This is a genomic window from Chryseobacterium hagamense (assembly GCF_007991455.1).
In the GTDB taxonomy this organism is placed as follows: domain Bacteria; phylum Bacteroidota; class Bacteroidia; order Flavobacteriales; family Weeksellaceae; genus Chryseobacterium; species Chryseobacterium hagamense.
On sequence record NZ_BJYJ01000015.1, the window covers coordinates 57672 to 115342 of the forward strand.

49 protein-coding genes (1 of these 49 only partly in view) are annotated in these 57671 nt (G+C 43.3%); 18 read left to right on the forward strand and 31 right to left on the reverse strand.

What is annotated here, in order from left to right; translation table 11 throughout:
* Nucleotides 1–1005 carry the 5' portion of a DNA polymerase III subunit delta gene (gene holA, locus CHA01nite_RS13460; RefSeq protein ID WP_146942206.1) on the reverse strand. The gene continues 33 nt to the left of window position 1, outside the view, so 1005 of the gene's 1038 nt are visible here — the first part of the coding sequence; the start codon lies at nucleotides 1003–1005; its stop codon lies beyond the left edge, outside the window.
* 7 nt (nucleotides 1006–1012) lie between these two features.
* On the opposite strand from holA, the gene CHA01nite_RS13465 reads away from it, so the two are divergent.
* The 3 genes from CHA01nite_RS13465 (at nucleotide 1013) to CHA01nite_RS13475 (ending at nucleotide 2932) form a co-directional block, all read left to right on the forward strand.
* The gene (locus CHA01nite_RS13465) at nucleotides 1013–1444 is read left to right on the forward strand and encodes a type I restriction enzyme HsdR N-terminal domain-containing protein (RefSeq protein ID WP_146942208.1); all 432 of its coding nucleotides are present in this window, start codon (nucleotides 1013–1015) and stop codon (nucleotides 1442–1444) included.
* A 57-nt stretch (nucleotides 1445–1501) separates the two neighbouring features.
* Complete coding sequence (locus tag CHA01nite_RS13470; protein WP_146942210.1) at nucleotides 1502–1801, forward strand: hypothetical protein; 300 nt, start codon at nucleotides 1502–1504, stop codon at nucleotides 1799–1801.
* A gap of 387 nt (nucleotides 1802–2188) precedes the next feature.
* Nucleotides 2189–2932: a dienelactone hydrolase family protein gene (locus CHA01nite_RS13475; protein ID WP_146942212.1), complete on the forward strand. Its 744-nt coding sequence runs from the start codon at nucleotides 2189–2191 to the stop codon at nucleotides 2930–2932.
* Between the two features lie 90 nt (nucleotides 2933–3022).
* Here the strand turns inward: CHA01nite_RS13475 and CHA01nite_RS13480 are convergent, their stop codons facing one another.
* The 7 genes from CHA01nite_RS13480 to CHA01nite_RS13510 form a co-directional block, all read right to left on the reverse strand.
* A complete protein-coding gene (locus tag CHA01nite_RS13480; RefSeq protein ID WP_170234733.1) occupies nucleotides 3023–3355 on the reverse strand; it encodes a PEGA domain-containing protein in 333 nt (110 codons plus the stop codon).
* A 303-nt stretch (nucleotides 3356–3658) separates the two neighbouring features.
* The gene (locus CHA01nite_RS13485) at nucleotides 3659–4030 is read right to left on the reverse strand and encodes a cupin domain-containing protein (RefSeq protein WP_146942216.1); all 372 of its coding nucleotides are present in this window, start codon (nucleotides 4028–4030) and stop codon (nucleotides 3659–3661) included.
* Between the two features lie 5 nt (nucleotides 4031–4035).
* The gene (locus CHA01nite_RS13490; protein ID WP_146942218.1) at nucleotides 4036–4551 is read right to left on the reverse strand and encodes a GNAT family N-acetyltransferase; all 516 of its coding nucleotides are present in this window, start codon (nucleotides 4549–4551) and stop codon (nucleotides 4036–4038) included.
* A gap of 3 nt (nucleotides 4552–4554) precedes the next feature.
* Complete coding sequence (locus CHA01nite_RS13495; RefSeq protein ID WP_146942220.1) at nucleotides 4555–5160, reverse strand: DUF2911 domain-containing protein; 606 nt, start codon at nucleotides 5158–5160, stop codon at nucleotides 4555–4557.
* A gap of 151 nt (nucleotides 5161–5311) precedes the next feature.
* The gene (locus tag CHA01nite_RS13500; protein ID WP_146942222.1) at nucleotides 5312–6181 is read right to left on the reverse strand and encodes a hypothetical protein; all 870 of its coding nucleotides are present in this window, start codon (nucleotides 6179–6181) and stop codon (nucleotides 5312–5314) included.
* Nucleotides 6182–6273: 92 nt separating this feature from the next.
* Complete coding sequence (locus CHA01nite_RS13505) at nucleotides 6274–8142, reverse strand: hypothetical protein (protein ID WP_146942224.1); 1869 nt, start codon at nucleotides 8140–8142, stop codon at nucleotides 6274–6276.
* A 24-nt stretch (nucleotides 8143–8166) separates the two neighbouring features.
* Nucleotides 8167–9318 (reverse strand): ABC transporter ATP-binding protein, encoded by a 1152-nt coding sequence (locus CHA01nite_RS13510; protein WP_146942227.1) that lies wholly within the window; start codon nucleotides 9316–9318, stop codon nucleotides 8167–8169.
* A gap of 112 nt (nucleotides 9319–9430) precedes the next feature.
* On the opposite strand from CHA01nite_RS13510, the gene CHA01nite_RS13515 reads away from it, so the two are divergent.
* On the forward strand, nucleotides 9431–10276 hold the full coding sequence (locus tag CHA01nite_RS13515; RefSeq protein WP_146942229.1) for a hypothetical protein: 846 nt from the start codon (nucleotides 9431–9433) through the stop codon (nucleotides 10274–10276).
* Nucleotides 10277–10536: 260 nt separating this feature from the next.
* Nucleotides 10537–10752 (forward strand): hypothetical protein, encoded by a 216-nt coding sequence (locus CHA01nite_RS13520; RefSeq protein ID WP_146942231.1) that lies wholly within the window; start codon nucleotides 10537–10539, stop codon nucleotides 10750–10752.
* 267 nt (nucleotides 10753–11019) lie between these two features.
* On the opposite strand, the gene carB is transcribed toward CHA01nite_RS13520, so the two are convergent.
* The 5 genes from carB to CHA01nite_RS13545 all read right to left on the reverse strand — a co-directional run bounded on the left by carB (nucleotide 11020) and on the right by CHA01nite_RS13545 (nucleotide 18908).
* Complete coding sequence (gene carB, locus CHA01nite_RS13525; RefSeq protein ID WP_146942233.1) at nucleotides 11020–14202, reverse strand: carbamoyl-phosphate synthase large subunit; 3183 nt, start codon at nucleotides 14200–14202, stop codon at nucleotides 11020–11022.
* A 153-nt stretch (nucleotides 14203–14355) separates the two neighbouring features.
* The gene (locus CHA01nite_RS13530) at nucleotides 14356–15438 is read right to left on the reverse strand and encodes a carbamoyl phosphate synthase small subunit (RefSeq protein WP_146942235.1); all 1083 of its coding nucleotides are present in this window, start codon (nucleotides 15436–15438) and stop codon (nucleotides 14356–14358) included.
* Between the two features lie 180 nt (nucleotides 15439–15618).
* Entirely contained in the window at nucleotides 15619–16509 is an 891-nt protein-coding gene (locus CHA01nite_RS13535) for an aspartate carbamoyltransferase catalytic subunit (protein WP_146942237.1), read from the reverse strand.
* 209 nt (nucleotides 16510–16718) lie between these two features.
* Nucleotides 16719–17900, reverse strand: coding sequence for an ergothioneine biosynthesis protein EgtB (gene egtB, locus CHA01nite_RS13540; protein WP_228458415.1), 1182 nt, complete (start codon nucleotides 17898–17900; stop codon nucleotides 16719–16721).
* Between the two features lie 18 nt (nucleotides 17901–17918).
* Entirely contained in the window at nucleotides 17919–18908 is a 990-nt protein-coding gene (locus CHA01nite_RS13545; protein WP_146942239.1) for an L-histidine N(alpha)-methyltransferase, read from the reverse strand.
* 164 nt (nucleotides 18909–19072) lie between these two features.
* On the opposite strand from CHA01nite_RS13545, the gene CHA01nite_RS13550 reads away from it, so the two are divergent.
* Nucleotides 19073–19534 carry an Lrp/AsnC family transcriptional regulator gene (locus CHA01nite_RS13550; protein ID WP_146942241.1) on the forward strand — a complete coding sequence of 154 codons (462 nt, stop codon included), beginning with the start codon at nucleotides 19073–19075 and terminating at the stop codon, nucleotides 19532–19534.
* A gap of 383 nt (nucleotides 19535–19917) precedes the next feature.
* Here the strand turns inward: CHA01nite_RS13550 and argH are convergent, their stop codons facing one another.
* The 8 genes from argH to CHA01nite_RS13590 all read right to left on the reverse strand — a co-directional run bounded on the left by argH (nucleotide 19918) and on the right by CHA01nite_RS13590 (nucleotide 28757).
* Nucleotides 19918–21222 (reverse strand): argininosuccinate lyase, encoded by a 1305-nt coding sequence (argH, locus tag CHA01nite_RS13555; protein WP_146942243.1) that lies wholly within the window; start codon nucleotides 21220–21222, stop codon nucleotides 19918–19920.
* 141 nt (nucleotides 21223–21363) lie between these two features.
* Nucleotides 21364–22455, reverse strand: coding sequence for a M20 family metallo-hydrolase (locus CHA01nite_RS13560; RefSeq protein WP_146942245.1), 1092 nt, complete (start codon nucleotides 22453–22455; stop codon nucleotides 21364–21366).
* The gene (gene argB / locus CHA01nite_RS13565) at nucleotides 22430–23224 is read right to left on the reverse strand and encodes an acetylglutamate kinase (RefSeq protein WP_146942247.1); all 795 of its coding nucleotides are present in this window, start codon (nucleotides 23222–23224) and stop codon (nucleotides 22430–22432) included. The genes CHA01nite_RS13560 and argB overlap by 26 nt, the downstream gene beginning before the upstream one ends.
* A gap of 58 nt (nucleotides 23225–23282) precedes the next feature.
* Complete coding sequence (locus CHA01nite_RS13570; RefSeq protein ID WP_146942249.1) at nucleotides 23283–24242, reverse strand: Rossmann-fold NAD(P)-binding domain-containing protein; 960 nt, start codon at nucleotides 24240–24242, stop codon at nucleotides 23283–23285.
* Nucleotides 24243–24717: 475 nt separating this feature from the next.
* On the reverse strand, nucleotides 24718–25887 hold the full coding sequence (locus tag CHA01nite_RS13575) for an aspartate aminotransferase family protein (RefSeq protein WP_146942251.1): 1170 nt from the start codon (nucleotides 25885–25887) through the stop codon (nucleotides 24718–24720).
* A 72-nt stretch (nucleotides 25888–25959) separates the two neighbouring features.
* A complete protein-coding gene (gene argC, locus CHA01nite_RS13580) occupies nucleotides 25960–26922 on the reverse strand; it encodes an N-acetyl-gamma-glutamyl-phosphate reductase (RefSeq protein ID WP_146942253.1) in 963 nt (320 codons plus the stop codon).
* 67 nt (nucleotides 26923–26989) lie between these two features.
* Nucleotides 26990–28186, reverse strand: a complete 1197-nt coding sequence (locus CHA01nite_RS13585; RefSeq protein ID WP_146942255.1) for an argininosuccinate synthase — start codon at nucleotides 28184–28186, stop codon at nucleotides 26990–26992.
* Nucleotides 28158–28757 carry a GNAT family N-acetyltransferase gene (locus CHA01nite_RS13590; RefSeq protein ID WP_146942257.1) on the reverse strand — a complete coding sequence of 200 codons (600 nt, stop codon included), beginning with the start codon at nucleotides 28755–28757 and terminating at the stop codon, nucleotides 28158–28160. Before CHA01nite_RS13590 ends, CHA01nite_RS13585 begins: the two co-directional genes overlap by 29 nt.
* Before the next feature lie 161 nt (nucleotides 28758–28918).
* On the opposite strand from CHA01nite_RS13590, the gene CHA01nite_RS13595 reads away from it, so the two are divergent.
* From CHA01nite_RS13595 to CHA01nite_RS13640, 10 genes are all read left to right on the forward strand, one after another.
* Complete coding sequence (locus CHA01nite_RS13595; protein ID WP_146942259.1) at nucleotides 28919–29335, forward strand: IS1/IS1595 family N-terminal zinc-binding domain-containing protein; 417 nt, start codon at nucleotides 28919–28921, stop codon at nucleotides 29333–29335.
* 199 nt (nucleotides 29336–29534) lie between these two features.
* Complete coding sequence (locus tag CHA01nite_RS13600) at nucleotides 29535–30914, forward strand: porin (RefSeq protein ID WP_146942261.1); 1380 nt, start codon at nucleotides 29535–29537, stop codon at nucleotides 30912–30914.
* Nucleotides 30915–30992: 78 nt separating this feature from the next.
* Entirely contained in the window at nucleotides 30993–32573 is a 1581-nt protein-coding gene (locus CHA01nite_RS13605; RefSeq protein WP_146942263.1) for an MFS transporter, read from the forward strand.
* 43 nt (nucleotides 32574–32616) lie between these two features.
* Nucleotides 32617–32844: a DUF6814 family protein gene (locus CHA01nite_RS13610; RefSeq protein ID WP_146942265.1), complete on the forward strand. Its 228-nt coding sequence runs from the start codon at nucleotides 32617–32619 to the stop codon at nucleotides 32842–32844.
* A gap of 154 nt (nucleotides 32845–32998) precedes the next feature.
* Nucleotides 32999–33193, forward strand: coding sequence for a hypothetical protein (locus CHA01nite_RS13615; RefSeq protein WP_146942267.1), 195 nt, complete (start codon nucleotides 32999–33001; stop codon nucleotides 33191–33193).
* A complete protein-coding gene (locus CHA01nite_RS13620; RefSeq protein WP_146942269.1) occupies nucleotides 33186–35864 on the forward strand; it encodes an ATP-binding protein in 2679 nt (892 codons plus the stop codon). The genes CHA01nite_RS13615 and CHA01nite_RS13620 overlap by 8 nt, the downstream gene beginning before the upstream one ends.
* A gap of 41 nt (nucleotides 35865–35905) precedes the next feature.
* Nucleotides 35906–36271 carry a response regulator transcription factor gene (locus tag CHA01nite_RS13625; RefSeq protein ID WP_146942271.1) on the forward strand — a complete coding sequence of 122 codons (366 nt, stop codon included), beginning with the start codon at nucleotides 35906–35908 and terminating at the stop codon, nucleotides 36269–36271.
* A gap of 56 nt (nucleotides 36272–36327) precedes the next feature.
* Nucleotides 36328–38214, forward strand: a complete 1887-nt coding sequence (locus CHA01nite_RS13630) for an AMP-binding protein (protein ID WP_146942273.1) — start codon at nucleotides 36328–36330, stop codon at nucleotides 38212–38214.
* Nucleotides 38215–38270: 56 nt separating this feature from the next.
* Nucleotides 38271–40178: an acetate--CoA ligase gene (gene acs / locus CHA01nite_RS13635; RefSeq protein WP_146942275.1), complete on the forward strand. Its 1908-nt coding sequence runs from the start codon at nucleotides 38271–38273 to the stop codon at nucleotides 40176–40178.
* A gap of 488 nt (nucleotides 40179–40666) precedes the next feature.
* Nucleotides 40667–42871: a RelA/SpoT family protein gene (locus CHA01nite_RS13640; RefSeq protein ID WP_146942277.1), complete on the forward strand. Its 2205-nt coding sequence runs from the start codon at nucleotides 40667–40669 to the stop codon at nucleotides 42869–42871.
* A 359-nt stretch (nucleotides 42872–43230) separates the two neighbouring features.
* On the opposite strand, the gene CHA01nite_RS13645 is transcribed toward CHA01nite_RS13640, so the two are convergent.
* Nucleotides 43231–44238, reverse strand: a complete 1008-nt coding sequence (locus CHA01nite_RS13645; RefSeq protein ID WP_146942280.1) for a YihY/virulence factor BrkB family protein — start codon at nucleotides 44236–44238, stop codon at nucleotides 43231–43233.
* 210 nt (nucleotides 44239–44448) lie between these two features.
* On the opposite strand from CHA01nite_RS13645, the gene CHA01nite_RS13650 reads away from it, so the two are divergent.
* A complete protein-coding gene (locus CHA01nite_RS13650; RefSeq protein WP_146942282.1) occupies nucleotides 44449–44922 on the forward strand; it encodes a 23S rRNA (pseudouridine(1915)-N(3))-methyltransferase RlmH in 474 nt (157 codons plus the stop codon).
* 46 nt (nucleotides 44923–44968) lie between these two features.
* Here CHA01nite_RS13650 and CHA01nite_RS13655 read toward each other — a convergent pair whose 3' ends face one another.
* The 7 genes from CHA01nite_RS13655 to secD all read right to left on the reverse strand — a co-directional run bounded on the left by CHA01nite_RS13655 (nucleotide 44969) and on the right by secD (nucleotide 52868).
* A complete protein-coding gene (locus CHA01nite_RS13655; RefSeq protein ID WP_146942284.1) occupies nucleotides 44969–45535 on the reverse strand; it encodes a phosphatase PAP2 family protein in 567 nt (188 codons plus the stop codon).
* Between the two features lies 1 nt (nucleotide 45536).
* Nucleotides 45537–45872 (reverse strand): Sec-independent protein translocase subunit TatA/TatB, encoded by a 336-nt coding sequence (locus tag CHA01nite_RS13660; RefSeq protein WP_146942286.1) that lies wholly within the window; start codon nucleotides 45870–45872, stop codon nucleotides 45537–45539.
* Between the two features lie 76 nt (nucleotides 45873–45948).
* Nucleotides 45949–46590: an SCO family protein gene (locus CHA01nite_RS13665; RefSeq protein WP_146942288.1), complete on the reverse strand. Its 642-nt coding sequence runs from the start codon at nucleotides 46588–46590 to the stop codon at nucleotides 45949–45951.
* The gene (locus CHA01nite_RS13670; protein ID WP_228458416.1) at nucleotides 46562–47137 is read right to left on the reverse strand and encodes a toxin-antitoxin system YwqK family antitoxin; all 576 of its coding nucleotides are present in this window, start codon (nucleotides 47135–47137) and stop codon (nucleotides 46562–46564) included. Before CHA01nite_RS13670 ends, CHA01nite_RS13665 begins: the two co-directional genes overlap by 29 nt.
* The gene (locus CHA01nite_RS13675) at nucleotides 47109–47879 is read right to left on the reverse strand and encodes a YHYH protein (RefSeq protein ID WP_146942290.1); all 771 of its coding nucleotides are present in this window, start codon (nucleotides 47877–47879) and stop codon (nucleotides 47109–47111) included. Before CHA01nite_RS13675 ends, CHA01nite_RS13670 begins: the two co-directional genes overlap by 29 nt.
* Nucleotides 47880–47994: 115 nt before the next feature.
* Nucleotides 47995–49236 (reverse strand): TCR/Tet family MFS transporter, encoded by a 1242-nt coding sequence (locus CHA01nite_RS13680; protein WP_146942292.1) that lies wholly within the window; start codon nucleotides 49234–49236, stop codon nucleotides 47995–47997.
* A 722-nt stretch (nucleotides 49237–49958) separates the two neighbouring features.
* On the reverse strand, nucleotides 49959–52868 hold the full coding sequence (gene secD / locus CHA01nite_RS13685; RefSeq protein ID WP_146942294.1) for a protein translocase subunit SecD: 2910 nt from the start codon (nucleotides 52866–52868) through the stop codon (nucleotides 49959–49961).
* Nucleotides 52869–53081: 213 nt separating this feature from the next.
* Here secD and CHA01nite_RS13690 point away from each other — a divergent pair, with 213 nt between their 5' ends.
* A complete protein-coding gene (locus CHA01nite_RS13690; protein WP_146942296.1) occupies nucleotides 53082–54449 on the forward strand; it encodes a PQQ-dependent sugar dehydrogenase in 1368 nt (455 codons plus the stop codon).
* Nucleotides 54450–54485: 36 nt separating this feature from the next.
* Here the strand turns inward: CHA01nite_RS13690 and CHA01nite_RS13695 are convergent, their stop codons facing one another.
* Nucleotides 54486–55667 carry a hypothetical protein gene (locus CHA01nite_RS13695; RefSeq protein WP_146942298.1) on the reverse strand — a complete coding sequence of 394 codons (1182 nt, stop codon included), beginning with the start codon at nucleotides 55665–55667 and terminating at the stop codon, nucleotides 54486–54488.
* A gap of 27 nt (nucleotides 55668–55694) precedes the next feature.
* Complete coding sequence (gene hemN, locus CHA01nite_RS13700; protein ID WP_146942300.1) at nucleotides 55695–57053, reverse strand: oxygen-independent coproporphyrinogen III oxidase; 1359 nt, start codon at nucleotides 57051–57053, stop codon at nucleotides 55695–55697.
* Nucleotides 57054–57671 lie beyond the last annotated feature (618 nt).

Sequence of the window (57671 nt, forward strand, 5' to 3'; positions counted from 1 at the left end):
GATTTTGTAGACCAGTTCTTTAATCAGTTCCGCTTCGCTCATGTTGACAGCGCCGAGGCCCTTTCCTTTCATATCGAATTCCCGGAGGATGGAGATGACCCTGGTGGCCTGTTTCAGCGGATAGAGCCTGGCCGATTCCGCGTAATCTTTGATAAAATACGGATTGACGCCCATCTGGGAGGCAATTGCCTGCGGAGGCTGGCCGGCCATCGTATGGTAAATAATGACGTTGGAAAAGTAATTGTACAGGCTCGACAACATCATGACAAACGGATTGTTTTTCGGGTTCTTGCCCATAAAATGCGCGATCTTAAAAGCTGCATTCGCATTTTTGGTTCCCAGTGCTTTCTGAAGCTCAAAGACATTATACTCTTTGCTGATCCCGATATGCTCCTCTACGATTTTGCCGTCAAGCACTTCGCCGGGCTTGAGGATAATTTTAAGCTTGTTCAGCTCGTTGGCGATCCGCGAAAGATCGTTTCCTAAATATTCCGCCAGCAGGTGGGAAATGTTCGGGGCCGTTTTAATGCCAGACCTGAGGCATTCGTCGGCGATCCATTTGGGGAGGTGATTTTCTCTGATGGATTCGCTTAAAAATAACATCCCGGCTTTCTCCAGAGATTTGGTGACCTTTTTCCGGCTGTCGAGCTTTTTATGTTTGTGCGCAAAGACAAGGACGGTGGACGGTACCGGATTCTGAATATAGGCTTCCAAAGCATTGCTTTCGCTTTCCGCCATTCTCAGGTCCTGGGCCTCCTTAATTATAATAACCTGCTTATCCCCCATCATCGGAAACTGCCGGGCCAGCGAAAGGATTTCGTGATACGAAGTGTCTTTGCCGTAAACGACGGTCTGGTTAAAGGCTTTTTCGTCCTCCGTTAAAAAGTCGTGTTCAAGGGCTTTTACTGCAAGATCGATAAAGTAGGATTCTTCTCCGTGAAAAAAATAAATCGGTAAAACTTCTTTATTTTTAATATTTTTGAGGATTACATCTAATTCTTTCATCTTATAAATGGAACTTCCAAAACTGAACTTTCAGGAAACTTTTGATTTTAAATTCAAAAAAGACAAAGATAAGTTTTTTATTTATGATCTTATCCGCAAAAGCTATCTTTTGCTTACGCCTGAGGAATGGGTCCGGCAGCATTGGGTCCATTATTATCTTACGGTAAAATCCTACTCCGTCTCCGCCCTGGTTACCGAAAAAAAGATTGTCCTGAACGGGCTCACGAAAAGAATCGATCTCCTGGTTACCGAAAAGGCGCAGCCTAAGATTTTAATCGAATGCAAGGCGCCGCAGATCAAATTAACGGAAAAGACTTTTGAACAGACGGCCCGTTATAACTCGATTATCGGTGCGGGAGAGATTGTCCTGACGAACGGGCTGCAGCACATTCATGCGTACTTTGAAAATGAGCAATATGTCTTTTATAAGCCTGAGTAACCGTTGAAACATTCCAGAATCATGAATCATAAGATATTAGAAAAATATGGCTTGACCATGCAAAAATCACCTGAAAGATTTCATGGAATTATTTCCGGAGACCCCATTGCTAATTACATCTTCTTTTTCAGGCATCCGTATGATATTGATGATTTTGTCTCTGATATTAATCTTGCCCTGGCAGGACGCTTTTCAGACATAGAAGATCAGGATTACAGCAGCGGGCTGGGAAGCTATTGGTTTGCGGAAATAACACCAACCTATTTTGAATTGTGGCAGGAAGGTCATGCTAAAAAACTGATTCCATTAGAAGACTGGAAAAAAATACTGCTTTCCTGGAAAGAATGTGTCGAATAGAGAAATTCCATGCCATACCTTTGCCATCGGGCTGCCCCTAAGGCCGGTATAAGCCATGTCTTTTAGCCTGGTTGGTGTACCTTTTTTATTTCGGGTTTACTCTTGCAATGATATGATAGGGCTTTGCCCTATTCTGTTTTAAGTCGCCCCGCTATTGGGGCTTGATGGGTATGTTTAATTTTTTACAGGGTTTTGAAATTTTTGTCCGGATCAAAGAAGGTTTAGGATAACAGATTATCATCATAAAATTAATATTCGGTAATTCGTACCGGAGCACGGTTTTTGTATTGGTGACTACTGCCTAGCCCCGATTGCAGTGGAAATCCTTTTTTGCAAAAAAAGATTGCAACGGAAAGCGGGAAAAAGCTCCTAAAAAAATTAAATTTTATGACCAAATCTATCTTATTGGGTGCAGCTTTGCTGACCTCGGCGACTGTATTCAGCCAGAACCTTAAACCCGTTGCGTATCAGGACGGAACCCAGAAACTGAATGGCCTTGTCACCTCCAACGCCGGAAAGAAGCTTCCCGGCGTACTTGTTTTACCTGCCTGGAAAGGCATTGACGATGAAGCGAAGAACGCCGCCGCCGATCTTGAGAAACAAGGGTATGTTGCTTTTGTGGCTGATATTTACGGGGAAGGGAATATTCCTGCCGATAATACCGCCGCGGCAAAAGCTTCCGGCTATTACAAGAAAAACTATGAAGCTTACCAGAAAAGAATCATGCTCGCTCTGGAACAGCTAAAGAAAAACGGCGCGATGCCGGACCGGATTGCCGTGATCGGCTATTGCTTCGGGGGAACGGGTGCCCTAGAATCGGCCAGGGGAAAAATGCCGGTTGCCGGTGTGGTTTCCATCCACGGGAGCATCGGAAAGGACCAGGCGAGGCCCAACGGACCCATTTCAACAAAAATCCTGGTGGAGAATCCTGCAGACGACCAAAGCGTAACGCCTGAAGATTACAACAACCTGATCAAAGAGATGAACGACGGCAATGCCGACTGGCAGATTATTACCTATGCACATTCCAAACATACGTTTACCGATCCGAAATCACCTGACTATAATCCCGTAATGGCGAAAAGAGCCTGGAACCATACGCTGATGTTTCTGAAGGAAATCCTGAAATAATGTAGCAATGTAATAATGAAAACAGTATAGCAATGTACCGATAGGGAGGAACTGCATTGTTATACTGCTACATTATCAGATGGTTAGATTTTATGGTTTTGCTTCCAGTTCTACCTTGTACTCCTTTGGAGAATATTTGGTGAGGGAACCGGTCGCAGCGTCAATTCCTACACCGATGACTCCCCCTAATAAAATATTAACGAGGGTAACCGGATTGAATGTTTTTGTAAGTTTTACCTCCTTGTTGTTGAAACCTTCTTTTTCGAAAGTCACCATCTGCCTGCTTAAAGATCTTGGAATTTCTGCCGTGCATGGCGTGGTGCATTTTTCGATCCCTTTATGGATTACTTTAGCACCTTCCGGAGTGGAATTAAAGGTGATTTTGTCTTTTGTTCCGGTAATAATGGTTGCGCATGAAGTCACAGATAAGGTCACACCCTATAAAAGGGCTGCTGATAATTTGTTTCTCATAGTTTACGTTTTCTGATCTTAAAAATTTCTGCGAACATACGGAATTTGCAACAAAGAAACAATGTCGCTTTTTAATAATGTAATAATATAACGGTATAGCCATGCAGCAATCCTGAGGAACTGTATTGTTACCCTGTTACATCATCAAATGGTTACCCTGTTAAAGTATTAGATGATTATATGATCTTAATATTGGAATAAAAACAGTGTAGCAATTATCGGAGAAATTAATTGTTACACTGTTACATTATATCATCAGTCTACGCCTTCCACTTCGCGGTGTACGGATTCTACGGAGAAGGCAGGGAGGCAGACGGAAAGGTATTCGCATTCTTCCTGAAATGGGTTGCTGTACCTGATCCGGGCGCCTTTTTCGATCCTGATGCTCTGGCCCTTTTCCAGCACTACGGTTTCACCGTCGATCTCAAACTGTTTTTTTCCTGAAATGATGTAGGTGAATTCATCAAATTCCGGAGTCTGGTGCGGTTCGCTCCATCCCGCCGGGGCAATCATGTGGGCAATGGAGACTTCCGAAGTTCCGGTAGAATTTCCCCAATGCTCTTCAATGAGCTTTCCGTCGGTGGTCGGGACGATAAACGGGCTCTGTTGGATTTTAAATTTTTTCATAAAATTTATTTTTGGATCTGGTATAAAATATTGATTCTGGAAGGTTCGCCGAAGTAAGCCACTTCGTGCTCACCCAGATTTTCTGCACCCAGCCTTTCCATGGCAGTCCGCGACCGCATATTGTCTTTTCCGACATGGAAATAAACGGTATCAACAAATTGGAAAATGTAATCCAGCATCAGCTTCTTGATCTGTGGGTTGATCTTTTTCCCCCAGGATTTGGTGCCGTAAAACGTGTAGCCGATAAATATGCTGTTTCGATCTTCATCAAAATCATAAAAACGGGTGCTTCCCAGGATATCCCCGGTTGCTTTTTCTACAATTTTAAAGGCACCTCCACTTTCGATGGCTCCCTGAAAAAAAGTTTCGAAGACTTCCCTTTTATACCGGTCTTTGTTGGGGTGCTGCATCCACACTTCAGGATCGGAAGCCACTTCGTATAAAGATTCAAAATCCCCTTGCTGTAAGGGGATCAACTGATATGTTTCGTTTTCTAAAACCGTCTGAATAGAAAAGTTCATGGCTTAGCTTTTTGTTTTGGCCGCGTCGGATTCAATTTTCTTGATCTCTTTCAGCTTTTCGGCAATCTTTGTTACCGCCTCAGGCTTCGAAGGCTTCAACGGCACTTCTGCCTGGGCATAGTCCCATTTCAGCACCAGGTTGGCCGAGTTTTCATCGGTTGGGTTCAGGGTAATCTCAAACCACTCCTGTTTGTCGGCCAGCTTGTTTACCGGAACGGTAATGTCGACGACATCCTGTCTCGGATCGTAGGTAAAGGCGCCCCACTGCTGGAAATCTTTATTTAAAATCACTTTCCATTCTTTTTCCGTAGGAACGATGAATAAACCGTAGGTTCCGGCCTGAACAATTTTTCCGCCGAAGTTCACCGACTGCCCGAAGGTGATTTTCGTGGAGGAGTTGGCTCCCGCTCTCCACACCTGTCCGTACGGGACCAGTTCACCGAAAATCTTTCTTCCTTTTACGCCCGGTCTTCCGTAGTCGATCGTGATTTTAGACATCGAAAACTGCTGTTCAACCGTCTGGCGCGGACTGGCCGCCGGTACCGAATAATCCTGGGCAAAACTAAAGACCGAAGCCGCAAGGCAGGCTGCAAATACTATTTTTTTCACTTTTTTAAATTTTGTCTAAAATTACGAAATCAAAAAAGAATAACCTTCCCAATGATAAATATTTTTAGTTTCAATATATTTTACAGTGTTGCTTGATCTTATATGAAGAAAGCTTTATTATATGTTACCAAGTTCTGAAATTTCCTGAATATTAATATCCATAAATCGCTGAAACTTTTAATCCTGTATTTCCCGGATAATCATATTGTAAATAAATGCTTGAAGGAAGGTCATTATTCTGATAACTAAAATGAACATTTACAATTTCAGATACCGATTCTATATTGTTATCTACCGTATATTTCGTTTTTTTAATAACGTTGTTCCTAGAAATCTGCGAATAATCCTGAAGCTCAAAAACATTAAATGAATATTCAGGCAAAGCCAAAATTCTGTTTACATCGATCAAAAAGTTAGGATTTATTTTTTGGTCATATTCATATTTTGTAACCTTAGACCTCATAGCAGGAATGGTATTTTCCCATAGTTCGACTTTCTCCACATTGCCATTACTTAAATAAATAACAGATTTTTGTGACCATACAATACTACCATCAAAAGTATTCTGAAGATAAGTTTTTGCAATAATTATATCAGCAGAAGGATATTCAAAGGTTGTATATCTGTAATTGCCGGTATTCTCTACAGCTTCAGATTTTATTATCCTTTGATTGTTATCATAAAATAAATTTCTCTTCACTTTAAAAAACAGATGATTTGATAGCTGAGGATATAAGTATCCACTAATATTTATATTTTTTATTGAATTATTTACGTAAGACAGCTCCTCTGTATAATTATTATGAATATCCCATATTTTAACCAGCTTGTTCTGACTGTATTCAAATTTAAAATCCAATTTTTCGTATAATGTTGCATTTCCATTCTGAATTTCTTCATCCTGAACAGTAAGTGTCCTGATTTTTGTATTTAACGGATTACCAGATTGATTTTCAAAATCATCGGAAACCCCGCAAGATAAAAGAGAAATGAAAAGAGTTGCTAATAAATATTTTTTCATACATGATTACTACAGTGCAAAACTAAGAATTAATTTAGTATAATCTAAAAATCTCATAAAATTAATTATTGGGTTTAAATTTATATTGACGGTTATTCCGGCATTGCTTTCCACCGTTGAAGGACGGAGGTATACAGATACAGAAAAACAAATCCGCCGACCAAAATCATATAACTCAGGTTGAATTCCAGGGTTGTGATAATGGTCTTGCATTCATACGACATTACATTTACACTTTTACAGCTTTCCAACTGATGGAGATGGATGATAAAAAAGATCAGCAGCAGGAAAAGAACAAAAGCATTCACAGAAATATTTATAAAAAGGGAAGCTACCAGCTTTCCCAGCCTTTTCATCATTACAACCGGCCCCAGCAAAATGATGAGCCCGATAGCAAGACCAAAATAGGAGATAAAAAATTCAAGATTGTTTCTTCCGAAAGAAGCCGAAAACAGTACCGAGATCAGGACAACTGCCAGAAGCAGAACCCCTGCGCTGATCATGCTGAAGAGAAGAGGTTTCAGTCCGGTAATCCTGAAGTTGAAAATGACGGTCGCCAGAAAGAAGGCAATCCAGATATAAACATGAATATTTTCCGAAAAGAAATCCGTCGATTTTATCAGGTCTACATTCTTTAAAAGACTGGAAAGATCATCGGTGTAATAGTAATAATCCGTCATGTTATTTTTAAAATATTTTTCAGGAGAAAGCTGTTTTTCGATATCGGGATTAAAATTCCTGATCTGAACGGAATCATTTACTACGGTTCCATCAACAACTGCGGCGGCAGAATCGGCTACCGTTTCAGTATAAACGTAATTTCCTTCTTCATCCAATGGCATCTTGTTCAGGTCGTATTCTTCACCCTGCTCCGGCTTGTATTTTTTGATGAAATACCGGACCTTAAAATCATCGGGCTGATAGACTGTTTTCAGCCAGCCTTTTGCATCAAGGTTATTTCTGATGCCGAATTTTTTCGAAATATCAAGAAATCTTGCCAGCAGTTTCCCGATTTCCGCCGGATTTTTCCTATTCAGCAATTCCGTAGTCAGCCTGTTGATTTCAAATTTTTTCTTTTTGTAATGCTCTTCAATCACATGATCATGATCGTCACCATACATCTCTTCCGGACTAAGGTGTAATTGTTCTTGGAGATCATTTTCATAAAAAACCACTGAAAAATTATAATACGTAAAGCCTGTGGTATTGATATAGGGAGACAGATCCACCACGTCCTTTTTGAAATAGTAGGTTAATGAATTCGCATTATTTTTGCTGTAAGCGAGTCTCTTCCGGTCTTCATTTGCCGGAAAGAGAAAATTGCCGTAACGGTCTTTCTGATAAACCGTTTTCGCATACAGGGTGTTGTATTGGTAAACCCGGTTGTAGTATACAAAATACTTTTGGCTGCGGTCTATCTTATTGATATCGGTTTCACAGTAAATATCATAAAACTGAGGAAAGGTCCTGTTGTCTAAAGTGTAATACTCGGGATTCTGGGACAGGAAAGCATTCGCCCTGTTGATGACCTCCACATATTCCGACATCTGCCGGTCCGGATACCTGTTTTTAATAAACATTTTAAAGCCTGCCATATACGAAAAATAGAACGTCGTACTCACGAAGAGGATGACGAAATACTGTACAAACTGTAAAAACAGTTTTTCTTTGGAGGAGGGATAAAAGTTTTTAAAGGCATTGTTTTTAAGCATCATAATGAGCCATCCCACGATCATCAGCACGGAAATGATCAGGTGGATAAAGATCATCCCGTCGCGGAAATAGTCGTCTTTGACCTCCTGTTTCTGTAAAGACGAAGGGTCGGCGTGAGAGACATAGCCGATGATGAAAAATAAAATATGGATAACAATCCCTGCCAGAAGCATCCATACGATTTTTGTATTCCAGACTGTAGGGTATTTTTCCAGCAGGTATTGGTTGAATTTATTTATTTTTTGCATTTTTTGTCAGATTTGGAAGAAAAATTAGCTTACGAAAAATCGTCGGGTTGAAGATGAAATATTCCGGATGTAAACGATTTCCGTTTTTGCTTTTCCCAGCGCCGACATCACTTCATGGAATGCCGTGCCGGCCGAAAAATGAGCTATATAGATTCCGCCGTTGAAATTCAGTTTTTCGAGATGAAGGTTTTCAAAAACCTGGAGAAGCGCTTCCCTTGAATTCGCCGTATCAATTTCAATAATCAGCCCGGCATTTCCGTTGTCGGAAAACTCAGAATTGTCTTTGTACTGACCGTTTTTCAGGAAAATCACCTTATCTGAAACCTTCTCCACTTCGTAAAGCTGCTGCGAGCTCAGGATAAGCGCGATAGGATTGTTCACCGAATTGGCTATTGATTTAAGATCTTCCAGAATTACCTGCTGTGCCAGGACGTCGAGGTTGGCAAGAGGTTCGTCGAGAAGCAAAATTTCCGGTTTCCTCAGAAGGGTGCGTGCCAGCTCAAAGCGCATTTTATATCCGGAGGAAAGCTCGCTCCATTTCAGGTCTTTGTAGTTCCAGAGACCGAGGCGGGCAATCATCATTAAGGTCCGGGTTTCATTTTCTTCGGAAGAAATTCCGTAGTTGGCAAGGACAAACTTAAGATTGTCTTTAAGGCTTCCGTACCATTTTTCCGTTCTTTGGGGAATGTAGACCAGCTTCGTACGGAGGTCATAATCATTCTCCGGATTTTTATTGAACGAATAGCGCAGTTCGCCTCCGTCATGAGAAATTTCTTTTGCCAGGATCCTCAGCAAAGTGGTCTTTCCGTTACCGTTCTCTCCTACCAGACCATACACTTGTCCTTTACGGATTTCTACAGAGACCGGACCTAAAGAAAAGCGGCGGCTGCCGTAAGATTTTACAATGTTCCGGGCGCGGAGCACAGCCTCTTTTTCCACACGTTCTTCCACCCCGATTTTACCCATTTTATCCAGCAGGTCCTTTGATCTGCCGCTGAGTTCTTCCACGGAATGGCTATGGGTTTCTTTCCAGTCGGTGAGTTCCACCGCTTCCCGGTAGATCTCCATATTTTGGGTATCCATTGCACAGTCGAGCAATTTTCTAAGTCCTAAAACAGTGTCTTTGTTGTCGAAAAAATGATAGATTTCGGCGACCCTCTGCTGATATTTCGTCATAGTTTCCTGTGTTATTAGCTTTCAGTGTTTAAAGATATAAAATTTCTTTTCCGTTATTCTTTTGGTCCGGATAAAAACTAATTTTATTTTTACGTCCAGTTAAAATCATCAGATGTTCAAAATAACCTCACTCTTTCTGTTTTTATTTTCTTTATCCGTTATCGATGCGCAGGAAATCATTCCGTTCAGAATGACGAAATACAATAACCTCATCGTTAAAGCGGAGGTCAACGGGAAAGATTCTTTAGATCTCATGTTCCAGATTGCGATGGAAGAAGCTTCGATTTCCCCGGAACGGAAAAGAAGTGCCGGTCATATTGTTTTCAAGGACGGAATCAGTGACGGAAATACGGTATCCATTGGAAAACATTCCTTTCGGGACATCCGTTTTTTTGATAATGAGCTCACCGGTCATGAAGCGGACGGGAAGATCGGGACCGGAATCTTTAAAGGAAAAATTTTTAAAATCGATTATGATAACAGCCGGTTTGTCGTGTATGAAACCATGCCCGACCTGAAAGGTTACCGGGCCATTCCATTAATGTACCGGAACGGACAGCTTTTTATTCAGGCAGAAAACATTATAGCCGGGAAACCTGTAAGTACCGGTTTTCTCCTGCAATCCGGCTATTCCGGCGGAATTATTTACAGCAACGTCTTTGCCGACGGAAAAGATCTCGACCAAAAATTAAAAATCACCGGTAAAAAAACACTGAGGAACTCAGCCGGAAAAAGCATCACCACCAAGAACGGGATCCTGCCGATGCTGAAGATCGGAAAATTTGCGCTCAAAGAAGTATCCGCAGGATTTTTTACCGGAGAACTTAAAACCCAGAAAGCAAGCTATCTCGGCGCCGATGTTCTGAAAAGGTTCAACTGGATTTTTGACGCGGAACGGAAGACGGTTTATATCATGCCCAGCAGATATTTTACGGATGTTTATTTTAAAATAAACTAATGTGAACCCGAAAAAGAACCTGTATGAACAGGTTGGAAGAGGGAAGCCGGATGCCGGAAGTTTCTTTTGTCAAAATAGGATCAAAGGTTCTGATGATCAAACTAAATCTTTTATCATTGTCTGATCGTGCTCTTATTTAAAATTCTGAATAAATAAACTTAATTTTAATTTTTAATTGATTAAACAATTGAATATAAGTTAAATACAGTCTGGATTACTGTAAACTAAGGGCAATCTTTTATTTCCAGAATACTTTGGTTTTGGAAACCTATGGGGTTTATAGCCCCGATAGCAGCGGCATCCTTTTTCTGAAATGGCCCGGAGCGGCGGCAGAAAAAGATACAGCGGATAGCGGGAAAAAGCTCCTTAAAAATCAAATTCATGTAAACAAAAGCCTTGTTTATGTTCTGACCGGACAAGCGAAGATGTTGAGAATACCGGATCAAATTTTATTTTACGGGATGCCTGAAGTTTGATGCTGCAGCGGAAAATGATCAGTACGACGGTTCAGGTATTACGTAAAAACCTAACGGATTTTGGAAACCTGTTAGGTTTGAGCTAAGAACTATTTGCTCCTAACTTCCGATGAAGATCATTCCGTACATTTCATTTACAAAATTAAAAAAGAAAATCGATACCTCAGGATTTATACAGTACTCCACACTTCCCAAAATCCTGAGCAATACCCAAAAAAAGCGGAAGAAAAAATCTCCCGCTTTTATTTATTTAAAAAGATCCGAAAACTACATCGTTTCCATCTTAAAGCTCATACTTTCAATAACTTTCAGGATGGCTTCTACGGTATCCATGGAAGTGAGGCAAGGTACGCCGTTTTCTACGGACATCCTTCTGATCTGGAATCCGTCTCTTTCAGACTGCTTTCCTTTCGTCATCGTATTCACTACATACTGCACTTTTCCTTTCTGGATCAGGTCGATCAGGTTGACGTCATCTTCACCGATTTTATATCCTATTTTACAAGGAATCCCCTGCTCTCCGAAGAATTTTGCCGTTCCTTCCGTAGCCCAGATCCTGAAGCCTACTTCATGGAATCTTGCCGCCAGGTCTGCAGCTTCCTGCTTATGCTTATCGGCTACGGTAAAGAGGATGGAACCGTGCATCGGAACTTTTCTTCCTGCGGCAACCAGTCCTTTGTAAAGGGCTTTTTCCAGAGTGGTGTCTTTCCCCATGACTTCTCCGGTAGACTTCATTTCAGGGCCCAGGGAGATATCCACTTTCGTTAGTTTGGAGAAAGAGAAGACCGGTACTTTTACGAAAACGCCTTCCTTATTCGGAACCAGTCCGTTTTTATATCCCAGATCAGCTAGTTTCTGACCTAAAATGGCCTTCGTAGCCAGGTTGGCCATCGGCACTTCCGTGATTTTGGAAAGGAAAGGAACCGTTCTTGATGAACGCGGATTTACCTCGATGACATACACATTCCCTTCGAAAAGAACGTACTGGATATTCATCAATCCGACTACTTTGAGGCCTTTGGCCAGTCTCTGGGTATAATCCACCAAAGTGTCGATCTCGCTCTGCGAAATATTCTGTGGAGGATATACGGCGATCGAGTCTCCGGAGTGGACCCCTGCCCTTTCGATATGCTCCATGATTCCCGGGATCACTACCGTTTCACCGTCGCAGATGGCATCGACTTCGATTTCTTTTCCAACCATATAGCGGTCAACCAATACCGGATGTTCCGGACTTGCATCTACGGCAAACTCCATATAATGTGCCAGTTCGCTTTCAGAATAAACGATTTCCATCGCACGCCCTCCCAGGACGTAGCTCGGACGCACCAACACCGGATATCCGATTTCGTTGGCAATCTCGATGGCTTCCTCCTTAGACGTTGAAGTTTTCCCCAGCGGCTGAGGAATCTGCATTTCCTGCAGTGCTTTTTCAAATTTATCCCTGTTTTCCGCTCTGTCTAAATCTTCCAGCGTAGTTCCTAAAATCTGAACGCCGTGGGAAGCTAATTTATCGGCTAAATTGATGGCCGTCTGCCCCCCGAACTGTACCACGACCCCTTTCGGTTGTTCAAGCTCGATGATGTTCATTACGTCTTCTTCCGTCAGCGGTTCAAAATACAGTTTGTCTGAGATCGAGAAGTCGGTGGAAACCGTTTCCGGGTTATTGTTGATGATGATGGCTTCGTAACCCATTTCCTTGATCGCCCAAACGGAGTGAACCGTTGCATAGTCGAATTCTACCCCCTGTCCGATTCTGATCGGTCCTGAACCCAGTACGATGATCTTTTCCTTGTCGGAAACCACACTTTCGTTTTCTTCTTCGTAAGTTCCGTAGAAATAAGGCGTTTCAGATTCAAACTCTGCGGCACAGGTATCCACCATTTTGTAGACCGGCATGATTCCGTTTTCTTTTCTGAAATTGAAGACTTCCCGCTCGGTAACATTCCAGAGAATTGCGATGTTTACATCGGCAAAACCAAGCTTTTTCGATTCAATTAATATTTCTTTATCAAATTTATTTTCAGCAATCGTTTTCTCGAAATCAACCAGTTTTTTCAGTTTCCAGATGAAGAATTTATCGATCTTGCTCCATTCCACAATCTGTTCCCAGTCGTAGCCTCTTCTCAGGGCATCACCGATGATGAACAGTCTCTCGTCATCACAAACCCTGATTCTTCTTTCGATTTCCTCTTCCGTTAAAGCCTGTGCCTGTTTTGTTTTCAGTCCCAGATGCTTGATTCCGGTTTCCAGGGAACGGATGGCCTTCTGTAAAGACTCCTCGAAGTTTCTTCCGATGGCCATTACCTCACCCGTCGCTTTCATCTGGGTGGATAATCTCCGGTCTGCCGTTTCAAACTTATCGAACGGGAATCTCGGGAACTTCGTTACCACATAGTCCAGGGCCGGTTCGAAGCAGGCGTATGTTTTTCCCGTTACCGGGTTCATGATTTCATCCAGCGTTAATCCTACCGCAATTTTGGCAGCGATCTTTGCAATCGGGTATCCTGTTGCTTTTGATGCTAAAGCCGATGAACGGGAAACCCTAGGGTTTACCTCGATGATGTAATAGTTGAATGAATGAGGGTCTAAGGCCAGCTGCACATTGCATCCCCCTTCGATACCCAACGCTCTGATGATTTTCAGGGAAGCATTTCTCAGCAATTGGTATTCTCTGTCTGAAAGCGTCTGGGAAGGTGCCACGACGATCGAATCTCCGGTATGTACACCCACCGGATCGATGTTCTCCATGTTACAAACCACGATGGCGTTGTCATTGGCATCACGCATTACCTCGTATTCGATTTCTTTGAAACCGGCAATGGAATTCTCGATCAGACACTGCGTCACCGGGCTGTGCTTTAATCCCAGTTCAGCAATTTCTTTCAGTTCTGCCTCGTTGGAAGCGATTCCGCCTCCTGTTCCGCCCATTGTAAAGGCAGGACGGACGATGACCGGATAACCGATTCTGTCGGCAAAATCCAATGCGCCCTCTACCGTATTTACAATATCGGATTCCGGTACCGGCTCATTCAGTTCTCTCATCAGCTCACGGAAAAGATCACGGTCTTCCGCCCGGTTGATGGCTGAAAGTTTGGTTCCCAATACCTCAACTTTGCACTCTTCAAGAATCCCTGATTTTTCCAGCTCTACCGCCATGTTCAGTCCGGTCTGGCCTCCTAAGGTCGGTAACAGTGCGTCCGGACGTTCTTTTCTGATGATGTGGCTTACAAACTGAAGGGAAATGGGTTCGATGTATACCTTGTCCGCGATTTCCACATCCGTCATGATCGTTGCCGGGTTGGAGTTGATCAGAATGACTTTATAGCCTTCCTCTCTCAAAGATAAGCAGGCCTGTGTCCCTGCATAATCGAATTCAGCTGCCTGACCGATGATGATGGGTCCTGATCCGATTACCAAAATTGTTTTTATATCTGTACGTTTTGCCATTTTATTTTTTTTAATTTTTCCGTTACGGAGATGATCCGCATTCATTGTTGTTTTGCACGGTTTTAGCCGTGGTCATTGTCATTGAACCATTTCATGGTTCGGTAGATATATCATTCCGTCATGCGGATGGAAACCGATATATATTACGGATTGTTAAACCGGTACGTTTTTAAATTCGTTCATCATCTCGATGAAATCATCAAACAGGTAATTTGCATCTTCAGGGCCCGGGCTTGCTTCCGGGTGGTATTGTACCGAGAAACAAGGGTGGATCTTATGCTTCAGGCCTTCGTTGGTCCTGTCATTCAGTGCAATATGCGTTTCGATAAGGTCCGTATCTTTTAAGCTTTCCTGGTCTACGGCATATCCGTGGTTCTGGGAAGTGATGGCCACTTTGTTATTTTCCAGATCCAGAACCGGATGGTTTCCTCCACGGTGTCCGAATTTCAGCTTAAATGTTCTGGCACCACAAGCTAGCCCGATCAATTGGTGCCCTAAACAGATTCCGAAGATCGGCACTTTCCCTAAGATTCCGCGGATCATTTCCAGGGCCTGCTGGTTGTCTTCAGGATCACCGGGACCGTTGGACAGCATCACCCCGTCCGGATTCATTAATAAGATTTCTTCTGCCGTTACATCCTGTGAAACCACGGTAATGTCACAGTTTCTCTGAGACAGTTCGCGGATGATTCCTAATTTGGAACCGAAATCCACCAGCACCACTTTCAGTCCTCTGCCCGGATTGGCATATGGCGTCTTCGTAGATACCGTTTCCACCTGGTTGGTTGGGAAGGTGGTTGATTTTAATTCGGCAACGACGGTGTTTTCGTCAGCATCGGCATTCACGATCTTTCCTTTTACAACGCCGTGGTTACGGAGCACTCTCGTCAGCCTCCGGGTGTCTATTCCTGAAATCCCGGAAAGGTTTTTCTTTTTAAACAGCTCATCCAGCGTAATCTGCGTACGGAAGTTGGAGGGGAAATCGCAGAGTTCTTTTACGATCAGCCCTTTGATGGCCGGCTCGATGCTTTCATAATCGTCACGGTTAATACCATAATTACCGATAAGCGGATAGGTCATGCAAACAATCTGTCCGCAGTAGGAAGGGTCGGAAATAAGTTCCTGATACCCCGTCATTCCGGTATTGAAAACCACTTCTCCTGCCGTTTCCAACGCTGCTCCGAAACCTTTTCCATGAAACACTTCACCGGACTCAAGTATTAATTTTTTCTTCATTTTAAACTTTTATCTCTTATTATTTTATTCTTACTTAATTTTTTTTAAACCACCCCGTCAAAATTCAAAGAATTTTGCCACTCCTCCGGAGGAGGGGAATTTTGCGGTGGATATTTGATTCTGCTGAATTGTTGATTCAGGACACATCAAACTTTTTACTTTTACCTTTTTACGTGGTTCTTATTTAAAGGTATATCCTTCTTTCTCCAGGGCTTCCTTCAAGATGGCCATCCTGGCAAAAACGCCGTTCTGCATCTGCCTGAATATCCTTGAACGTCCGCATTCCACGAGGTCGGTATCGATTTCCACGCCGCGGTTGATGGGTGCCGGGTGCATGATGATGGCTTCTTTTTTCATAGCTCTTTCCCTTTCCTTGGTCAATCCGTATTTTCGGTGGTATTCGGAAGCGGAGAAGCTCATTTTGGAATCGTGCCTTTCGTGCTGGATTCTCAGGAGCATCAGCACGTCCACTTCATGAATCATTTCGTCAACACTCAGGTAAGTCCCGTTGATCAGGGCTCCTTCGTCGAACCACTGTTCCGGACCGGAAAAATAAACTTTAGCCCCCAGTCTTCTCAGAGCTTCGGCATTGGAATTGGCCACCCGGCTGTGTTTTACGTCGCCTACAATGCCTACTTTCAGTCCTTCGAATTTCCCGAATTCCTGATAGATCGTCATCAGGTCGAGCATACACTGGGATGGGTGGTTCCCGGTACCGTCGCCTCCGTTGATCACAGGGATTTTAATGTTTTTCAGCTCATCGAAATACCGGTCTTTTTTATCCCTGATCACCACCAGGTTCACGCCCAGGCTTTCAATTGTTTTTACCGTATCGTATAAACTTTCGCCTTTGTTTACGGAACTGTTGGAGGCATCGAACGGAACGACCTGCAATCCTAATTTTCTTTCGGCAATATCAAAGCTGGTCTTCGTCCGGGTACTGTCTTCAAAGAAAAGGTTGGAACAGAATACGTCTCCTTCAATTCGGGCAGTCTTCCCTTCTGCAAAGCCCAATGCTTCCTGTACTATTCGGTTGATTCTCTCGGTGCTCAGTTCTGTAATCGTAAACATAATATTCTAAAATTTTTACAAAAAAAAAGCGAAGAAAATATCTTCGCTTAAAATAAATAAATATCGTAAAGGGCGTCTACGCCCGGTAATTCTAATGATATAAATACTGTGTTATTCATTAGGTGCAAAGATAAGACAATTCTTCAAAATGACAAAACGGAATTTGATTGTTTTTTAATTTTTATAACTGAAATATCACAGCACCTTTGTTAACGCGCAAGCCGGATTCCCGTAAACTGCCATTGCAGCCGTGCATGAAAGAAATTACGGTACGTATTCCTGCTGTGTCCTTCCGGAGTTGCGATGGAGGCACCGCGCAAAACCATCTGATTCACCATAAATTTCCCGTTATATTCCCCTACCGCTCCGGCCACTTTCTTAAAGCCCGGATAAGGAAGATAAGCGCTGCCGGTCCATTCCCAACGTTTTCCCCACTCTAAATGATCCGAGGCGACTTCCCATTCGGCTTCTGTAGGAAGGCGCATCCCTTTCCAGGAAGCAAAGGCTGAAGCCTCGTAAAAATTGATATGGGAAACTGCTTCTTCAGGATTGATTTCCTGTAATCCTTGTAAGGTATACTGCATCCATTTTCCGTCAACCAGATGCCAATACAAAGGAGCGGCTGCATTACTTTCCTTCACCCAGTCCCAGCCTTCCGCATGCCAGTGCCGGAAATCGGTATACCCTCCGTCACTGATAAATTCAAGGTATTCGGCGTTGCTGACCAATCCCGCAGAAATTTCAAAATCATTCAGATATACTTTATGCCGGTTCAGCTCATTATCAAAACAAAAGTCTTCGCCTTCAAATCCTATTTCATAAATCCCTTCGGGAAAAGAGACCATTCCCTGTTTCTGAATGCCAGTTTTTTCCCAATCACAATGTTCATCGTAAGGCGGAAGTAAAGGGTTGTGACCCAGTATGAATTTAATATCAGTTAATAAAAGTTCCTGGTGTTGCTGTTCGTGGTTCAGGCCTAACTCAAAAAGAGTGCTCAGATCATCCGAAATCGTATTTTGAGATAAAAAAGCAGCCATATTCGCATCCACATATTCCCGGTACTTATAAATATCCGATACGGAAGGCCGGCTTAGATTTCCACGGTCCGTGCGGATAACCCTCGCCCCAATGGTTTCATAATAACTGTTGAACACGAAATTATACTGATCATTAAAAACCTTATAGCCTTCAAAATTCGGGATCAGTATGAAGGTTTCGAAAAACCAGGTAGTATGCCCGAGATGCCACTTTGGCGGACTTACATCCACCACCGGCTGAACCACATAGTCCTCAGTGGCAAGAGGCTTACAGATCTCAACGGAACGGTTCCTGATTTTCCGGTAACTGTTTAGCATTACTTTTTCAGCAGAGAGAATATTTTCTTCGATCATAACTTTTACCTTATTATATTAAACAACTTTCCAGATTGCATCAATGAACCATCCCTTTGAATCCGGTATGTGATTGATAGGTTTGAATCCGTTTTTTAAAGCCATGCCATCAGCTTCGTCTAAAGCATATTTCTGTGAAATTTCCATATAAACCGCTTCATTCTCTTTGAAATTAATCAGCTCATTTCCGATTCTCACCTGTTGATCTTCCAGACTGATGAGGTAACTCCGGCAAGCACCCGAAAGCGGGTCGTAAGTCTGGTAGTGTTTAAATGCATTTCTGTTGAAATTTCCGTCAAGTTCGTTATTGATCCTTTCCAGAAGATTCAGGTTGAAGGCAGCGGTAATCCCTTTTTCATCATTGTAAGCAGAAAGAATGATGTCCGGATCTTTTTTAAGATCAAAGCCGATCAAAAGAATATCCCCCGGATTAAGCTTCTTCCTCAATTCGCTGCAGAAATCATGCGCTTCCTCCACTTCCATATTTCCGATATTTCCTCCTAAGAACAGAATAACTTTTCTGCGGGACGAAATGCTATTGGCTTTATCCAGCATTTCAAAATATTCACCGTTCAGTCCCACAAGATCTAGTCCGGGAATTTCACCGGAAAGCCTTTCCCGGAGCACTGCAATGATATTTCCTGAAATATCGATCGGCATATATGTGAAATCGGCATTTTGGTTTACGAGATATTGCAGCAGGTGTGAAGATTTCGTTGCGTCACCGGCACCCAGTTCTACCAGATCAAACGGCGCATCAAATGCCTTGATAGCCCCGGCAAGTTCACCGGTTTTCTGAGTGAAAATTTCCATTTCGCAATCGGTGAGGTAATATTCCGGCATATTCATGATCTGCTGAAAAAGAACGTCGCCTTTCTGATCGTAGAAATATTTTGAAAGCAGGTGTTTGGGATTGGTTTTCAGACCGGTGATAATTTCATCTTCAAACTTTTGATGGGCTTCACAATCTGCACAGGAAACAGTTTCCATATTTATATTTTCGTCCATGGGTATGGGATTTTGGTAGACATTTTACAGCAATTATGCTGCCATTGGCAACCCGCAACCCAGCTATATTTTAAACATTTGTTAACAGGGTTTCGGAGCATCCACCGTAAAATCGTTGAAACATTTTTATAAAATCGTATATTTACGGCTCAAACCCCCGCAATATGGATTTAAAAGACAGGATGATTCTCAGCATCATTCAGGAAGATTCAACTTTATCAGTGAAGGAAATTTCAGAAAGAATCGGCCTTACCTTCACACCGACTTATGAACGGATAAAACAACTGGAAAAGAACGGAATTATCGAGAAGTACGTCGGCCTTTTAAACCGGGAAAAACTGGGACTGAATATTGTGGTTTACTGCAATGTCCGGCTTAAGGAACAGTCGAAAAAAGTTCTGGAAACCTTTGAGAAAAACATCATGCAGCATGATGAAGTCCAGGAAATCATCAGCCTTTCCGGCGAATACGATTACATGCTGAAAATTATAGCCAAAGACATTAATTCCTACAATAATTTTACCGTTAACGTAATTTCAAACATCCCGAATATCGGGCAATATCACAGCTCCATTGTGCTTCATGAAGTGAAGAAATCTACGAAGTTTAAAATTGATCTGGCTTAATTCAAATACAGTGTTTTATTAAATATCACGAAAAGGGAGAAAAGAATACTCTTTAATCTTCTGATATTTTTTGCTCCCTTAATCTATCCGTAGCCAAAAGATCACTTTTTATTATAAAGATTGGCTTTTGGCCTTGGTTATAACTAACGGATTCCGGCTTTATTAAATTTATTTTTTAATCGTTTATTTAAATGAAAGATTAAAATTCAGTTTGGTGGATCAGGATTTTGAATAAACTTCTTAATTACATGAATTTGAACCGCTTTAATTTATATTCAGTTATTTAATTGATTAAAAAAAATTAAGGCTAATCCAGTCAGGTTTTTTTAAATAGAATTCTCTTTAACTGACTGACAAAATGTTTCGGCTGGCTGATCATTAATTTACCCCAACAATTTATTTTTCACTTTATTAAACTGATATTCAATTTTATCCAGGCAAAGATTGCCAATACTTCCCTGATGCGTATGCTCTAAATTTTCCATTTTAAAATGGAAGGCATTGTTCTCAATTTCCTGTCCGACCTTAACATAAGCATCCCGGAAAGAGCTGCCGTTCTTCACTTCTTCATTGATCTTCTCCACACTGAACAGGTATTTATACTTTTCATCTTCCAGAATACCATCCTTTACCTGAATATTCGGCAACGTATAATTTAAAATCTCCAGGCATTCTTTCAGTGAATCGATGGCCGGGAACAGGATCTCCTTCGTAAGCTGCATATCGCGGTGATAGCCGGACGGCAGATTGTTCGTAAGTAAAATAAACTCATTTGGCAGCGACTGGATTCGGTTGCACCGTGCACGGACCAACTCGAAGATATCCGGATTCTTTTTGTGCGGCATAATGCTGCTTCCTGTTGTAAATTCTTTCGGAAAGCTGATAAAATCAAAATTCTGGCTCAGATACAAACATACATCGTACGAAAATTTCCCCAATGTTCCTGCCAGGGTGGCCATCGCCATGGCCAGCATTTTCTCGGATTTCCCGCGGGTCATCTGGGCATAAACGGAATTGTAGTTCATCGACTGGAAACCCAGGTTATAGGTCGTACTTTCCCGGTCGATCGGGAATGAAGAACCGTAGCCGGCCGCCGAACCCAAAGGGTTTTTATTAATGATATTTTTTACCGAAAACAGCATTTCCATATCATCCAGCAAGGCTTCTGCGTAAGCACCGAACCACAATCCGAATGAAGAAGGCATAGCCACCTGCAGATGGGTATACCCCGGAAGCAGTACGTTTTTATGCTGTTCGGCCAGTTGGATCAGCAGCTGGAAAAATTCATCCGTCAATGTTGCCGTTTCCCTGATTTCATCCAACAGGTACAGTTTGATATCCACCAGAACCTGATCATTTCTGGACCGGGCCGTGTGGATTTTCTTTCCGATATCTCCTAATCTGGCGATCAGAACCGACTCAATTTGCGAATGGATGTCTTCTGCATTTTTATCGATTTCAAAATTTCCCTGCTCAATGGTCTCTAAAATTTCCGCCAGGACAACCAGCATCTGTTCCGATTCTTCAACTGAAACAATCCCGGCTTCCGCCAGCATTTTGCAGTGGGCCATCGAACCCTTAACGTCGTACTTCGCCAGACGCTCATCAAAATCGAGGTCTTTCCCGACGGTAAAGGTATTGACCAAAGTATTGGTAGCATGGTCATCTTTCTGCCATATTTTTTTCATAAGTCTCTTTTTTGTTGAAAGATGGAAGCGGGAAACCGGAAGTTCACTACTAACCGCTTTATCTTCATTAATCATAAAAATTTGTCATTCTGCAAGAAAATATACTTTCGGGCATTACTAACTTCCGGCATCCATCATCCCTCACCCAGCCTGTAAAAACTTCTCCAGGATCTTAATATAAATCTCAATTCCCTCTTTGATTTCTTCGATGAAAATAAATTCATCAGCCGTATGGGAACGCGTGCTGTCGCCGGGTCCCAGTTTTACTGATGTACAGGGGATAATGGCCTGGTCGGATGAAGTTGGTGAGCCATAAGTGGTCCGGCCGATTTCCAGTCCCGCTTTTACAAACGGATGTCCCAGGGCAATTTTTGAAGAATTCAACCTGAATGACCGTGCTGTTAAATCAGAATTCATCTGCGACTGAATGATCCCGAAGACTTCTTTATTGGAATATTCATCCGTCACCCGTACATCCAGGGTGAACGTACAGGATTCCGGAACCACATTGTGCTGAATGCCTGCATGAATCCCGGAGAGCGTAACCTTTACTTCGCCCAGATAATCTGAAACTTTCGGAAACCGGAAGTTCAAAATACCCTGCAGGTCTGCCATACATTTCACAATCGAATTGTCTTCATTCGGATGTGCAGCGTGAGATGGGGTTCCTTTCATTTCGCCGTCGATCACCAGCAGCCCTTTTTCGGCAATCGCCAGGTTCATCTGTGTCGGTTCGCCTACAATAGCGAGTTCAATGTTCGGAAGCTGCGGAAAAAGGGCTTCGATTCCATCAAAACCGGATATTTCCTCTTCAGCCGTTAAAGCAATCACCAGGTTATACTGAAGGTCTTCCCTTTCATAAAAATGTAAAAAAACCTGCGCCATCGAGACCAGCGAAGCCCCTGCATCATTACTTCCCAACCCGAATAATTTCCCTTCTTTTTCAATTGGCAAAAACGGATCCAGCGTATAGGCTTTGTTCGGTTTTACCGTGTCATGATGGGTATTCAGCAAAACGGAAGGTTTGAAAATATCAAAATTTTTGTTCACTGCCCAGATGTTATTTTTAAAACGCTTGGTAGGGATCGCATGCTTTCTGAAGAAGTTTTCAATCTCCACCGAGGTATTGAATTCATCTTTGCTGAATGAAGGAATTTCAATCAGCCTTTTTAATAATTCTACGGCGTTATCCAGCAATTCTTCCTGGCTATAAACAGATTTCAGTTCCTGCATGATGATTTTCGATATGGTTTTTCAGTTCGGTTTCTTTAATGAGAAATACTTTGTTCACTTTATTTTTTACGGCTCCGAGGGCATTTTCAAGTTTGGGAAGAATGCCTTTATGCAGTTTCCCTTCATTTTTTAATAAAGAAAATTCCTCTTCGGAAATATTCCTGATCACCGATTCCGGATTGTTTACGTCTTCCAGGACGCCTTCCTTATCAAAACAATACAATAATTCCACTTCATATTTAATAGACAGCGCCTGTGCAATAACCGAAGCAATGGTATCGGCATTGGTATTGAAAAGATGGCCTTTCTTATCGTGGGTGATGGCCGAGAAAACAGGGACCAGATCCAGTTTCATCAATTTCGAAATCAGCTTTTTGTTTACGCCTTTCTCAGTAATATCGCCTACAAACCCGAAATCGATTTCCGCATCTTCCCTTTTCTTAGCTTTAATTAAATTCGCGTCCGCTCCGGAGAAACCGATGGCCTTGCACTTCTTCTGCTGGAGTTTGGCCACGATATTTTTATTGATTCCGCCGGCATACACCATAGCTACCAGATCTAAGGTGTCTTTATCGGTGATCCGCCGTCCATTGACCATCTTCTGTTCAATGCCCAGCTTATCCGCTAAAGTGGTGGCCAGTTTGCCGCCGCCGTGCACCAGGATCTTCTTCTCCTGAATCGCTGCAAACTGCTCAAGAAATTCTTCCAGCAATTCCTCGTCGTCGATCAGTGCGCCGCCTATTTTGATGATGTATAATTTTTCTTTCATATCTTTTTTTCCAAACCTTCTCCAAACCTCATAGGTTTTGAAAACCTGTGAGATTTAATTATTTAGCATTAAGTTCATCCAGAATTTCAGAAAACACGGCCTGTGCCGAAAAAATCCGGTTTTTGGCCTGCCGGTAAATGATCGAATTTTCTCCGTCCATTACCTCATCGCTTAACTCCACATTTCTGCGGACCGGAAGGCAGTGCATGACTTTAGCATCATTGGTCACTTCGAGTTTTTCATTGGTCAGCATCCAGTTCTCCTTTACTTCAGGCATTGCCGCATAATCATCAAAGGACGACCAGTTTTTTACATAAACGAAATCGGCATCTTTCAGGGCTTCATCCTGATCGTGGATAACGGGTACCGCTTTGGTGAAATTTCGGTCCAGGTCATAACCTTCCGGATTGGTGATCACGAAATCGACCTCCATTTCCTGCATCCATTCGGCAAAAGAATTTCCTACGGCCTGTGCGATCGGCTTGATATGCGGCGCCCAGGTAAGAACCACTTTCGGTTTCCGTTCTCCGGTCCGGTTTTCGGTAATCGTGATACAGTCTGCCAGGCTCTGCAAAGGATGCCGTGTGGCAGATTCGAGAGAAATAACCGGAACTTTTGCGTGCTGCTCAAACTGGCTCAGGATGCTTTCATTCACATCATCTTCCTTGTTTTTCATCCCGGCAAAACAGCGTACGGCAATAATATCGCAATACTGGTTCAGGACTTCGATGGCGTCTTTGATGTGCTCTACCGTATCGCCGTTCATCACCGCGCCGTCTGCGAATTCCAGGTTCCACGCTTCCTGTGCGGCATTTAAGGTTAAGACATTCAACCCTAAATTCTGTGCGGCAATCTGGCTGCTCAAACGGGTCCGTAAACTGGAGTTCAAAAAGACCAGTCCGATGGTTTTTCCTTTCCCTTTATCCGGTTCCGAGAGCGGATTTTCTTTGATGAGCAATGCTTTCTTTATGATTTCCTGTAAGTTGTCAACATCACTTACAGCAGTAAACTTTTTCATTGTAATACATTTTTAGGAGCCTCCGGTTATTGTTTTTTTTCTTACATGGATGATGACGTGGCTTCGACTCCGCTAGCCACCGGGTCATCGAATTTCAACCACCAGCGAACCAAAACCATTGAAAATCTTTGATTTTGCCTCAAGTATTTTTATTATTTATGAATCGGCGAACCTCTTCGAGGTTTCTTCTTCTGTGATCTAAATATTCGTAACTCTTCAATTTTAAATCTTATGCTAATGTGTCAAAAAGCTTGTGTAACTTTTGTGGTTAAATTCTTTAACGGAACGCAGCGTGGCTTCGAGAACCTCAGCCACCGGACCGTTAATCTTTCAAAATAAAACGTTACCTGAAAAATCTTCGATTTTTTATCTTCTGTGATCTAAAAATACCCGCAATACTGTAAACTAAAATCTTATGTGACTTATGTGTCAAAAAGCTTTTGTAACTTTTGTGGTTAAATTCTTCCACATCATATTAAAGTATGACTGTTTCCTGCTCTTTCACACTTACATTTTCCAGCACCGTTTTCAAAGCTTTAATAAAAAGGTCGGTTTCTTCCTTTTTGATATTCAGTGCGGGAAGAATCCTCAGTACGGTTTTATCATTGGAGTTGCCGGTAAAAATATGGTGATCATACAGGAGGCTGCTCCTTATTTCCGTACAATCACGGTCGAGCTCGATTCCGATCATTAAACCCTTCCTGCGGATGTTTCTGATATGCGGGAAATTCTTAATTTCATTTTCAAGGTACGCTCCGGTCTCCTTGGCATTTTCCATCAGGTTTTCCTCTTTCATAACATCCAGCACGGCGATGGCAGCCGCACACGCAAGATGATTTCCGCCAAAAGTAGTTCCTAAAAGACCATTGCTTGCCTTAAATTTCGGATGGATCAGAACGCCGCCGATCGGGAAACCGTTTCCCATTCCTTTCGCGGTTGTGATCAGATCGGCTTCAACTCCAAATTCCTGATGCGCGAAAAAGTAGCCGCTTCTTCCATACCCCGACTGTACTTCATCCAGGATCAGAACCGAATCATACTTTTCGCACAATTCCTTGATTTTACTTAAGAATTCTACTGTCGGAATCATAATGCCGCCGACCCCCTGAATGCCTTCGATGATCACCGATGAAATCGCATGGCCTTCTTCTTCGAAAATTTCTTCAAGCTGTGCGATGTTGTTCCATTCCGATCTGATAAATCTTTCGTCGTAATTTACCGGAGCGACGATCTTGGGATTATCCGTTACCGAAACGGCGGCTGAGGTCCTCCCGTGGAAAGAGCCTGAAAAATACAGGACTTTATGTTTACCGTTATGAAAAGAAGCCAGCTTTAAGGCGTTTTCATTGGCCTCTGCTCCTGAATTGCAGAGGAACAGATGGTAATCTTCCAGCCCCGAAAGTTTTCCCAACTTATCCGCCAATTCAGTCTGCAGCGCATTCTGAACCGAGTTGGAATAGAAGGATATTTTCTCCAACTGGTCTTTTAACCTGTCCTGATAATGCGGATGGTTGTGCCCGATGGAGATCACGGCATGGCCTCCGTAGAAATCGAGATATTGCTCTCCTTTGTCGTCCCAGAGAAATGATCCCTGAGCTTTGACCGGCTTAATATTAAATAATGGATATACGTTGAATAAATTCATGTCTTAATTATAGATGATGATTGATGATTGATATAATCTGAAAGATTGACCATTGGCTTATTGACCCTTCACCTAAAAAGCTGCCGGTTTCAGGTTCAGTCCCAGATTTTCTTCCCAGCCCATGGCGATGTTCATATTCTGTACGGCCTGTCCGGAAGCTCCTTTCAGCAGATTGTCAATCGCTGAGTGAACGACCATCACATTCCCCTGTTTTTCAATCTGAATCACACAGCGATTGGTATTGACAACCTGTTTTAAATCAATGGCTTTCTTACTTACCGTGACAAACGGTGCTTCTGCATAAAAATCATTAAACCACTGTTCAATATCTGAAAACTCCGCTTCTGTTTTTATCGTGGAGCTCGTAAAAATTCCCCTTGCAAAATCCCCCCGCCACGGCACGAAATTCAGGCTGATTTCATTTGAGCCGGAGGCAGCCAGCTGCTGCAGAATCTCATCCACATGCTGGTGCGTCAGGGTTTTATAGGCCGAAATATTATCGTTCCTCCAGGTAAAATGCGTGGTCGCCTGCAAAGACTGCCCTGCACCCGTAGACCCTGTAATTCCGGTGGTATATACTTCATTCAGCAGACCTTTATCCGCCAATGGGAGCAATGCCAGCTGGATGGCCGTCGCAAAGCATCCCGGATTGGCAATACTTTTAGCTCCAGAAATTTGTTCTTTATTGATTTCAGGCAAGCCGTAGATAAAATTCCGGTCTCCGAAGTTTCCATCCAGCCGGAAATCGTTTCCTAAATCGATAACCAGGGTTTCATCTTTTACCGGATTCTGAGCGAGCCAGTTCCGGCTCTCCTGATGAGGAAGGCACAGAAATAGAACATCTGTTTCTTCCGGCCGGTCCGTCAGTTCCATTTCACAAACGGCTGCCAGATCCGGATACCCATCCGAAATTTTTGTTCCCGGATGGGAACGGCTGTACAGAAATCCTAAAGATACCTCAGGATGAAAGGCCAGAAGACGGACCAGTTCGCTGCCGGTATAACCGTTCGCTCCTATAATTCCTACCGTCTTCATATAACTAAATTGATATTTTTGAAAAATTTAAACATACTTAAAGTACAAAGCTTAAAGCCAGCAGCCATTAGCTATTCGCCTTATTGATCTGATGGTAAATATTTAATGAATTGCTTACAATTTTTGTATATCCCTTCACATCATCGCCGGTCCAGGCCCTGTTGGCCTCCCCGTAGCTTCCGAATTTATCGGACATTAAATCGTGTACGGATTCGATGCCATTTAAAACAAACCGGTACGGATGGAGGGTGATAAATACTTTACCGCTCACCGTTTTCTGGGAATCAGCCAGAAACGATTCGATGTTTCGCATCACAGGATCCAGGAAAAGCGCTTCGTGAAGCCAGTTCCCATACCAGTCGGACAATTGGGACTTCATCATCTGCTGGTATTTGGAGAGCGTATGCTTTTCCAGTAAATGATGTGCTTTAATAATCACAGAGGCCGCCGCCGCTTCAAAGCCTACTCTGCCTTTGATTCCAACAATCGTATCTCCTACGTGAATATCCCTTCCGATGCCGTATGCCGAAGCCAGTTGCTCTATTTTCTGGATGGCGTATACCGGATGTTCAACATCTTCCCCGTTCACGGCGGTAACTTCCCCGTTTTTGAATTCAATTTCCAGTTCCGATGGTCGGGTTTCTTTAATCTGCGACGGAAAAGCTTCTTCCGGCAGGCTGTTCCGGGAAGTCAGTGTTTCTTTTCCACCTACCGAAGTTCCCCAAAGTCCTTTATTCACAGAATACTGCGCTTTATGGAATTCCATCTCACAGCCGTGGCTCTTCAGGAATTCAATCTCTTCCTCGCGGGAAAGAGACAGGTCACGGATCGGCGTAATAATTTCCACCTCCGGACACATCACCTGGAAAATCAGGTCAAAACGCACCTGATCGTTTCCGGCGCCGGTACTTCCGTGAGCTATCGCATCGGCACCGGTTTCTATGGCATATTTAGCAATTTCCTGCGCCTGGATGGTACGTTCCGCACTTACCGACAGCGGATAGGTATTGTTTTTCAGCACGTTTCCGAAAACCAGAAATTTTACACAAGAATTATAATAGTCTTCCTGAGCGGCAACGCACCTGTATTCTTTCACCCCGAGATTCAGGGCCCTCCTCTCCAGCTCTTTTTCTTCTTCCCTGGAAAAACCTCCGGTGTTTACAGTCACTGCATATACCTCATACCCCAGGGTCTCGCTGAGATATTTGGCACAGTAAGAGGTATCCAGACCTCCGCTAAACGCTAAAACTACTTTCTTGCTCATTATTGTATCGATTATCCGGCTGACTATTTTCAGCACTGTTCTTTTTTTTATTTTCAGGAACGAAAAGCATGGCTGTACAAAGACAGTTTTTCCTTTCCTTTTTCATCAGGATATCGTAATTCACGCAACTTTTACAGCCGTTCCAGAATTCTTCATCCTGGGTGAGTTCGGAATAAATCACCGGCTTGTAACCGAGATCACTGTTGATCTTCATAACCGCCTGCCCGGTCGTTAATCCGAAAATCTTGGCTTCGGGATACTTATTCCGCGATAAAGCGAATACTTTATCCTTGATCAGGGTAGCCACGCCCAGATGCCTGAACTCCGGAGAGACAATCAGTCCGGAATTGGCCACAAACTGACCGTGGGACCAGGTTTCTATATAACAGAAACCTACCCATTTCCCGTTATCCGTCGCTACTACCGCGTTTCCTTCAGCAATTTTTTTACTGAGGTACTCGATGGAACGCTTGGCGATTCCCGTTCCTCTGCGCTGGGCAGAATCATACATTTCCTGCTGTATTTCATTCACATACATCAGATGAATGGATGAGGAAACTTCTATATCCATGTATTTATCTGAATTTTTCAGCAAATTTAAAATATTATTACTTTAAAAAACAAATTTTAAAGATATTTTTTAGGTTAAAATATTATTAAAAAGTTAATTTATCTTTATGTTAAATTAATATATTGCTAAATTATTATATATTTGCTAAAAAGATATAGGTAATGGATAATCAGTGTCCTAAGTGCAACAGCATCAAAGTAGTAAAGAGCGGGATCATCAATGAAAAACAACGTTTTCTCTGCAAAGACTGCGGATATTATTTTACCGTGAAAAAACTGGGAAAACAGATTGACGACTATTATGTAACCAAAGCACTGCAGCTGTACCTCGAAGGTCTGAGCTTCCGTGAAATCGAAAGAATCATCGGGGTTTCCCATGTTACCATCAGTTCATGGATCAAGAAATACAACATTACCAGGCCCCCTCATTCGGAGTTCCATCCCGTCTATAAAATCCTGAAGCAGAATGAACTGATCGAATATATGTCCAAAGAGGAAAACATTAAAAATTCAGGACTGATCATTACTCAATTTGCAGATAAATACATGCTGATCAAATGGGAAAGATTTAAAAAATAAACAATGAGTCGTGAGTTATAAGTTGATAGTTATGAGTTATGAAATAGAAATAGAAATTCATATTATAATTTTAACCTTAGAACTGATCATTTATAACTCAAAACTATACCTTTAGCATTAGTATATATTAAATTTTCATAACTAAATTATTAATTACAATTTGGCTTTTGCAAAAAATAACGCCAAAAATTGATAATTTATGAAGAAAATACTCACTTTTATCGGATTAGCTTTAATCAGCAATTCTCTATATTCCCAGGGATCACCGGATTATGGGAGCGGACTGAAACTCAACCTGAATCAACAGGGTGACAAATATGTGAGGTTTATTTTATGGGATCAGTTCTGGCTGAGAAATACCGAAATGAATCCCGGAAGCATGGTGGGCGGAGAACCTACCGACAATTCCTGGAGCCTGGGAAACCGCAGGCTGCGCACCCTGGCGTATGCCCAGATCTCCAAAAGATACATGATCCTCCTCCACTTCGGGATCAACAACCAGACCTTCATCAACGGCGGTGCACCGGGAACCAGCGGTACCGGAGGCAACGGCAACGGGAAAAAGACCCAGCTGTTTTTCCATGATGCGTGGAACGAATACGCTGTATTCCTGCCCGGAGAAGCCGGAAAATTCAGTTTATCCTTAGGAGCCGGACTGCATTATTATATGGGACTTTCCCGGATGACCATGGCTTCCACGCTGAATTTCCTTACGGTAGACTCCCCTGTCTTTACCTGGCCGCTGATCGACAATTCCGACCAGTTTGCCCGCCAGCTGGGAATGTTCGCCAAAGGAAAATACGGAAAACTGGAATACCGCTTCAGCCTGAACAAACCTTTTGCCACCGATCTTACTCCGCCCAACGTTACCGATCCTTCAAAGGCGGTAGCCGTAGACAACAACGGAAACCCGAATTTCTCAAAAGCAGGCTACGTGGAATACCAGTTTCTGGATGAGGAATCCAATACACTGCCTTTTAAGGTAGGTTCTTATTTAGGGACAAAAAAAGTCTTTAACCTAGGTGCCGGATTTTACCATCAAAAAGACGGAACGCGGACTTCCGTGAATTCGAATATCGAAAAACACGACATTACCCTTTTTGCAGTAGATGCTTTTGCCGACATTCCTTTGGGCAGTGCCAAAAATAAAATGGCCGTTTCTGCCTATGCCGGTTATTACAATTACCAGTTCGGCCCGAATTACCTGAGAAACCTGGGAACCATGAACATCGCCGCTTCCGATCCGAACTTTATCGGTCAGAAAGCCATTGCCGGACCCGGAAACCTGCAACCTGTGATCGGGACCGGAAATATGATCTATGCACAGGCCGGGCTGTTGCTGCCCAGCCAGGCGGAAAAACCCAAGATCAGGATTCAGCCTTTTGCAGCCTACACGCACAAAAGTTTTGAGGCCTTGGACAAATCATCCTCACAATTCGACTTTGGGGCCAACTGGTTCCTGGACGGCCAACACGCCAAAATCACCACCCAGTATTCCACCAGGCCGGTGTATACCAGCCCAACGGAAAGTCCTTCTTCAAAAGGGGAATTCATCGTTCAGTTCCAGATTTATCTGTAGAATTGTCCGGCATCAGCCATCCAAAATAAATTTCAGAAAACCCAATAGCAAATTTTAACAAACACTAAAACCAGCCATATGAGCGAAAATCATCACGATGCTTATCAAAACATGACCGAGAAGCAGAAAAACCGCACGATCTGGAGCGTTATCACCGCGTCTTCACTCGGCACCCTGATCGAATGGTACGACTTCTACATTTTCGGAAGCCTTGCCGTCATTTTGTCGACAAAATTTTTCCCGGCAGACAATCCTACTGCTGCATTCTTATCCACGCTGGCCACCTTTGCCGCAGGATTTGTGGTGAGACCATTCGGAGCGTTGTTCTTCGGAAGACTGGGAGACCTCATCGGCAGGAAATATACCTTCCTGGTGACTTTACTGATTATGGGATTCTCCACTTTCCTCATCGGATGTATCCCAAGCTACGAAACCATCGGGTTTATGGCGCCGGTCCTGGTTTTAATTTTAAGATTATTACAGGGGCTGGCATTGGGCGGAGAATACGGAGGTGCTGCCACCTATGTGGCAGAATATGCCCAGCCTCACCGCCGGGGATACTGGACTTCCTGGATCCAGACTACCGCAACCGCCGGACTCTTCATTTCACTGATCATCATCTTAATTACCAAAAGCACCCTGTCGGCGGAAGAATTCGACCAGTGGGGCTGGAGGGTTCCGTTCTGGATCTCGATCCTGATGGTGGGCGTTTCGTACATCATCAGAAAAAACATGAAAGAATCCCCGCTTTTTGCCAAGGCTAAAAGCGAAGGAAAAACTTCTAAAAATCCGCTGAAGGAAAGCTTCGGAAACAGATTCAATTTCAAATTCGTATTGCTGGCCCTGTTCGGTGCAGCCATGGGACAGGGGGTTATCTGGTATACCGGACAGTTCTATGCCATGAGCTTCCTGCAGAAAGTTATGAACATCGAATCGGCACAGGTCGATAAGCTGATGGCCATCGCGCTCCTGATGGGAACCCCGTTCTTTGTCTTCTTCGGATGGCTTTCCGATAAGGTGGGAAGAAAAGCCGTTATGATGACGGGCATGCTGGTGGCGATCCTGGCTTACCGCCCGATTTATGATAAAATGTTTAAAAGCGCCGATCTGAAATTCAAGACGGTAGCAGAAAGCGGCCTGGTTGAAAAAAGAACGGCAAAAGTACATGATAAAATCGTCACCGACAGCTTAATTACCTTCCACAAAGAACTGACCTATACCGACGGAACGCTGATGAAGAAAGACAGCATCGTGCACTGGTCGCCGGCAGGACCTGTGATGAAAGACGGGAAAGCGGAAGAACCTAAAGTCACCCAATCCGTTAAGATCAATACCGACACGAATATGCTCCTGATCTTTTTAGTATTCATCCAGGTGATTTTCGTAACAATGGTATACGGCCCTATAGCGGCATTCTTAGTGGAAATGTTCCCTGTGAGAATCCGTTATACCTCAATGTCACTGCCTTACCATATCGGAAACGGGGTTTTCGGGGGACTGCTTCCGGCTGTAGCTACCTATCTTGTAACGACGGGCAAAGAAGCGGGCCATGCCTCCTGGTATCTGGAAGGGCTCTGGTATCCGATAGGTGTGGCTTCCGTGTGTTTGCTGATCGGATTATTCTATCTTAAAAACAAGAACAACAATATTCACGATTAAGTGCTGAAGCATTCAAATTTTTATTAATTTTAAATCTACTAAAATGAACGGACTAAAAAAAATATTAGGTATACTCTGGATCGCCATTGCCCTGGTCGTGGGATACTTCGGGATCACGGTATTAGGGATTCCCAAAATAAGCTCGGGAAAACAGGAAGACCTGGTCTTCGGGATCATCATCCTATTTGTACTGATGCCGATTATCTCAGGCGGACTGGCCATTTTCGGCTATTATGCCCTTACCGGAGAATATGCTGACGGGAAAAACTGATGATTCATCATGAATGATAATTGATCAACGATGGACAAATTTCAGTCAACAGATCAATTATCATTCATTATTTATCATAAAAAGAATTATAAAATATAAATGACGGATTACATTTTTCATCAAATGGCCGATCCTCATGTATCAATCATCCATCATGAAAAAGAGACACGAACAAAAACTGATCATCCTGAGCATCGGGCTTTTAATAGCCTTCAGCATTCCCATATCGCTGCTGTTCAACAGTTCCCGGGAAGTCTGCGGTTATCCGATGATTCTGGTTTACATTTTGGCAGTCTGGATGATTTCCATCATTATTTCTTTTGTCATCGTAAAAAAGTATAATGAATAGTTTGGCTTTGTTTACCGTAGTTTTGTTCTACCTGGCCCTTTTGTTCCTGGTCGCTTACCTGGCGGAAAGGAAGAAGAGCAAGCTGTGGATCAACAATCCTTACATCTATGCACTTTCCCTGGCGGTTTACTGTACGGCCTGGACGTATTACGGAAGCATTGGTGTGGCAGCGACAAGCGGACTCAATTACCTCCCGATTTATGTCGGCCCTATTATGATCATTCCTGCATGGATTTACATCAACACCCGGATTGTCCGGATTTCCAGAATCAACAAAATCAGCAGCCTGGCCGATTTCATTTCGTTGCGGTATGGCAACAGCAGAAGCCTCAGTGCCATCATCACTATTGTCTGCCTTCTGGCCATTGTCCCTTATATCGGACTCCAGATCAAAGCGATCTCCGAAACATTCCATCTCATTACCGAAACTGAAATTTCAAAAAATATTTTAACGGACAGCGCTACATTCGTTGTCCTTTTAATCGCCCTGTTTTCGTCCTACTACGGCACCCGGTATGTGGATGCTTCAGAAAAAAGACTGGGCATTGTTTCTGCCATTGCTTTTGAGAGCTTACTGAAACTGTTTTTTATAATCGTTCTGGGTGTTTTCGTTATTTATTTTGTGTTTGACGGATTTTCGGACATTTATGAAAAAGCCGGCCGGTTTGCCGATTTTAAGCAAAAAAACACCTTTACCGGGATTGAAGGTGCCCTGAACTGGATGGTTCTTTGTATGATTTCGGGAACAGCCCTCTGTATACTGCCGCGGCAGTTCCATACCGCCATCATCGAAAACCGGCAGGAAAAGCACATCAGGACAGCCATCTGGTTTTTTCCGCTTTATCTCCTGATTTTTACCATATTCATTTTCCCGATTGCCTGGGCAGGAAGGCTGATCTTCGACGGACAGAACGTTAATCCGGAGTTCTACTCCATTTTGATTCCACAGCATTTCAACAATACCTGGATTACGGTCTGTGTCTTTCTGGGCGGGCTGAGCTCTTCCATCTCAATGATCATTATCTCAGCCATTACTTTATCCATCATGCTTTCCAATAATTTAATCATTCCCTACGGACTGCTTGGGAAATTCAAGGCAGAAAATGAAGTAAAAAATACCCGCAACATCACGAACATCCGGAAGTTCAGCATTTTCGCGCTGATCATCATGGCGTTTGCCTTTTATAAATATTTCATTTTAAAAACTTCGCTGGATTCGGTGGGACTGATTTCCTTTGTGATTATTGCCCAACTGGCGCCTGCCTTTTTCGGGGCGATCTTCTGGCGGAGAGGAAGCTACAAAGGGGCCGTTACCGGATTATTGGCAGGATTGGTCATCTGCTATTTCGGGTTAATTATTCCCCAATATTATTTTTCTTTTAATCAGGAACTGAAAGGAGCTTTGAGAGACCTGTATGAGGGATTCAGCTTTTTTACCATTCCTTTTCTGGGAAGGATCCCGGAGATCTTCTTCTGGTCGCTTCTGGTAAATACCGGATTGTTCAGCATTATTTCCGTAAGCACAAAAGGCGATTACCGGGAAAGAAATTTCGCCGAGCTGTACGTGGATATCGACAAATACATCCAGAATCATGAAAATGCCTTTATCTGGCGCGGGACGGCTTATGTCTCAGACATCAAAAATATTCTGGAACGGTTTCTGGGAAAAAAGAAGACCGGACAGGCATTGCGGATTTTCAATTTAAAATACAATATCGATTCGCAGGCCGAAACGGCTGACTCAAGGTTCATCAAATTCTCAGAGAACCTGCTGGCCGGGAGGATAGGTACCGCTTCGGCAAAAATTTTAATTGAAGGCGTCACCAAGGAAGACAAAATTTCGCTGAAGGAAGTCCTGAATATTTTAGAAGAATCAAAAGAGACAATCACCCTCAACAAAAAACTGACGGAACAGTCGGAAGAGCTTAAAAAATTATCGGACGACCTGAGAAATGCCAACAAAAACTTAATTATCAAAGACCGGCAGAAAGACGACTTTCTGGATTCCGTCGCCCATGAGCTGAGGACGCCGATCACTGCCATCCGGTCCGCCGGAGAAATCCTGGCCGACGATGATGACATCCCGCTCGATATTAAACGGGAGTTCCTGAACAACATCATTACCGAATCCGACCGGCTGAGCGAAATCATCAATGACATCCTGTACCTTGATAAACTGGAACATGGTGAAATTATATTGCATGTAAAGGAAAACAACATCCTGGAAACCTATAAAAAAGCACTGAATCCGCTCCTCCATTTGATTCAGCAGAAAAACATCCATATCAGTGAAGTGAATCTTCTCAATGAGGCAATATTTGACTATGATGAAGCCCGGATGATCCAGCTGTTTCAGAATATTTTAGGGAATGCGCTGAAATTTACGGATGAGCAGGGAACGATACAGACTAAATTTGCTGAAAAAGAAAACCGGCTGGTGATTACCCTGTTCAATACCGGAAAACATATTCCTGAAGAGGATCTGGAGATGATTTTCGATAAATTTTACCAGTCCAAAAGCCAGAATATTCTCAAACCTGCCTGCAGCGGGCTGGGACTGGCGATCTGCAAAAAAATCATAAAGGCCCAGGGCGGTACCATCACAGCAGAAAACAGCGGGCTGGGCGTGACCTTTACGGTGATTTTGCCGACGGACAGAAATCGTGAATAAGACTGAACCCCCGGGTTCCCATTAAATAAAGAAAAAGAAAAATGAAAAGGATCATTATTGCAGATGACGAACACAAGATACTGATGTCGTTGGAATACAGCTTCAGGAAAAACGGCTACGAAGTATTTATTGCCAGAGACGGAACGGAAGTCCTGGAATTTTTAAAAACCATGGTTCCCGATGCCATCCTGCTGGATATTATGATGCCGAACCTGGATGGGTACAGCACCCTGGAGATCATCAGACAGGATGAAAAACTGAAAGAAACCAAAGTGATTTTGCTGAGCGCGAAAAATAATCCGAAGGATATTGAAAAAGGGCTTGAAATGGGTGCGGACGCCTACGTTACAAAACCCTATTCGATCAGGAAACTTATGCAGCAGATGGAGGAGATGCTGGGAGAATGACTGATGATTGATTGCTGCTGAGCCGATCAAGATTAACCTTAAAAGACAAACGTAAGATGGATACGGAACATTTATTTAAAAGAAGCATACAAGACAGAGAGCATTTCTGGAAAGAGCAGGCCCGGGAGATCCGGTGGTTCAGATTTCCGGAACAAATCCTTTCGGAAAACAAAAACAGCTACCCCCAATGGTTTCCCGACGGGGAACTGAATATGTGCTATCTCTGCATCGACAAACATATCGAAGACGGCTTCGGGGAACAGACGGCAATTGTTTACGATTCCCCTGTGACCGGACAGAAGAAAACCTATACCTTCAGCCAGGCCAGAGAGGAAATCTCGAAGCTTGCCGGAGGACTTGCTTCACTGGGACTTCAGAAAGGCGATACCGCCGTGATTTATATGCCGATGATTCCGCAGACGCTTTTTGCCATGCTGGCCTGCGCAAGGATCGGGGTTATCCATAATGTAGTCTTCGGGGGTTTTGCACCGCATGAACTGGTGGTACGGATTGACGACTGCAGGCCGAAAGCACTGATTACCGCAACGGCAGGCATCGAAATTGCCCGGAGAATCCCTTATCTCCCACTTGTAGAAAAAGCCATTGAGCTGGCTCAGGATAAAGTGGAAAACATCATCGTCTACAACAGGAAACTGGCCGATAATCAGCATGAAATGTTTGACGGACTGACCGATTACGAAGAACTGGTAAAGAAGTCGGAACCGGCAGACTGCATTGCCGTGGAATCCACCCACCCCCTCTATCTGCTGTATACTTCCGGCACCACGGGAAAACCGAAAGGAATTACCCGGGATACCGGCGGCTATGCCACCGCTTTAAAATTCTCGATGAATTACATTTACGGAGTAAATCCCGGTGAAACCTATTGGGCAGCGTCGGATTTCGGCTGGGCGGTCGGTCACAGCTTTTCCGTATACGGACCGCTGATTAACCGGAACACCACCATTATTTTCGAAGGGAAACCCGTGATGACACCGGACGCAGGGACTTTCTGGAGAATTATTTCGGAATATAAGGTTTCGGTGATGTTTACGGCGCCTACAGCTATCCGCGCGATCAAGAAAGAAGATCCGGACGGGGAACTGGTAAAAAAATACGATTTACGCCATTTTAAAAAGCAGTTTCTTGCCGGGGAAAGATGTGATGTCGCCACGCTTGACTGGTTTGAAAAATACATCGGCGTTCCCGCCATCGACCACTGGTGGCAGACCGAATCGGGCTGGCCGATGGTCGGCCTGATGACTTCTGACGGAAACTACAAAATCAAAAGAGCGTCCGCCGGAAAACCGATCCCGGGCTATGACATTAAAATTTTTGATGAAAACGGACTGGAACTGGATGCGCACCAGGAAGGCTACCTGATCATCAGACTTCCGCTTCCCCCTGGGGCATTGCTTGGCATCTGGAACGATAACGATCGCTTTCACAACAGTTATCTCTCGCAATACAAAGGCTATTATTTTTCAGGAGACGGCGCTATAAAAGACGAAGACGGCTACATCTTCATTACCGGACGGGTGGATGATGTCATCAATGTGGCCGGTCACCGCCTGTCGACTTCCGAAATGGAGGAAATCGTTTCTTCACATCCCGATGTGGCGGAATGCGCCGTCGTTGGCATTGATGACGACCTGAAAGGCCAGGTTCCTTTTGCAACGGTCGTCTTAAAGAACGGCTCTGATATTTCCAATGATCTGATAGAGCAGCAGATTGTACAGACGGTCCGGGAGAAAATCAGTGCCGTAGCCTGCCTGAAAAATGTGATGACGGTAAAACGCCTGCCGAAAACCCGCTCCGGTAAGATCCTGAGAAAGCTGATCCGCACATTGCTGGACGGTAAAGAATTCCGGATCCCATCCACGATCGATGATGAAAAAATCATTGAAGAAATTCAGTTGAAAATCAAAGAATATAGATCGTAAACAAGAAATTAAACATAAATTTAAGTAACAAAATTCAAATAAAAAACGAAAAGGATATGAGAAACTACCTGATAGAAGATTTACCGCATTATTTTGAAGAATATAAAAAGTCGATTAAAAATCCCAAGAAATTCTGGGACAAAATAGCCGATCAGAATTTTGTCTGGTATCAGAGATGGAGCAAGGTTGTGAAATACGACATGAATGAAGCAAAAATCACCTGGTTTAAGAATGCCAAATTAAATATTACCAAAAACTGCCTGGACCGGCACTTATCCGTACGCGGCAACAAGACCGCCATTATCTGGGAACCCAATGATCCGAAAGAAGAAGCCCGGCATATTTCCTACAGCGAATTATACACCCGAGTGAATAAGACCGCCAACGTCCTGAAAGAAATGGGCATTGAAAAAGGCGACCGGGTCTGCATCTACCTTCCGATGATTCCGGAACTGGCCGTAACCATGCTGGCCTGTGCCAAGTTAGGGGCCGTGCACTCCGTTATTTTTGCCGGATTCTCTGCCTCTGCCGTTGCATCAAGGGTTAATGACTGTGAAGCGAAAATGGTGATTACTTCCGACGGAAGCTACCGTGGAAACAAAGTGCTCGATCTGAAAAGCATTGTGGATGAAGCTCTCGAAAAAACACCAAGCGTAGAAAAAGTTCTGGTCGTTAAGAGAACACAGAATGAAATAAAAATGAAGGAAGGCCGGGATTTCTGGCTGGAAGAACTGTATGAAAAGGCTTCTCCGGATTTCGTGACGATCATCATGGATGCCGAGGATCCGCTTTTCATCCTTTATACGTCTGGTTCTACCGGCAAACCGAAAGGAATGCTGCACACCTGTGCCGGATATATGGTCTATACGGCTTATACTTTCAAAAACGTATTCAATTACAAAGAAAACGATATTTACTGGTGTACGGCTGATATCGGCTGGATTACCGGACATTCCTACATCCTTTACGGCCCTTTGCTGAACGGAGCCACCACCGTTATTTTTGAGGGAGTTCCGACTTATCCTGAACCGGACCGTTTTTGGGAAGTGATTGAAAAACATAAGATTACCCAATTCTACACCGCTCCTACCGCGATCCGCTCATTAGCAAAGGAAAGTGCGGAATGGGTAGACAGGCATGACCTGAGCAGCCTGAAAGTGATCGGATCCGTAGGTGAGCCCATCAATGATGAGGCCTGGCATTGGTTCAATGACCATGTCGGAAGGAAAAAGTGTCCGATCGTTGATACCTGGTGGCAGACGGAGACAGGCGGAATTATGATTTCACCCCTGCCATTCGTTACGCCGACCAAACCGACCTACGCTACTCTTCCGCTGCCGGGCATACAGCCAGTGCTGATGGATGACAAACGCAATGAAATCATGGGCAACCAGGTTACCGGAAACCTGTGCATCCGGTTTCCGTGGCCGGGGATTGCCAGAACCATCTGGGGCGATCACCAGCGGTATAAGGAAACCTATTTTACGGCCTTTCCGGGAAAATACTTTACCGGTGACGGCGCCCTGCGGGATGAAGTGGGCTATTACAGGATTACCGGACGGGTGGATGACGTAATCATTGTATCCGGACACAATCTGGGAACCGCACCGATCGAAGACAGCATCAACCAGCATCCGGCTGTTGCGGAATCCGCTATTGTAGGTTATCCTCACGACATCAAAGGAAATGCTTTATATGGTTATGTCGTGCTGAAGGAAACCGGAGAAAGCAGACAGCGGGAAAACCTGAAAAAGGAAATCAACCAGCTGATCGCAGATCAGATCGGGCCGATTGCCAAGCTGGATAAGATCCAGTTTGTTTCAGGTCTTCCGAAAACCCGTTCCGGAAAAATCATGCGCAGGATCCTGAGAAAAATTGCAGAAGGCGACTTTAGTAACTTCGGCGATATCACTACGCTTTTAAATCCTGAAATTGTAGAAGAAATCAAAAACGAGAAAATTTAATTAAAACCAGAAAATTACAGGAGCGGACTTTAAAATTCCGCTTTTTTTGGCCTCTGACTGCTTATTTACTAAGCTTCATACCTGCAGTTATCAGAATCCATCAATGTGTTTCGGGACATTTGGTTTAATTAATGTTACTAAAAATAACCAATCGTTATTAATAAAATATTAATTTTTATTAAAAAGTATTAAATTATATTAAAAATTATACTACCTTTACACCGATTTAAAATTCAAGACCCCGTGAATAGATTTTCACAGACCGTTAAGGTTTTCTATTTATAAAATTAATACAGGCCTGAAATTTAAATTAAATCCTGATCTGTACAGACCCAAAATTTCTGTTACCGGAAAAGGATCCTGAACTGAAATTTAACTATCAAGGATAAAATCTATAACCTGAGTCCGCAGATCTTTCTGCGGATTTTTTTAGCTTTGAAAAGTGAGGAAAATTTCGTATTTTCGTTTAAACATAGGCTGCTGCACAAATGAGTTACGACTTAGAACAAGAGAACAAAGAGATCCTTACAAGATACAAAGATCTGATTTCTAATACCTACCGGACTTTGGATGAGGAAAACAACAAACTTATCCGGAAAGCATTCGACATTGCCCTGGACGCCCACAAGGACCAGCGCAGAAAATCGGGTGAACCTTACATCTACCACCCCATCGCCGTTGCGAAAATCGTAGCGACGGAAATCGGCCTGGGAGCTACTTCCATTGCCTGCGCCCTCCTGCATGATGTAGTTGAGGATTCGGATTATACATACGAAGACCTTAAGAAAATATTCGGTGAAAAAATAGCAAATATTGTCAACGGGCTGACGAAGATCTCCATCATGAACCATCAGAATATTTCGGTACAGTCTGAGAACTACCGGAAACTTCTGCTGACGCTTTCTGAAGATTTCCGGGTAATCCTGATCAAGATTGCCGACCGTCTCCACAATATGCGGACACTTGAGAGCATGGTGCCGGACAAGCAGAAAAAGATTGCTTCAGAAACGGTTTATATCTATGCCCCGATGGCCCACCGTCTCGGTTTGTATAACATCAAGTCAGAACTTGAAGACCTGTCCCTGAAATACAATAACCCCGACGTTTACAAAGAGATCACGGAAAAGCTTGAGCTTGCCAAGGAAAGCCGGGAGAGGTATATCGAAGAATTTAAAACGGAGGTTTCCGAAAAACTGCACGAAGAAGGCCTGCATTTTAAAATCAAGGGACGGGCGAAGGCCATTTCCTCGATTTACCGGAAGATGCTGAAGCAGGGCGTTTCATTTGAGGAAGTCTACGACAACTATGCCATCCGGATCATCTATAAGTCCGATGCCAAGAATGAGAAATTCCTGGCGTGGAAAATTTATTCCATCGTAACGGATGTTTACCACAGCAATCCTTCCCGGATGCGCGACTGGATTACCCAGCCGCGTTCAACAGGTTACGAAAGTTTACACCTAACCGTTCTGGGACCCGACAAAAAGTGGATTGAGGTACAGATCCGTTCGGAAAGGATGGATGAAATTGCTGAAAAAGGGGTGGCCGCCCACTACAAATATAAAGAAGGCTATAAGCAAAGCTCCGATGACCGCAACTTTGAAAACTGGGTAACGGAAATCCGTGAAGTACTTGAACAGCAGCAGAACCTGACGACTTCTGAACTTCTGGACAACATTAAGCTTAATCTATACTCCAAAGAGGTTTTTGTCTTTACGCCTAAAGGGGAAATTAAAATTCTGCCGACCAATGCCACGGCACTCGATTTTGCGTTTTCCGTCCACTCCGATCTGGGGATGAAGTGTTTAGGTGCAAAAATCAACGGGAAGCTGGTTCCGATTTCCTATGTTCTGCAGAACGGGGATCAGGTGGATATTTTATCTTCGCAGAACCAGAAACCGAAATCCGACTGGCTGGAATTTGTAGTGACTTCCAAAGCCAAGTCCAAGATCAAGAGTTACCTGAACTCACAGAAAAATCAGCTGGTGGATGACGGAAAAGAAATCTTACAGCGAAAGCTCCGTCATGCCAAGATCAACTTTAATGATGACGAGATCAATAAGCTGCAGAAATTCTTCAATCTTAAAAGTTCCCAGGAACTGTTCCTGAAATTCCAGTCGAATGAGCTGGATGCAAGCAGCTTAAGGAAATATATCGAAAGCAAGAACGTCTTTAATAACCTTTTGTCAAGATTCCGGAAATCCCCGGTAAAAAATACGGCTTTCACCGAACCGAAGGAACAGAATCTCGATATGATCGTCTTCGGGAAAGATGAGGAAAAGCTGAACTATACCTATGCTAAATGCTGTACGGTAATTCCTGGCGACAAAATTTTCGGATTTATCACGATTTCAGACGGTATCAAAGTCCACAGCGACAACTGTCCGAATGCAATCAACCTCCGTGCCCAGTACGATTACCGGGTGATCCCTGCCAAATGGGTGAATGCGGAAAGTTTCAAAAACAGGGTAAAAATCGAAATTGAAGGGCTTGACCGGATGGGGATGATCAATGATATTACGACCGTTATCAGCGGTTCTATGGGAATGGACATGAAAAGCATGTCCATTGAATCTAACGACGGGATCTTTACCGGAGCGATTATTCTTGAAGTAAAAAACAAAAGCCAGCTCGAACAGACATTTATCAAGCTGAAGGATATCAACGGTGTGTCGAGAATAAGGAGAATATAACAAATTTACACTGGAGCCGAAGCAGAAATCAGATCACTGGCTGGAATAGGAAGCCGGATGACGGAAGACAACCTTGCAGATAACTTACCGATTACAGATAATGGATAATCGAATTCATGTTAATTTAATTATCTACCTGACATATAAAAATATTCCGGAGCATCCTGTGTTCCGGAATGATTGTAATATCGTTAAAGGCCGTTTAAATTTGCTTCTGTTTTTACCAGGAAATTGAAATCTTTTATCTTCGAAAAGTCCATGTATTGGTTCAGCTTCAATCAGCTGATTCACTTGAATGATCGTCTCAAGGGAGGAATCGCTGTATTGAAATGTAGAATCGGGTGGCAATCACCCAACGCTCACTGTCCTCTTTCTTCGCTCTTATTTTTAATATTTTTCCGGCGGCTGAAAAGTGTCCTGCTGTTGATTTCCGTATTTTTACCATCCTTTTTCAGCTCATCTGAAAGCAGTTTTTTGATTCTCACTTTTCTGATGGCCATATTCAGTTCGTTTCCGAAAAGCAACAGGTAAACATTCACGTTAATCCAGATCATCAGCAGGATCATGCTTCCGATAGAACCGTACAGCACGTTGTACCGGGCGATATTCTTCACATACAGCGCAAAGATGTAGGTGGTTACCACAAACAGGACCGTTGTGAGGATTGCTCCCGGAACCGCCTGCCTGAACCTGGCAATCCGTACCGTTCCCAACCAGTAAAATAAAGTAAGCAGGATAAAATAAAAAATAGGAAAGGAAACAAATCCTATAATTTTTGAAAGGTTCTTGACAAGCCACGAAATATCCTTCACCGGCGTAAAAAGCTTCAGGACAAATTCCGAATAATACACCCCGAACAGCGACAGGAAAACGATGGATATGAACCCAATGGTAATGAAGAAGGAAAGAATAAACTCTTTTACATCCGTCATTTTTTCATCCGTATTTTCGTTGAATCCGTTGATGAGGGAAAAGGTTCCGTTGGTAGCAAAAATAAGGGCGAATACGATTGTTAAATTACTGATCCCTTTCATATTCGGGACGATACTGTTTTCGATATAATCCCGGACATCCCCTTCGATATTGGAGGGGAAGATATTATGCAGCAGGACTTCAAAAATATAAAACTGCAGCTTATCGTAATGCGGCATATAAGGCAGGATCGACAAAAGAAAAAGAATGAACGGGAACAGGCTGATGGTAAAACTCCAGGAGATCGCGGCCGCTTTACGGCCTATTTTATCTTTAAAAATTCCGCGGATATAGATCTGAAACATCTGCCATAGGGAAATCCCTAACAGAGGAATATGGATACCGTCGAAAAACTCTTGAATTTTCAAGATAAATTTAGGAAGTTTTGCGCTCATTCTTCTTTTAATATAACCTGTCCTGTCCGGTATCCCTATCAGTTATCAATACTCCATCGAGGGAGATTACATCATGCATCCGCATTCTGTACCGGACCGGTATTCCTACAAAAGTAATGATTTTTTTAAAATTGGAATTTTTCCCCGGATTAAGGAATGATGACTTTCTTTAATTTATAATATCTTTGTTCCTTAAAATTTACCTCTACCATGCAGATCAGCTTACTTTGTATCGGAAAAACTGATGATAAGGAAATCACTTCCCTTATCAATTATTACCTCAAGCGTCTTCCGAAACACTGGAATTTTGAGATTACTGAAATCCCGGATGTAAAAAATGCAAAAAACCTTTCACCGGATCTCCTGAAAAAGGAAGAGGGAAAATTGTTTTTAAACCAGATCGACCGGACGGATCTGGTCCTGATTCTGGATGAGAAAGGAAAACAGCTCACAAGCAGGGAATTTGCCGGTAAAATCGACGGCTGGATGAATTCTTCGGTGAAGAAAATCCATCTTCTGATCGGAGGGGCCTACGGATTTTCTGATGAAATGTATTCGAGGGCCAATGAGAAAATGTCGCTGTCTAAAATGACCTTTACCCACCAGATGATCCGGCTGTTTATTGTAGAGCAGATCTACCGTGCCGATCAGATCCTTCAGGGGAAGCCTTATCACAACGACTGATGTAAAAAAGCCGGCCCGAACCTAAATATTTTAATGAGTATGATCTTTATGAAGCTACGGACTGCTTAAGAATTACTTTTTTGGCCAGGGTACCGAAAATGATTCCAAGGACGGATCCTGCGAAAGCCCCTACCAGAATATCCCCCGGAAAATGGACGCCCAGGTAGATCCTGCTGTATGAAACCACCACAGCCCAAACGAACAAAACGTAGGGAAACCAACGGAGCTTATGGCCTAATAAAACAGTCAGGTAAGTCGCCAGAAAAAAGGTATTGGAAGAATGGGAAGAATAGAATCCGAACTGTCCGCCGCATTTTACGATTCTCATCAGATGCTCCAGACCGGGATCATGACAGGGCCTGAGCCTCTCGAAACCATGTTTGAAAACACCGGCCAGCTGATCGGAAACCGTGACCCCGATGGCCACGAAAATAAGGATAAAAACCAAAGACCGCAGCTTATAGTTTTTAAACAGAAAATAAAAGAAAATAATATACAGAGGCACCCAGATCCAGGTGCTGGAAACCAGGATCCAGAAATGGTCGAAACGCGAGTCTCCCAAGTTATTGAGAAACAAAAAGATTTTACGGTCTTCGAGAATAAGCTCCTCCATCCTATCTGCTTACAGGCCCTTCATAAGCCTCATCATCGGAGGGTTTCGGTTTCGGAAGTTCATTGGATGCCAAAGGATCTGCAACTACATCCTTCTGAACGTCATTCATCGGATTGTAGTCTTTTGCCGCATCTTTTACCTTCTCGATTTCACGTTTGATCTCAGAAACAGGATTATCCGTTTCTTTCATAATTTCAGTTTTGATATCTTCTACGGCGCCCCGCATTTTGCGTACCCCTGAACCCAGGTCGCGTGCGATCTGAGGAAGTTTATCCGGTCCGAACAGGACAACGATCGCAATAGCAATCAGTGCCATTTCTCCAATGCTTAATTCCATATGGTAAAATTACGAAAGATATATGAAACTGGATGTTAAATATTAAGTTTTAATGAAATATTAAGTTTTGATGAAATCATTCATTTTTAAGAATCCCGATATCTGCAACAAGCTGTTGCATATCCGTCTGTAAGGTACCGTTGTAGATCCCCCTGATCCTTTGTTTTTTATCGGTAAGGACAATATGTTCGGTATGGAGGAACTCTGTGCTGTCCTTCGTAAATCCGAGATCTTCTTCCGCAAAATAAGACCTGCGCGCCAGATCATAGATCGCACGCTTCTTACCGGTGAGAAAATACCAATTGGGATTATCTATCTGATGCGATTTTTTAAAATCCTTCAGTTTCTTCGGGGTATCAATCCACGGAGTTACTGAGAAAAAGAGCATTATAATTTCAGGATCATTCCGGTATCTTTTACTGACCGGTTTCAGATTCCGGATCATCACCGGACAGATGCTCCCGCAGGAAGTAAAAATAAAACTGGCCACCTGAATTTTATGGTCGACACTTTTATCCGTCATTTTCCGGTTATCCTGGTTTATCAAAGAAAAAGAACCGATGTGATGGGTGATTTTCTTTGCCGCTTCCTGCTCCGATAAGAACTGAGGTGTAAAATCCGGACTGTTATAATAGGGCAGCGCATGTTCTTCCTGTCTGCTGCAGGCCAGTACCAGGCCAAGCACCAGGCTACTTCTGAAAAATACGGTCCGTAACATTTACACAATTTTTTGTCCCGAGCAACCCATACCGTTTGCCATTTTTCATCATATAGTTTGATCTGATTTTACCATTATCATAAAACTGCTTCTGGCTACCCTCTTCATAGCCCAACCGGTAATGCATATCCCTGATGAGCATCCCGTTTTTATTCCATTCTTTATATTCTCCGTTGTTTTCACCTTTCAGGAAGGATCCGGAGACTTTCAGATGACCGTTGTCCCACCATTCTTTCATAGTTTTCACCTTGGTGCCGCCGTCAAAAAAACGCTGTGCAGACCGTTTTCCGCCCGGGAAAAATTTTCGCCATTCCCCATGTTCCCTACCCTTCCTGAATCCGATAACTTCTGCGGTATCTTCTGTTCCCGGATAAAAAGAAAATACAATTCCTGAAAAAGGCCGGCCCCGGTAGAAAACCATTCCGTTTTTATTTTCCAGGCGGATGTCTTCGAGGCGGTACCGAATCATCTTTTTCTGCTCTGCCGGATTACAGGAGATCAGGGAAAGCAGCAACAGGCTAATTGCTGACAGTTCCCGGAGTGCCATAAAAACCATTTCCGTTGATATAAGGGTCGCTGCCCGTAATGTGGTAATGATAAATACCGTTCGGATAATCTGCCGTGGCTCCGGTATGCCCGTGATAGGCATCAAGGGAAGCATTTGTTACGGCTGAACCGTTTTCTTCAGGACCATAGACCGGAAAGCCGTCCAGCAAAAACCCTAGCAAAGCGGATTTGGAAGCTTTTACGGTGGTTAAATATTTAGGTTCCACATGGTAGTGGTAATCGCCGCCGGGTGCAGGGTGTCCCCACCATTGGTCGAAAGAGGCAATTTCTCCGCTCAAAGGCTGGCTGGGCCCGGCATACTGATTGAAAAAAGGAACACCGTTCAGCGAAACGCCGATTGGGCCAAGCGGTGTTGCGGAATGCGCAGGATTTACTGCCGGATTCACCGGAATTTTAAACGTATAATTTTTCGCAGCAATAGAATTGGGATTCTTGGAAAAAGTATAGCCTCCGTACGTCGTGCCTGAAAAATTTTCATACAAACTATTTCCTGCAGCGTAATATACACTTTTATGGTCCGGTGTCCCGTTTGTTTTTATGTAGACATAGGTCCCATCCGTTGTAATGCCCGAGGCTCCGTAAATTTTTTTATAAACTGCAGGAACATCAGCACCCGTTCCGATGCCGTCACCGTTCTGATCCGATGAAGAATCGTCGCTGCTGCTACAGCCCGTAACCAATACGGCCAACAATAATCCCGATAAAAAATGCTTGATTATCATATTTATGTTAATTTTTCCAAATATATAAAAATATGATAATTTAAATTTAATTATTATAAAAATTTAATGCTGAATAAAAGTAAAAAAGTAAAATTTGAAATATCCATCTTATCCTTTACTGTAATGGAACTTCTTCTTTTCTACTATTTTTTCTTTTAAAATTAAAATAGGTCAAACCCACACTTACCGACATTAGGATGAATGCGAGGAAAAACGGAGCTCCGGGAAATTTCAGGGAGGCATCTTCCTTGCTGAACTGGTAGTACAGGCTGGCCATCAACGGCGGTCCTATGGTTGAGGTAATGCTCATCAGACTGGTTAAGGCGCCCTGAAGTTCACCCTGCTCATTAGCGGCTACATTCTTTGTAATCACCGATTGCAGGGACGGTCCGCAGATCCCTCCCAGACAATAGGGAATCAGAATGGCGAACATCATCCACCCTTCTGTGGCAAAAGCAAAGAGCAGCATCCCGATGGCATACATTCCAAGGCCTATGTAGATGCTTTTGTATTCTCCAAGCTTCGGTGCCGTCCATCTGATCAGCACGCCCTGAACCAGAGCGACCAGTAGCCCGACCACTCCTAAAGAAACCCCTACTGTAAATTCCGTCCATTTGAATTGTCCCATCGTAAAGAAGCTCCAGTTGCTCTGCACGGCATGCCCGGCAACATAGACCAGAAAAAGGGTGGCTACCAATCCGGAAAGTTCGGGATGCTTAAATAAAAACTTCAGTGAACCGATAGGATTTGCCCGTTTCCAGTCGAATGCCCTTCTTTTATCTTTATCCAGGCTTTCAGGCAGGATGAAATAACCATACAGAAAGTTGATCAGGCATAAGCCTGCAGCCGCATAGAAAGGCACTCTGGCTCCGAAATGTCCGAGAGCCCCACCGATCAGCGGACCGATAATGAACCCCAGCCCGAATGCCGCACCGATGAGCCCAAAGTTTTTGGAACGGTCTTTATCCGTGGAAATATCCGCAATGTAGGCACTGGCCGTCGTAAAGCTGGCACCGGTGATTCCGGCAATGACCCTCCCGACGAACAGCAGCCAGATGGTTGGGGCCAAGGCTAAAAAAATATAATCGACGGTAAATCCGAAAAGCGAAATCAGGATGATCGGCCTTCTCCCGTATTTATCGCTTAAATTGCCCACCACCGGAGAAAATACAAACTGGGTAAAGGCATAAGCAAAACTCAGCCATCCACCGTATTTGGCCGCTTCCCGCACATTTCCGTGAATGAGCTCTTCAATCAGTTTCGGGATCACGGGAATGATGATCCCCAAGCCGATGACGTCAATGAGAAGCGTAATAAAGATAAAGCCGATGGCTGCCTTTTTTCTTGAATTTTCCATAGTGATGCAAAAATAATGAAATCGGCTGATACGGTGAATTGCCAATTGATAATTTTGCTGGGCTGACGAATTGGGTAGTGAAGAGTCAATAGTCAACCTGTTATGCAAATAAATTTTTACGGTCAGTAAATGATTCGTCGTTAATGGGCATGAATGGTAAATGTTCAATTTTGCGGTGCAAGTGAATATTCAGAAAAACAATATTCCGCAGGAACAGCATCCGTGCAGAAAACAGATTTCAACATGAACCGCACACCATCGGTATATTACCTGACCAGCCGCTTAAAAAGATAGAACTCCCAGGGAGTTCCCGTAATCTTCCCCATCAACAACATACTATACAGATCCTGCTCCTTCGGAGCAAAATGGTATAACAGATCCGTTAAAAATTCACCATTGATAAAACATGAATTGCCAATTCACAGTATAAGAAGATCTTCAGAGTTGCTTCGGTAATCCAATATTCGTTTGCAGAAACTGACAATTGACAAAAAATAATGGCCAATTCTGCTGCATCAGCATATCTCCGGAACTGATTAAGAAATTCACCATTCATCCGTAGGAATTCACCATTCACAACAATCCGGACTACTGCTACTACCGGAACCAGATTGCTGTAATTACAGTCTCGACTCCGGTTCTTAACCTTTTATTCCAAAACTTTAAACAAAAAAAGGCCCTTCATTGCTGAAAGGCCTTTTTCTTATTTACTGTAGTTTACTTTATTTTGAAGCAAGTACTTCTCTATCCGTGGTCGTTTTACCGTGCACTTCGTCTTCTTTTCCTGTTTTCAGGAAGTCATAGGCGATTGCCGATGCCACGAAGATGGATGAATACGTACCGAATCCGATACCGATCAACATGGCAAACATAAATCCTCTCAGGTTGTCTCCCCCGAAAATGAAGATTGCCAGGATTACAAGGATGGTGGTGAATGAAGTGTTGAAGGTTCTACCCAGTGTGCTGGAAATAGAGTCGTCGAATAATCCCGCCAGGGTTAACGATTTCTTCTCTCTCAGGTATTCCCTGATTCTGTCGAAGATAATTACCGTATCATTGATGGAATACCCCAATACCGTAAGGATGGCCGCAACGAAATCCTGATTGATTTCCATATTGAACGGCATATACTTGTGAAGTAAAGAGTAAGCCCCAAGGATGATTACCGCATCGTGAAACAAAGCTGCAACGGCACCTAACGAGAACTGCCATTTTCTGAACCGTACCAGAATATAGATAAAAATCATTGCCAGTGCAGCAACTACCGCGTAGATTCCGTGGATCTGAATATCGTCGGCTACCGAAGGCCCTACCTTTTCAGAAGACACAATTCCTGCCTGATCTTTATCAGCGGATTTGAATTCTTTCAGCGTAGTTCCGGCAGGTAAGTTTGATTTTAAACCTTCAAACAGTTTCTGTTCTATAATCTGGTCAGCCTTCAGAGATTCGTCTTCGATCAGGTAATCGGTAGAAATCTTCAGCTGCTTTTCATTTCCGAAAGTTTTAGCTTCCACCGAAGAATTTTTCCCGTCTTCCGTTTTGAAGAGCGCTACTAATTTATCTTCAATATCTTCCGCTTTTACATTTTTATCGAATCTTACCACGTAATTCCTACCTCCAGTAAAATCGATTCCGTATTTAAAGCCGTGTGTAGCAATTGAAATAATACAGACGATCGTTAAAACAGCGGAGAAAATATAAGCGTATTTTCTTTTTCCGATGAAATCGATCCAGGTATTTCTGAACAGGTTCTTCGTTGCCGGAGTCCATACGGAAAGTCCTTTTCCTTTATTTAATCTTGAGAAGATCATGGCTCTTGAAAGAAGCACGGACGTAAATAGCGTCATTGCGATACCGATCATCAATGTCAATGCAAAACCTTTGATCGGTCCTGTCCCGAAGAAAAACAATACCACGGCCGTCAGGAAAGTCGTCGTGTGACCGTCAATGATGGCATTCAGTGCATGTTTGAAACCGTCTTTATATGCTTCAAGAATGCTTTTCCCTGCAAACAATTCTTCTTTGGTCCTTTCATAGATAATCACATTCGTGTCGACGGCAACCGCCATCGTCAGAACGATACCGGCGATACCGGGAAGGGTAAGCGTAAAGTCACCGGAATCCATAATTCCGAAAATATAGAATAAGTTGATGATCATGGCAATTACCGCATAAACCCCAGCTCCACCGTAGTAGAAAATGATGTAAACGATGATGATGGCAAATGCGATGATAAATGACATTAAACCGGAATCAATAGCTTCCTGACCTAAAGACGGACCTACTACCGTAGCCTGAACTACTTTTGCACCGGCAGGCAGTTTACCTGCTCCCAAAACGTCTACCAATTCCTTTGCTTCTTCCTGGGAGAAGTTACCGGAGATCTGGGTTCTACCGTTCGGAATGGCATTTACAACGTTAGGTGCGGTATATACTCTGTTGTCCAGGGTTACCGCTACCGGCTTCCCTACGTTTTTCTCGGTAAGGGTTTTCCACTCCTTTGCGCCTTTGGAATCCATCTGCATGTCTACCACTACCCGGCTCAGTTCGTCATAACCGATGCTTGCGCTTTCTACGGCACCGTCTACCGGAGCTTTCTGGTTGATGTTTCCTCTTACGGCATACAATACTAGGCTTTCAGCATCTGCAGCTTCCGGCTTGTATCCCCACATAAACTGGGTATATTTGATGTTGGCAGGACGTAAAGACTGAGCCACTTTGCTGTTCAGGATCTTGTTCACTGCAGCGGTGTCCGATAATTTTACGTTGGCTACCCCGTTTGTTCTTAATTTGTCGATGTGCAGAAGATTCATGAAGTTCGTGCTTTTGGCCACGCCCATAGAATCCCCTTTTGCAGCAACAGCTGAGGTCAGGGTCTGGAAGTAAGGAGCCACTTCAGGAACCTGCTGTACTTCCCAGAACTGAAGTTTTGCAGACGTCTGAAGCATCTTTTTCACTTTATCGATGTCTTTCATCCCCGGCATTTCCACAGAGATCCTGGCGGTACCGGGAACCCTCTGTACGTTTGGCTGAATCGCCCCCAGCTTATCGATTCTGGTTCGTATTACTTCGAAAGCCGTTCCAACAGATGCATCGATTTTTCTTTTAACGATGTTTTTTACCTGATCATCAGGCGTATTGTACTTCACCTCCGTCAGCGTGGTATTTCCGAAAAGTTCCGGATCCGCCAGCTTCAGGTTTGTGCCTTTAGCCTTATTGATTGCATCGAACTGATCAAAGAAATTGTCGATGTAAGACTTTGTGGAATTCTTCTGAACTTCATCCGTCTTGTTCAAAGCCTCGATCAGGATCGGGTTGGTGGAATAACCGGTCAGGTCATTCACAAGATCCCTCTGGTTGATTTCCAAAAGAACGTTGATCCCTCCTTTCAGGTCAAGACCGAGTTTCATCTCTTTTTCCTGGGCTTTGGTGTAATAAAGTTTAGTGAATCCCAGATTCAGCGTATCCTTAGAAAGTTTTGCAATTTCTTTCTGATACTTTTCCGGATTGTCTCCTGCAACAGCAGTTGCCTGCTTTTCAATTTTGCTGGCGTACCATGTTGGTAATAGCTCGTTTAAGCAAATTAACCCTAGTACAATAGCAACAATTGTAATAAGTCCTTTTCCTTGCATTTTGTTATAACTACGTTAAATTAAGTCGGCAAATATAATCATTTTCTTGAATTTTATGAATTTTAAGTACAGAAATCGTTTATTTTCAGACCTATTGGCAGTCTTATTTTTATTGAAGATTCAATAATCCTGCTGTGGTATTTTAATAAAGTTTTCAATGCTTCATTGGTATGGAATTTTCATTCAGTTTAATGCACTAAATATCAAAATATTATGAAAAAATTACTTTTTTGCGCAGGTATTTTTTCTTCCTTTATGTTTAATGCCCAAAGCATTACGCTGGAAGAATTTGCCACCGGGCTCACCGCACCCGTAGAAATCACCCATGCGAACGACAGCCGGATGTTCGTTGTCCAGCAAAACGGAATCATTAAAATTTTACAGGCCAATGGAACAGTAAATTCTACTAATTTTTTAAACATCAGCACAAAAATCACTTACGGAGGAGAAAGAGGCCTTCTGGGATTAGCTTTCCACCCGCAATACCCGACGAACGGGTATTTTTTTGTTTATTACAATGACACCAACGGAAATATCACGGTAGCGCGGTACACCAGAAGCACCGCCAATCCGGATGTTGCCGATCCTTCAACGGAGAAGATTATTCTGAACCTGCCCAAACCTTTCGACAACCACAATGGCGGAAGCATCCACTTTGCACCCGACGGCTATCTGTGGATCGTAACCGGTGACGGCGGCAGCGGCGGGGATCCGAACAACAATGCCCAGAACAAAAATTCACTGCTGGGAAAACTGCTGAGGCTGGACATTAATTCTACCGGAGCCTACAACATCCCGGCGGGAAATCCTTTTGTAGGGATTGACGGAGCTGATGAAGTCTGGGCTTACGGGCTGAGGAACGCCTGGAAGTTTAATTTCGATACCGCTTCCGGCAATGTCATGATTGCAGATGTGGGCCAGGGACAGATTGAAGAGATCAACCGGATGCCGCTGACCCAGGCGGGAATCAATTACGGCTGGCGATGCTATGAAGGGAATAACGCTTACAATACAGCGGGCTGTGCCGCACAGTCCACCATGACGTTCCCAGTAGCCGCTTATGACCATTCGGGAGGAAAGTGTTCGATTACCGGAGGATATGTGTATCGCGGAACACAGTATCCGGCTCTGCAGGGAAGGTACTTTTTTGCCGATTACTGTTCTACCCAGATCGGGAGCCTGAATGCTGATGATTCGATCACCTGGTCTGCCCCGTCTTCCGGAAATAATTTTTCCACCTTTGGGGTAAACAGTCAGAATGAGCTTTTCGTAGCAGCCGTCAACAACGGAAAAATTTTCAGGCTGACCACTTCGGCAGTACTGGGAACACAGGAAAGCGATCTTTCAACCCCAATAAAAGTATATCCTAATCCGGCTTCAAAAACCGTTTTCATCGAAGGGGTAAAAGATAAGAATGCAACCATTGAAATCATCAATTTCGAAGGACGAAAGGTATTGGAGCAGGGAAAAATTGAAAAGGACAACAGCCTTAATATTTCAGGGATCCCGGCCGGGGCTTATCTCATCAACATCAATTCAGGAAATCTTAAATCTTACAGCAAAAAATTAATTATTAAATAATTTTTTTTTCGCATAATTTACAGAGCCTCATTCATCTTATTTTGATTGAGGCTTTTTTAACAGGTAAAGCATCAAAAACAGAGGCAGGATAAGAATCAGCTTAACGGGTAGAGAGAACCGCTCCGTCTCTTCATCAAAAAGTACATTCGGACTCAGGGTGACCAGCAGGAAAGAGATTATAAAAAAAACCAGTTCCGGTATGGAAAGGATATCTGTTTCTGCCCTCTTGAATCTGAATTTCAGACCCAGGACCCAAAAGCCCAGGAACAGGATCATAAAAGGAAAAGTCCAGATCCGGTAGGTATCATAGGCAATGGAATGCATGAGTAAAGGGATTGATGAGACTGCTGCCAGCAAAATAAATATGCCAATATTTCCTTTTAGCCTGAACTCTTTAAGCACCATCCACAATAAAAAGAGCATGGGAATTCCGTAAAATACCGTGGCTTTCGAAATAAATACCCTTTGGATAAAATGGCTTCTCTGTTCCTGAAAAGAGAGGCTGAAACGCTGTGTATAAGCTGAGGTTACGGATCGGGCAACATTTTCCGGAATAAACGGAATGCTTTTCAGATAGTTAAATACCGTCGTAACGCAATCACCTCCTTCCCGCTCATGAAACCACGACAGAAAGATTAAAGATAAAACCGGTAATCCCAGGAAGGCTATTATCTTCTTTATCATTCCGGGCGAAAAAATATTTTTAAAGGAAAACGCCTGGGCCGGGCTTTCAAAAACCAGCAAAGCAAAAGTACTTACGGGCAGCATCAGGAAAAAAGTAATTTCGTGGATGAAAACGCTGAATCCTGCAATCAATGACGCCAATACAAACTTTTTTCTTCTGATTAAATAAATAACGGGCAGGGTCAGCAGAAACACCACATGTTCCAGGTAGCCGATGAGATGGGCGGAGAATATGATATACTGCGACAGCAGGAAGATCACGAAAAACAAGACCGTATGAATGCTTTTTTCCCTTCTGAAAGTTTCCCTGACGGCAATTCCTATGACAGCCGCATACAGCAAAAGCAGGATGGCAACAGAGAGAATAAAAACAGAAGATTCGTCCTTCCGGAAAAACCATCCGAAAATTTCACCACCCAGCCCGCGTTTGATAAACCCGAACCGGTAATCCATCATCCAGTGCGATTCTGACCATTTGTTGGGAAACCTGGCCGTTTTTGCAACACTGAAAAGCAAAGCATACAAATAGGTCAAAAATAAAAGAAGCTTCCTGCCCATGCATCAGATCGTCATGGAGAAAATGCGGGTTTCCGGCTTGTTCCTCATCATCCTCAGATCGAAAACCATAGCTACGTTTCTTGTAAAGGCTCTCCCCTTTTCAGTGATCTGGATGTGGGTACCATTGATTTCCACCAGCTCATCCTTTTCCATTTCCTTCAGCATTTCAAAAGCATTCTGCAGCTCGGGGAATGAATGATGAACATCAAAAGTAGTTTCCAGCTGGCACATCAGGTTCAGGATATGCCTTCTTACGGTAAGATCCTCCTCATTTAAAATATGTCCCTTTACTACCGGAATATCACCTTCCTCTACCATTTTCTGATATTCTTCCACGGTTTTTACGTTCTGTGCAAAAGCATACCATGAATCCGAAATGGCAGACATTCCCAGGCCAACCATCAATTGGGTTTTGCTTGAGGTGTAGCCCATAAAATTCCGGTGCAGCTTTTTCCGGATCAGCGACTGGTAGAGGTCATCATGTTCCAGAGAGAAATGGTCCATCCCGACTTCGATATAGCCCAGCTCTTCCAGTAACTTTTTACCGTCTTCATACAAACGCCGTTTTTCTTCACCGCTTGGCAGGTCGTTTTCATCGAACCCTCTCTGACCAACTCCTTTTACCCACGGCACGTGTGCGTAGGAATAGAAAGCCAGACGGTCGGGTTTCAATTCCATTGTTTTGCGGATGGTATTTTCCATCGCTTCCCAGGTCTGGTGCGGCAATCCGAATACCAGGTCATGGCTGATGCCGCGGTACCCGATTTCTTTTGCCCATTCCGTTACTTCCTTCACTTTTTCGAAAGTCTGGATCCGGTTGATGGCTTTCTGTACTTTCGGATCATAATCCTGAACGCCGAAGCTTACCCTTCTGAATCCTAAACCGTATAAGGTCTCCAGGTGTTCGCGGGTGGTATTGTTCGGATGGCCTTCAAAAGAAAACTCCTGATCTTCCGCAATCTCCACGGTTTCAAAAATCCCTTCCAGAAGGGCTTTCAGGTTCTGTGGTGAAAAGAACGTGGGAGTTCCGCCACCGAGGTGCAGTTCCTTCAGTTTAGGTTTCTCGCCGAACATGCGGAGATACAGCTGCCACTCCTTCAGTACGCTTTCCAGGTACGGGATTTCCACACTGTGCTGCTTGGTGATGCGCTTGTGGCAGGCACAGAACGTACATAAAGCCTCACAGAAAGGAAGGTGGATATAAATGGAGATCCCTTCGTCTGCATTCGACTCCCTGAAAGTCCTGATCACACTCTGCTTCCAAAGCTCAGGCGAAAAAGAATGTTCGTCCCAGTAAGGAACAGTAGGATAAGAAGTGTAACGCGGGCCGGGAATATTATATTTATCGATTAAAGAATTCATTTTTAAAAATTTTAGCGTCAACGCTTATTAAAGTTTTACAATACAAAATTAAATATATCTGATGGATTTTGAATCATGAAATATATTAGGGATTTTTTTGATATTTATAACGAGTCTAAATACGGAAGATCTGAATGGAATCCGGATGATGATTTACGGTATTTCGATACCATTGATAAAAATTAAATTTAACGTGAACTCGAAGAAGAACCGGAGTTAAGAGTCTGGAAGAGGGAAGCCGGATGCCGGAAGTCTGTCTTGTCAAAAATATAATCAGAGGTCTTGATCATCAAACTAAACATTTTGTCATTCTATCAGGGGAAGTTCTTACTTAATCCTGAATAAACAGCCTTCGTTTTATTTTTAACCAAGGTTTGATTTATATTGTATTAAAGTCATGAAGGGGGCTTTCTACAGGATAGGATCAAATTCTATCAGAAACCTAAACCATTTACTCATTTAAATAAAAGAAATTTCTATTTGAAATCCTGATTGAATTAGCCATATTATTTTTAATTAAATAAATATCTGAATAGGATATTGATACGATCGAATTCACATTAAATTTAAAAAGCCGGATTCTTCTTACGAAAAAATCCGGCCCGGTTCCTTTGGCAT

What these genes read in the sequence shown, in the direction of transcription:
- CHA01nite_RS13465 (WP_146942208.1), top strand. Translation starts at nt 1,013, where the DNA reads ATGGAACTTCCAAAACTGAACTTTCAGGAAACTTTTGATTTTAAATTC.
- CHA01nite_RS13470 (WP_146942210.1), top strand. Translation starts at nt 1,502, where the DNA reads ATGCAAAAATCACCTGAAAGATTTCATGGAATTATTTCCGGAGACCCC.
- CHA01nite_RS13475 (WP_146942212.1), top strand. Translation starts at nt 2,189, where the DNA reads ATGACCAAATCTATCTTATTGGGTGCAGCTTTGCTGACCTCGGCGACT.
- CHA01nite_RS13485 (WP_146942216.1), bottom strand. Translation starts at nt 4,030, where the DNA reads ATGAAAAAATTTAAAATCCAACAGAGCCCGTTTATCGTCCCGACCACC.
- CHA01nite_RS13490 (WP_146942218.1), bottom strand. Translation starts at nt 4,551, where the DNA reads ATGAACTTTTCTATTCAGACGGTTTTAGAAAACGAAACATATCAGTTG.
- CHA01nite_RS13500 (WP_146942222.1), bottom strand. Translation starts at nt 6,181, where the DNA reads ATGAAAAAATATTTATTAGCAACTCTTTTCATTTCTCTTTTATCTTGC.
- CHA01nite_RS13505 (WP_146942224.1), bottom strand. Translation starts at nt 8,142, where the DNA reads ATGCAAAAAATAAATAAATTCAACCAATACCTGCTGGAAAAATACCCT.
- CHA01nite_RS13510 (WP_146942227.1), bottom strand. Translation starts at nt 9,318, where the DNA reads ATGACGAAATATCAGCAGAGGGTCGCCGAAATCTATCATTTTTTCGAC.
- CHA01nite_RS13515 (WP_146942229.1), top strand. Translation starts at nt 9,431, where the DNA reads ATGTTCAAAATAACCTCACTCTTTCTGTTTTTATTTTCTTTATCCGTT.
- carB (WP_146942233.1), bottom strand. Translation starts at nt 14,202, where the DNA reads ATGGCAAAACGTACAGATATAAAAACAATTTTGGTAATCGGATCAGGA.
- CHA01nite_RS13530 (WP_146942235.1), bottom strand. Translation starts at nt 15,438, where the DNA reads ATGAAGAAAAAATTAATACTTGAGTCCGGTGAAGTGTTTCATGGAAAA.
- CHA01nite_RS13535 (WP_146942237.1), bottom strand. Translation starts at nt 16,509, where the DNA reads ATGTTTACGATTACAGAACTGAGCACCGAGAGAATCAACCGAATAGTA.
- egtB (WP_228458415.1), bottom strand. Translation starts at nt 17,900, where the DNA reads ATGATCGAAGAAAATATTCTCTCTGCTGAAAAAGTAATGCTAAACAGT.
- CHA01nite_RS13545 (WP_146942239.1), bottom strand. Translation starts at nt 18,908, where the DNA reads ATGGACGAAAATATAAATATGGAAACTGTTTCCTGTGCAGATTGTGAA.
- CHA01nite_RS13550 (WP_146942241.1), top strand. Translation starts at nt 19,073, where the DNA reads ATGGATTTAAAAGACAGGATGATTCTCAGCATCATTCAGGAAGATTCA.
- argH (WP_146942243.1), bottom strand. Translation starts at nt 21,222, where the DNA reads ATGAAAAAAATATGGCAGAAAGATGACCATGCTACCAATACTTTGGTC.
- CHA01nite_RS13560 (WP_146942245.1), bottom strand. Translation starts at nt 22,455, where the DNA reads ATGCAGGAACTGAAATCTGTTTATAGCCAGGAAGAATTGCTGGATAAC.
- argB (WP_146942247.1), bottom strand. Translation starts at nt 23,224, where the DNA reads ATGAAAGAAAAATTATACATCATCAAAATAGGCGGCGCACTGATCGAC.
- CHA01nite_RS13570 (WP_146942249.1), bottom strand. Translation starts at nt 24,242, where the DNA reads ATGAAAAAGTTTACTGCTGTAAGTGATGTTGACAACTTACAGGAAATC.
- CHA01nite_RS13575 (WP_146942251.1), bottom strand. Translation starts at nt 25,887, where the DNA reads ATGAATTTATTCAACGTATATCCATTATTTAATATTAAGCCGGTCAAA.
- argC (WP_146942253.1), bottom strand. Translation starts at nt 26,922, where the DNA reads ATGAAGACGGTAGGAATTATAGGAGCGAACGGTTATACCGGCAGCGAA.
- CHA01nite_RS13585 (WP_146942255.1), bottom strand. Translation starts at nt 28,186, where the DNA reads ATGAGCAAGAAAGTAGTTTTAGCGTTTAGCGGAGGTCTGGATACCTCT.
- CHA01nite_RS13590 (WP_146942257.1), bottom strand. Translation starts at nt 28,757, where the DNA reads ATGGATATAGAAGTTTCCTCATCCATTCATCTGATGTATGTGAATGAA.
- CHA01nite_RS13595 (WP_146942259.1), top strand. Translation starts at nt 28,919, where the DNA reads ATGGATAATCAGTGTCCTAAGTGCAACAGCATCAAAGTAGTAAAGAGC.
- CHA01nite_RS13600 (WP_146942261.1), top strand. Translation starts at nt 29,535, where the DNA reads ATGAAGAAAATACTCACTTTTATCGGATTAGCTTTAATCAGCAATTCT.
- CHA01nite_RS13605 (WP_146942263.1), top strand. Translation starts at nt 30,993, where the DNA reads ATGAGCGAAAATCATCACGATGCTTATCAAAACATGACCGAGAAGCAG.
- CHA01nite_RS13610 (WP_146942265.1), top strand. Translation starts at nt 32,617, where the DNA reads ATGAACGGACTAAAAAAAATATTAGGTATACTCTGGATCGCCATTGCC.
- CHA01nite_RS13615 (WP_146942267.1), top strand. Translation starts at nt 32,999, where the DNA reads ATGAAAAAGAGACACGAACAAAAACTGATCATCCTGAGCATCGGGCTT.
- CHA01nite_RS13620 (WP_146942269.1), top strand. Translation starts at nt 33,186, where the DNA reads ATGAATAGTTTGGCTTTGTTTACCGTAGTTTTGTTCTACCTGGCCCTT.
- CHA01nite_RS13625 (WP_146942271.1), top strand. Translation starts at nt 35,906, where the DNA reads ATGAAAAGGATCATTATTGCAGATGACGAACACAAGATACTGATGTCG.
- CHA01nite_RS13630 (WP_146942273.1), top strand. Translation starts at nt 36,328, where the DNA reads ATGGATACGGAACATTTATTTAAAAGAAGCATACAAGACAGAGAGCAT.
- acs (WP_146942275.1), top strand. Translation starts at nt 38,271, where the DNA reads ATGAGAAACTACCTGATAGAAGATTTACCGCATTATTTTGAAGAATAT.
- CHA01nite_RS13640 (WP_146942277.1), top strand. Translation starts at nt 40,667, where the DNA reads ATGAGTTACGACTTAGAACAAGAGAACAAAGAGATCCTTACAAGATAC.
- CHA01nite_RS13645 (WP_146942280.1), bottom strand. Translation starts at nt 44,238, where the DNA reads ATGAGCGCAAAACTTCCTAAATTTATCTTGAAAATTCAAGAGTTTTTC.
- CHA01nite_RS13650 (WP_146942282.1), top strand. Translation starts at nt 44,449, where the DNA reads ATGCAGATCAGCTTACTTTGTATCGGAAAAACTGATGATAAGGAAATC.
- CHA01nite_RS13655 (WP_146942284.1), bottom strand. Translation starts at nt 45,535, where the DNA reads ATGGAGGAGCTTATTCTCGAAGACCGTAAAATCTTTTTGTTTCTCAAT.
- CHA01nite_RS13660 (WP_146942286.1), bottom strand. Translation starts at nt 45,872, where the DNA reads ATGGAATTAAGCATTGGAGAAATGGCACTGATTGCTATTGCGATCGTT.
- CHA01nite_RS13665 (WP_146942288.1), bottom strand. Translation starts at nt 46,590, where the DNA reads ATGTTACGGACCGTATTTTTCAGAAGTAGCCTGGTGCTTGGCCTGGTA.
- CHA01nite_RS13670 (WP_228458416.1), bottom strand. Translation starts at nt 47,137, where the DNA reads ATGGCACTCCGGGAACTGTCAGCAATTAGCCTGTTGCTGCTTTCCCTG.
- CHA01nite_RS13675 (WP_146942290.1), bottom strand. Translation starts at nt 47,879, where the DNA reads ATGATAATCAAGCATTTTTTATCGGGATTATTGTTGGCCGTATTGGTT.
- CHA01nite_RS13680 (WP_146942292.1), bottom strand. Translation starts at nt 49,236, where the DNA reads ATGGAAAATTCAAGAAAAAAGGCAGCCATCGGCTTTATCTTTATTACG.
- secD (WP_146942294.1), bottom strand. Translation starts at nt 52,868, where the DNA reads ATGCAAGGAAAAGGACTTATTACAATTGTTGCTATTGTACTAGGGTTA.
- CHA01nite_RS13690 (WP_146942296.1), top strand. Translation starts at nt 53,082, where the DNA reads ATGAAAAAATTACTTTTTTGCGCAGGTATTTTTTCTTCCTTTATGTTT.
- hemN (WP_146942300.1), bottom strand. Translation starts at nt 57,053, where the DNA reads ATGAATTCTTTAATCGATAAATATAATATTCCCGGCCCGCGTTACACT.